The organism is Rhodococcus sp. NPDC056743, from assembly GCF_042790355.1.
Lineage (GTDB): Bacteria > Actinomycetota > Actinomycetes > Mycobacteriales > Mycobacteriaceae > Rhodococcus_F.
Genome location: NZ_JBHTZI010000005.1, coordinates 208,937 through 266,071, shown reverse-complemented (window position 1 = coordinate 266,071; position 57,135 = coordinate 208,937). Strand labels below are relative to the sequence as shown.

The window sequence follows — 57,135 nt, the reverse complement described above, 5'->3', positions numbered from 1 at the left end:
CCGCGCGCCAGGAAACCGCCTATAGCAACACCTGACAAAGCGATCGCCGCACCGACCACGGCACTGACCAAGACGGTACGGGCATCGGAGCCGGCGGCGACGGGTGTACCGGTCGGGAGAATGCTCGGCGTCGCAACAACTCCTGCAGGTTGCGCCGCTCCCTCAGCAGACACCGTCGCGGTAGCCGGCACGGCCGGCGACACCTTTTCGGGAATGCCATTGGCGATCACACCGTCGATGCTCTTGAAGAACACTCCTGCCATCTTCTTCGCCACACCCGTGATCATGCGCTGACCGACGCCACCGACCATGCCGCCGACCACTGCATCCGCGTCGTACGACAGGAGCGTTCCGCCCTCACTCTCCACCAACGTGACGGTCACATCCGCCTTCACCGTGCCAGGGGCACCAGCGCCCGACGCCGTCATGACAAACGAATTCGGCCGATTCTGTTGCGAAAGAACCACTTCGCCGTCGTAGACACCTTTGATCGACGCGACACCGGCCATGATGGACAGCTTGTAGTGATTGTCCGTCACTTGCTCGAGCGACTGCACACCGGGAATGGTCGCAGCCAGTACACGGCCGTCCTGGAGCTTGTCGTAAACCTCTTCGCGAGGGGCCGTCAACTGCGCGGTGCCGGCGATTCTCATGCATTCTCCTCTGATGACGAACCCGCATGTGCGAGTCGAAGTTCGAACAGTTCCGACGGTGAAATGGGCATGGACGTGATGGGGATTCCCTCGGCGTCCTCGATGGCTGCCGCGATGACGGCCGAGGTGGGAATGACTCCAGCCTCACCCGCGCCCTTCATCCCCAAGGGATTGAGTCCGGAGGGAGTGACGGTGTGGTCCATCTCGAGCGAATCCGGCATCTCGGTGACAAACGGCATCAAGAAGTCCATGTACGACGCGTTGAGCATTTGCCCATGCTCGTCGTAGACAATCCGCTCGTAGAGTGCGCCGCCGATTCCCTGAGCGACGGCGCCCATGACCTGTCCTTCGACGATTCGCGGATTGATCACGTTGCCGCAGTCGTGGATGACGACATAGCGTCTGACCGTGATTTCCGCTGTCACGGGATCGGTTTCGACGATTGCCCCGTGTACACCCGACGCGAAGGTCGAACTGGGCGGTGAGTAATACCCTGTCGCTTCCAGACCGGGCTGTTCACCCTCCGGAATCGGGGGCTTCGACATGTCCATGTCCGGCTTGGCGAACCCGGTGGCCAGCTTCGACTCACGGTCGAACGCGTAACGTAGTGGATTCGACAGCACTGCAACGACGCTCAATGGAATTGAAGTCCCTTCCACGCCGGCTTCGGTGCCGATCTTGCACACGTGGCCGCCCCGCAATTCCAACTCGGAGGGCTCCAGATCGAGAATTCCCGACGCGATCTTCTTGGCCTTCTCCGCCACCATCTGCGCAGCAACATGGAATGCGGAACCCGACATGACGGCACCACGCGAGGCAAAAGTTCCGACGGCATAACCGAATCGGCGGGTATCGCCGGTGACGATCTCTACGTCGGAGACCTTGACGCCCAGGTCGTCGGCAACGATCTGGGCGAACGCCGTCTGATGACCCTGCCCCTGCGTCGTCAAGCCGGTGGCCGCCTTGACCTTTCCGGACGTCTCGACCACGACGTGTGCACCCTCGTACGGTCCGGGACCGGTGCCCTCGACGTACGCACCGATTCCGATGCCCACCGTCCGCCCCTCGGCGCGAGCCTTCTTCTGATACTCGGGAAATCCGTCCCAGTCGATGAGTTTCTTGAGCTTGTCGATACCGGCCTGATAGTCACCGGTGTCGTAGATCAGCGGGCGCCCGTCCTGGAACATCAGGCCGAAGTCGTACGGCATGTCTTCGGGGCGAATGAAGTTCGCTTCCCGGACCGCGATCTTGTCTTTGCCCAGGTACTTGGCGATGGCGTCCATCGACCGCTCCATCGCGAAGACCGCCTGTGGCCGTCCGGCACCACGATAGGGGGTCACCAGGACGGTGTTGGTGTAGAGCGAATATGCGTTGACCCGGAACGACTTCGGCTTGTACGGACCGAGAACCTGTGTAGCCGTATTGATCATGACGATGATGCCGTACGGCAGGTACGCGCCGTTGTCGTGCCAGAACGTGAAGTCGAAGGCCAGCAGGTGCCCCTCGTCGTCGAATCCGATCTCGACTTTCTGGATCTGTCCACGCTCATGGGCACTCGAGATGAAATGCTCACGGCGATCCTCGACCCACTTCACCTCACTCGAGATACCGGCCTGCCCGAGCCGCCTGGCCGCCCACGTGACCATCACTTCCTCGGGCCACGGGTGAACGATCTTGACACCGAATCCACCGCCGACGTCGGGCGCAATGCAGTGAACCTTGTTGAGCGCCATTCCCAACCGCGCGGCAATCGCGGCACGAGCCGACGTGGACGTCTGCGTCGACGTCCAGAACGTGAGCGTGTTCTCGTCGCCGTCCCAGCGTGCGTAGACGCCCTTGCCTTCCATCGGCATGGATGCCGACCGCTCGATTTCGAGGTCCAGCGTCAGCCGGTGTGGGGCAGCCGCCAATTCGGCGTCGGGATCACCGAACCCGTGCTGCAAGTGAGCGGCGATATTGTCAGGAACGTCGGCGTGGACAGCGTTCTCGGCACTGCGCGCGACATCGATTCCCACAACCGGCTTCAGCATCTCGTACGTGACGTCGATCTTCGCGCACGCATCCTCGGCGATGTACCGGTTGTCGGCAACCACCATGGCGATGGCTTCCCCGACGTGGTTGACCTCGTCCTTCGCCAGCGGATAACCGTTGCGCGGAGCGATAATTCCCGGATGCGGGATCAGCAGCGGCAGGTTCTCCGCCATTTCCGGCGTATCGGCGAGCAGATCCTCGTAGAGATAGATGGCATGCACGCCGGGCACTTCCAGAGCTTGATCGATGTCGATCTCGACTATTCGCGCATGGGCGTGCGGCGATCTGACAAACGCCGCGATCAGTGCGTTGTGACCGAGGTCGTCGAGATAGCGGCCCTGGCCGCTGAGCAGCCTCGTGTCTTCTTCTCGCGGAATCGGTTTGCCGAAGAACTTGTCATCGGCGACGGCATGGTCGGCAGGAACCTGTGCCCCGTTGTTCTGCTTCGATGGTTTGACCGGTGCACTCATGCCTTACCCGCCCGTCCCCCCACAGGGTTTGTTGTTCCCCGCACTTTGCGGTCCAATGCTTCCCGCGTTGCTTCGTCGTCGACTCCGAGCGGAAACTGGCCTGCTCGTTCACGTTTGATTTCTGCGGCGCGCAGCACCGATGCCCTGATGTTCTGATACCCGGTGCAGCGGCACAGGTTGCCGGCAATGGCGTCCGTCGCTTCCTCGTGTGTGGGGTCTGGATTCTCTTCGAGGAATGCGGCGATGGTGGTCACGAATCCCGGGGTGCAGAATCCGCATTGCAGACCGTGACAATCCTTGAACGCCTGCTGAACCGGATGCAGAGTCCCGTCCGGTTCGACGAGTCCTTCGACGGTAGTCACCGATCGACCTTCGAGACTGGCGGCGAGTACGAGGCAGGATCGCACCGGCTTGCCGTCGAGCAGTACGGTGCACGCCCCACACACTCCGTGTTCACAGCCGACGTGTGTCCCCGTCTGACGTAGGTGGTGGCGAATGGCGTCCGAGGCCAAGGTCCGGGAGGGAAGGAGAACGGTGTTGGTCACCTCGTTGAGCGTGAACGTCACGGCCACATGGTGTTCACCGGTATCCGCCGCAAGTTCGGACAGTTGATCATCGATAGAGCGTTCCGTCTTGGACATGGTCACCGCTTTCCTGCCGGTAGTGCATCTGTTGCCGCCGCAAAACCCACCCGCGCGGTCAGAGCCGACACCAGTTGCGAGCGATATCGCGCGGTCCCGTGAATGTCGGCCTCGGTGTCGATCTGCTCCCGGGCGATCTCTCCCAGACTGCGCCAGAGCGGATCTCGGGAATCCGTCGCCGACGCGCCCGCCAGCACGTCCGAGTAGTCCACGACCTGGCCGAGTTCACCGGCGGACACATACGTCATGTGCGCGCCCGCCACCACACCGTCGACCACCCGAACTCGAGCGACCACACCGACCATGGCGTAATCGCCGTGGCGTCTGGCGATCTCGTCGACGGCAGTGCCGACACCGTCTTCTGTCCCCGGCACTGACACCGACACCGCGATCTCGTCCGACTCCAACGTCGATTCGAGAGGCCCCGCAAAAAGGTCCTCCGAAGCGATTTCTCGCGTCCCACGCACCGACTGGACCGTCACGTTGCCACCGAGCAACGTCAACACCGCAGGCATCTCGGCCGACGGATCGGCGTGCACGATGGATCCAACGGTTGTCCCACGGTTACGGATAGTGGGGTGCGCGACCAACTGCAATGCCCGTCCGAGCAGCGGTTGGACGCGGCGAGCACCCTCGTCGGCTGCCAGAACCGAGTGCGTGGCCAATGCCTGAAACGTCACTCCGCCGCCTTCGCTGGAGGTCACCGAATCAAGGTTCGGGATCGACCCGATGTCGACGATGTGAGCCGGAGCGGCCAGGCGCATGGACAGCAACGGGATCAGCGATTGCCCGCCCGCGAGGACTTTCCCCTCGTGGGAGACCTCCGAGAGGATGCGGCACGCGTCCTCGACCGAGGACGGTCGGTGATAAGTCAGCGGCGACGGTTTCATTACTCAATCCTGCCTTGATCGGACACTTCACGTTTTGTGGAGATGTGACAACGGTCACGCACAATGCCTGGCACACATTCGACTTGGCATCACGTGAGCTGCGGCGCAGGTTCTTCCCGATCGTCGGAGGAATGGCGGGGCGTCGGCTTGACGACCGGCTGGTTCAGTTCCGGGTTCCTGGATCCGAGGTACTGGCAGAAGTGATACATCACGATCACGACGATGGTGCCGAGCGCGATGCCACTGAGCGAGAAGGTGTCACTGAACTTCAGGGCCGTGTCGCCGATACCGATGATGAGACCGGCTGCGATCGGCATCATGTTCAGCGGATTCCCGAAGTCGACACCGTTCTCCTTCCAGATCTTCGCTCCGAGCAGGCCGATCATGCCGTAGAGAACCACTGTGATGCCGCCGAGAACACCGCCGGGCGTTGCCGAGATGACGGCACCGAACTTGGGGGAGAAACCGAGCAGCATGGCCACGATGCCGGCGCAGGCGTACGCAGCGGTGGAGTACACGCGAGTTGCCGCCATGACACCGATGTTCTCGGCATACGTCGTGGTGGGGGAACCGCCGACGCTGCTGGCGATTGCGGTGGCAAAACCGTCGCCTGCCAGTGCGCGTCCCATGTACGGATCGAGATCGTCACCGGTCATTTCGGCGACAGCCTTGACGTGGCCTGCGTTCTCCGCGATCAGCGCGATGACGCCGGGAAGGACGAGAACGATGAACGTGAGACTGAACGACGGAGCGTGGATACCGACGATGCCGTTGGCCTCGTCCGAGAACGGCGGCAGGCCGAACCACGACGCCGACTGCACGGAATCCCAATTGACCCGGAAGTGCTCAGTGATCTCACCGGTCCCGGCGTCGTACGACGTGATCGTGCCGAATACCTTGTCGAGAATCCACGACAGCACGTAGCCGAAAATCAACGCCAGGAAGATCGCGATGCGTGCCATGAAGCCGCGTAGGGCCACACTCATGACGATCAAGGCAACCATGACGATCATGGCCACCCACTGATCCTGCGGCCAGTACAACCCCGCTACGACGGGCGCCAGGTTGAACCCGATCAGCATCACGACGGCGCCGGTGACCACCGGCGGCAGAACCTTGAAGACGATGCCGCCGCCCAGGAAGTGGATGGCGACACCGATGGCCGCCAGGACCAGGCCGGCCACGAGGATCGCGCCGGTTACTTCGGCCGACGTTCCGCCTTGTGCGCGGATAGCAGCGATACCACCGACAAAGGCCGCCGACGTTCCGAGATAGCTGGGAATGCGTCCCTTGACCACCAGCAGGAAGAAGATCGTACAGAAGCCCGACATCATCACGGCGAGTTGAGGATTGAGCCCCATGATGATCGGGAAGACAAACGTCGCACCGAACATCGACACCACGTGCTGCCCGCCCAGCCCGATCGTCCTTCCCCAGCTGAGTCGCTCACCGGGAGCAACCACTTCGCCGGGAGCGATGTTCTTTCCATCTCCGTGCAACGTCCAAATCGGCATGATGGGACCTTTCGTGCAGAGGAAGGTGTCGCAGCGCTGTGCTCCAGCTCACAAAACACCGTGATTAGGAGTGAAACGTTATTACAGCCGAAGGGTGTGGACGTGATGACAATCTGCCAGATCGACGTGACCGAGATTGGCAATATTAGTGATTGATGCCCCGCATCGCGATTATCTTCAGTGCTAGAGACAAATCCAGCCGAAGTTCTGGTTGTGCCGTGAACGGCCCCAACATTTTCTCCAGCTTAACAACCCTGTAACGCAGTGTGTTGTAATGAAAGTGAAGTTTTCGCGCAGTCTCCGCAATGTTGATGTTCGTTGCCAACAAGACCTCCAAGGTGTTCCGCATGTCTTGCGCCTCTGCGGTTTCCTCGGTCAATTCGCGCAACGTCTCCCGCGCGAATGTCTCCAATTCGTTCTGGTCCTCCACCAGACTCAACAACCGGTAGACACCCAGGTCGTCGAACTGCGTCACCGTCCACGGCCCGGAAATTCGACGTCCGACGGTGAGGGCGGTGCGCGCCTGCGCGTACAGCGTCGGGACCGCCTCGATCGCTGCGGCCGGACGGGAGACTCCGACACTGAACGGCCTTCTCCCACCTCCACCTTCGCCGCGAACAACGGTGGCAAGTTCGCGCACCAAGGCCATAGTGTCGGTACCGACGCCCATCACGATCACCGTCTCACCCGTCAGCGCGGTCACTGCCGCACCGCGATCACGGTGCGCAATTGCGCCGGAGAACGCCATGGCCTGCCGATCCACGACGGGTAGCCGCGCCGGCATCGCAGTCACCGGTTCGTCGACGGGATCCGGCTCGATCGAGACGACCACCAGAGGACGATCGAAGTCCCAGCCGAATGTCTTGGCATGGGAGACAACATGATCGTGGTCGCCGGCTCGACCGAGGAGTAGATCGTGAACGAAATTGGCACGATGGCGTTCCTCCACCGATGCCACCGCTTGCTCACGGGTGATGACCAGTGCGCACACCGATGCCGCTCGCTCGATCAGGTACAGGTCGTAACTGCTGAGCCCACGTTCGCCACTGAACAAAGCCAGGCGCCCGTGATCGATGTGAGTGGCGGAAATCGCCGCGACCGCAATGAACCGACCGTCGAACTCGTGCAATCCGAGTCCACCTTCGACACAATCGGTGCGCAGACGCCCCGTCGAATCCACGGCGGGACTGCTCGACAACCGCTTCCACTCCGCGGACGGCCCGGCATGGCAGATCTCTCGTCCGTCGGACGTCGTGACAAGGGCTGCACCCTTCATCTCCCGCGCAATGACTTCTGCCAATTCGGGGAGCCCACCGCTACTCATCACGACATCCACCAGAAGTCGGCGAAGTCGCTCCGCACCGAACATCGCGTCGATCTGTTCCGACTCGACTGCCACGCGGTTGTTCACCGCGTGGTGTTCGCAGGCACCATGGAAGACGATGACCGGAAAACCGACCGCCTCGGCGGCGTCGATCAACTCCGGCGCCACAGTATCTCCGTCGCCACCGAACTGAACTGCCAGTGCCGCAACACCGCGCGTGGACAACCGTGAGATAAACGACCGGAACGGTTCACTCACTCGGGCAAGCGTTTCCGGAGTCGTGATCAACAACTGCCCGCGATGCAACCACGGTCCGATGTCAGGGACGGCCATGAAGCCGACCTCGGTGACCGTCACGTCGTCGACAGCACCCGCCACACATGCACCCCGCGGAAGGAGAGAAGTTCGAAGAAGTTCGGAGAGAACGACATTGAGCTCGGATGCCGGTACGGCCGCGTCAACCACTGGACAGGCACCTCAATTTCGCTTCTACTCGGGGACAACAGTTCACCAAAGAAACGATCTTATCCCCACCGAATAACAGATGTCCCTTTTTCAGTGCCACCGTCCGCGGTGCGCTCAGACGACCCGCGTAGCGAAGGCCGGATTCTCTTGCGGCGGCGGGTGGATCGGCCCGTGCAGCTCACGCAATTCCAGCCCGGACGCATTGCGCAGCGTTTTTGTCATCTCGGCAAGGATGGACACCGCAGTCTCCTCCGGTGTTCGAGCCCCCAGATCCAGTCCGATCGGTGAGTGCAGCCGCGCCAACTCGTCGTCGGTGACACCACATTCCTTCAACAGAGCTACTCGACGCTCATGCGTCGAACGGCTTCCCATCGCTCCCACATACGCCGCGTCCGAGCGCAGCGCTACTTCGAGCAACGGAATGTCGAACTTCTCGTCATGGGTGAGTACCGCCAGGACGGTACGCCCGTCGATCGGCGCCGTTTCGAGGAACTTGTGCGGCCACATCACCACCACGTCGTGTGCGGCGGGGAAACGCGCCCTGGTCGCGAAAACCGGACGCGCATCGACAACGCTGACGCGATAGCCGGCAAACGCACCCAACGTGCACATAGCTGCGGCAAAGTCGATGGCGCCGAACACGTACATGCGGGGCAGCGGCGCAAAGATCTCGACGAGCACGTCGTGCTCCGACGCCACCAATGTTCCAGCCGGGGCGACAAAAGCCACCGACTCACCGGTTTCCATTGCGCGACGGACCTCGGCCACCTCTGCAGCGGTCGCCCGTAGATCACCGCTGTAACCGGCGGTTGCCTGGAGATCACCGCTGTGACCGTCGCCGACAACCGCGTGACGCGCGGCGGCGCCGGGACGGACCTCGGTCACCACGGCAACCGGAGCATCTGCCTCGATGCGCTCACACACCACGCCGAAATCAGTGAAGTCCCGCGTCACCGCCCTGACGAACACCTCGATGGTTCCGCCGCAGGTCAGACCCACTCCGATAGCGTCATCGTCCGAGACACTGAAGACCTCGACCCGGCTTTTGCCGTCGGCAAGAACCTCCTGGGCGATCTCGTACAGCGCCCCCTCGATGCAACCACCCGAGACACTGCCGACCACCTCACCGGAGGTGGAAACCGCCATCGACGCGCCCGGCATCCGCGGCGACGAGCGCCACGTTCGGACCACGGTCGCGAGTGCAAAATCCTCGCCGCGGGCGTACCACTGCGCCAAGTGGGTGGAAATATCGCGCATCGCCCCGCCTCCCGTTCTCGGTGTACGTCTGTAGAAAGTTCACGGTATAGGGCCGCCGCAATCCTGCCTGTCACACATTGCGCCGAAATCCGGGGCTCCTCGTTGTGCAATGTCGCCGTCGAATCAAACCGGGCTCTCGACCATTCTCGAGTGCCAGGCCAGACTCTCCAGAACCGAGGATCACTTCGATGGATCAATTGCTGCGCGGTATCAAAGTTCTCGACCTCACCCGAGCGCTCGCCGGGCCACTGTGTACCTCACTGCTATCCGATTTCGGTGCCGACGTGGTGAAAGTGGAAACCCGGGGAAGCGGTGACAGTTCACGTCAATGGCCGCCTTTCGACGGTGATCAGAGTTTGTACTTCGCGGCGGTCAACCGCGGCAAGCGATCACTCGCACTAGACATGCGCAGCCCGCGCGGCCGAAATCTACTGCGCAGCTTGGCCGTCGAGGCCGACGTGATCGTGGAGAACTTCCGCCCCGGCGTGCTCACCGACATGGGCCTCGATCCCGATTCCCTCGAAAAGGAAAACCCGGGAATCGTCATCATGAGCATCAGTGGCTTCGGCCCGGTCGGTCCCGACCGGTTCGCACCGGGACTCGATCAGGTCGCCCAGGGCATGTCCGGACTGATGTCGGTGACCGGCGCCGGCGATCAGAGCCCGATGCGCGTGGGAATCCCTGTCATCGACACGGTTTCGGGTATCTACGCGGCGCTGGGAATCACCGCCGCCCTCGCTTCGCGGGGACGCGACGGCCGAGGCCACCGCGTGCAGACGTCTCTACTCGAATCTGCGATCTCGATCATGACGTTCCAGGCCCAGGACTACCTGAGCACCGGACGGGTTGCGACGCCGAACGGCAATACTCATCCCACGATCACGCCGTACGGCGCATTCGACACCGCGGATTTCCCGATCAACATCGCCACCGGTTCGGACAAGCACTGGATCGCACTGTGCGCGGTGCTCGGTGACTCCGATCTTGCATTTCGCACCGAATACGCCACGGGCAAAGACCGTTTGGCACATCGCGACCAGCTGACCAAGGAACTCACGGAACTTCTCACCGCGAAGGGCGCGGCGCAGTGGATCACCGAAATTCGTGGCGCCGGCATTCCGTGCGGTCCCATTCACACCATCGATCAAGTGTTCTCCGATCCCCAGGTTCAGGCCTTGCAGATGGTCGAGCAGACCCAGAGCCCTGACGGTAGCTCCATTCCGATCCTGCGGGGCCCCTTCTGGGTCGACGGCCAAGCCCTCCCCGTCAAGAACGCTCCGCCCATGACTCTCGGCGGCGACACGGAAGCGATACTGGCCGAATTCGGCTTGTGCCCTGCGGAAATCGACGACCTACGTCAGAACGCGGTGATCTGACCACGCACCAAGATGTCATCAGGCAGAGCAGCTTCCACATCGTCGGCGACACTTTCGGGGTCTCGACCTTCGGTGCTCAGAACCAGGTCGACCCCGCTCAGCGACGGCATCGCACCGGCCAGGAGTTGTGACGCTTCCACCAGCTGATCCAACCCTGCCCAGTTGGCCGGTTCACGCTCGATGATTCTGCTGCGCAACGTATCCGGATCGGCTTCGAGCCGTACCAGCAGGCGACCGTCAGCTCCCGTCGCGGTCAGCAGAGCGTGCCCGTAGTCGTCGTCCTCGACGGTCGCAGTGAGGAACAGGAGTTCGTAGCCCGCCTCCCGGTACGACGTGCACAGCATCTCGACGTGCGCGATAGCCCGTTCGGTTCCCAGTGGCGGGTAACACCGCTCCAGTTCGTCGACCTCGATCATCGCGTTCTTCACGCCCGCCTCGCCGAGCCGGTCGTGAAGCGCGGTCGAAACGGAACTCTTTCCCGCGCCGGGCGGGCCTGTCAGCAGCAGTACGAACACGCCCTCCACTATTCCAGAGTCTTGTGCATGCTCAGCGCGGCGACAAGGCTGGAGAAGACAGCTCAATCTGTACTAAAGCCCTGATCGGAGCACAGCGATGAGCACTACGATCACCGAGATCGCGCCGGACATCTACCGCCTGTCGACATTTGTTCCGGAAGCCAACCTCGCAATGAACCAATTTCTTGTCGACGGTGAGGAACCCCTGCTCTTCCACTCCGGGCAGCGAGCGTTGTTCACCTCGGTCTCGGACGCACTGTCGCAGTTGATCGACATCAGCCGGTTGAAATGGATCACGTTCGGACATGTCGAGGCCGACGAATGCGGGGCGATGAATTCGTGGCTCGCGGCCGCACCGGACGCCCAGGTCGCGCACGGTGCCATGGGGTGCTTCGTTCAAGTCAACGATCTTGCCGACCGGCCACCAATTCCCCTGCAGGACGGCGATGTTCTCGAAACAGGCATCCGACGCGTTCGGCACATCGACACACCACACGTCCCGCACGGCTGGGACGCGGGCCTGATGTTCGAGGAGACAACGTCGACCCTCTTCTGTGGTGACCTGTTCACCGCGTTCGGGAACCACCCCACCACGACCGAGCACGACATCATCGGCCCCGCACTGGAAGCCGAAGACTTGGGACATGCCACCGCTCTGACGCCGGATCTCGAACCCACGATCCGCGCTCTGGCAGATCTCGAGCCCCGGATTCTGGCGACCATGCACACGTCCACGTTTTACGGAGACTGCGTCGACACGCTTCACGAACTGGCAAACGCGTACGCAGAACGGTTCGCCGCCGAATCCGAACGGTGGAAGTCAGACTAGAGTCGACGCGGTCGTCGTCATCCGCGCCGCCACCGCCAACGCCACGTGCTCATGGAACGGGCGCGTCACTACCTGCACGCCGATCGGTAAACCGTTGCGCGAGAATCCTATCGGCGCGACAACCGAGGGGACCCCGAGCACGCTGACGGCCCGCGAACTCGCCAAGGCATCCATCCAGGTGAGGCTCTGGCCATTTACCTCGAAACTCTCCACACCTATCGGAGGAGCCAGAACGGACGCAACCGGAAGGATCAGGACATCGCCTGTCTCGCTGAGGAATTCATCGATCAGCACCGCTCGATCCGCCCACAGAGCTTCGACGTCCGCGCTGGTCCGCTCGTGCACAGCAGCCAGGATCGCGGCAATGTCCCGGTCGTAGGAGTGCGCTGAATCTCCGTGAAGGGCAAGAATATCCGCGTGTGTCTCGACTGATCGCAATGCACCGAACAAGGCGTTCCCCCTGCCCAGGGAACGACCGTCGTACTCACGCGCGTCGAGACTGCGCGCCGCCGACCGAACCGCCGCCACGATCTCGTCGTCGACGGGCATTGTTCCCTCGCCCGGCGCCCACCGGATGTCGAGATCGTCGACGCACACGGAGTCGGGCTCCGTCCACTCGACATAGGGCCTCGACAGGACACGCAGCGCAAGTGTGACGTCTCCTAGGTTGCGAGCCAGCGGGCCGACGGTCTGGATAGTTCCGTGCATTGTTGCCGGGTTGGCCAGTAGCCGACCCCCAGAGAGCACACCCGGGTACTGCCCTTCCGGATCAATCCGGCCGATCGTCGGCCGAACAGAACTGAGACCGGTGCAGTGCGCGGGCCACCGCACCGAACCGCCGAAATCCGTACCGAGGCCGAGCACACTCATCCCGGCGGCGATCGACGCAGATTCACCACCACTCGACCCCCCGGGCGAGCGGACAACACCATCGGGCCGCACCGGGCTTGCCGTCGTTCCGAACAGTTCGTTGCGCGTCAGCCCACACGCCCCGAACTCCGGAGTGTTGGTCTTTCCGATCAGAATTGCGCCCGCGGCTTTGAACGCAGCAACGGCAGGGGCGTCGACGGTGGGGACATTGTCGGTCAGCGTTCGCGAACCAGCCGTGGTGCGCACGCCGGCGGTCGCGATCAGGTCCTTCACCGTGAACGGAACACCGGCCAACGGACCGAGGTTCTTTCCGAGACGGCGTTGGTCGTCCAGTCCGTCCGCGGCATCGAGCGCTTGCTCCGCACAGACGGTGACCAGGGCATTGAGGTCACCGTTGCACTCGGCGACACGGCGCAGATGCTGCTCGACGACGGTTCGCGCCGACACCTGGCCCGCTCCGACCGCCGCGGCAATGGTTCGTGCATCCCGGCCCACCCAGTTCTCACGACTCATCGCACACCTCTTGTCATCGTTCAACGCCGCTGCCGAGACTAGGGCCGGCATCCGGACCGGGAAACGACCACAATGCACATACCCACAGCTCGAACGATGTGAGGTTTTGCCACAACGGCCGGCGCCGCTGTGAGGAAGGATCGGTGAGATGCCGGTTCCGTGGATTCGAGTTGCCTTTGCCGTGTTCGCGGTGAGTTGGGGCGCCAACCAGTTCGCACCGCTACAACTCGTCTATCGCGAGCATTCGGGACTCGGCAGTTCCGCGTTTGCCGCGATGCTCGGCACCTACGCGTTGGGGCTCATTCCGTCGCTCCTCTACTTCGGACAACTCTCCGACCGTCGCGGCCGACGGTTTGTCATCCGCCCCATGATCGCGGTGGCCGTCGCGTCGTCGCTCATTCTCGTCGCGGGAGCGGATCTGCCCGCTCTGCTCTACGTCGGACGCATCTTCGCCGGCATCGCGTCGGGCATGGCGTTTGCCGCCGGCGGCGCGTGGATCAAGGAACTCAGTGAGGCCGACGGCCCCGGCGCAGGTGCACGCCGCGCCGCTATCTCGCTCTCGGCGGGCTTCGGTTGCGGGGGATTGTTCGGTGGCCTGATCGCTCAGTGGCTGCCCGCTCCCGAAGTTGTGCCGTACCTGGCCCACATCGCCTTGATGATCGGCGCCGGCGTGGTGGTGTGGGGTGCCCCCGAAACCCGCACCGGCCGACGTGCCGGCACAAAACTGCGTCTGACCGCGCTACGGAGCCGGTACTTCGTCGGCGGGGTCGCACCATGGGCGCCCTGGGTGTTCGGCACTGCGGCGGTCGCCTTCACGACGCTCCCTCCGCACGCCGCCGACTCCACGGGATCGTTGTCGATCGCCTTCACCGGCACGATTGCCGCGCTCACGCTGCTCACCGGCGCACTCGTTCAGCCCTGGGCTCGGAGGCTCTCCACCCACGGAGACATGACAGCCGTGGGAACGGGCGTGGTACTCGCCGCTGCCGGTTTCCTGACTGCCGGTATCGCGTTGTCGACCGACGGCGGCTTGTCGGTCTCGCTCATCGTCGTCGCGTCGGTGTTACTCGGCTCCGCCTACGGTGTCCTACTGGTGTGCGGTTTGGTCATCGTCGAGAAGAACGCCACCGCGGAGGATCTGGCTGGGACGATCGCGCTCTTCTACTGCTTCGTCTACGTGGGTTTTGCGGTGCCGTTCGTCTTCTCCCTCCTCGAACCCCACATCGGCTATCCGCTCTGCCTGACCGGCGCGACGGTACTCATGAGCGCGGGTTTTGCTTTCGCGGCGCGCAGTTCACGGCAGTTGTCGGCGCCAACCGCTACTCTCACGCCAAGGGCTTGACGGCAGGGGTTCGAAAAAAGTCGGCAAGCCCCTTGACCGGTAGAACCCCACCCGTGAAGGAGCGTCGATGTCGGAGCACACTTTCGATCTCGAGATCACTGCCGCCTGGACTGCATTCGGGACTCGCCTGTCTCGGTACATCACGGCAATGCAGGACAACGACACCCTCGTCGTGGAATCGCAGCACGACTCGCAAGACAACCTCGACTACGCGCCCGCGTGCATCCAGTTCTTTGCGTGGGATCAGACCCGCATCAGGTGCGAGGTACCGTCCAATCAATTCCTGCACCCGTTGCGGATGCTCGAACCCGAAGATCACGAGTCGCTGATCGGGTGGGGATTCAATCGCCCCGACCAATGCGAGCATGACAACACCGGCAACGGCTCCCTGTCCTTCTACATCGATGTGGATCGGTCCCGGCCCGACGGCGTGGTTGCACAAGCGTTGCGAGTGCTCGGCGACATGTGGAGCATCGCGCACCCGAGTTTTCTCGGCGTACGGGTGAGCGGCCGCGAAGATATTCCGGCGTTCGACAACGGTCAGACGAATGCCAGCGAATACGACTCGTTGAACGAGCTGGTCGACAACGCTCTCGGCCGGCTTCTCGACTACACCCCCGAACGCGACGACGACGGCGACATCCCGCTCGTTCGGGGAGAACAGATCACGTATATTCGCGTGCTCGAAGACGACCAGTACGTCGAAGTTTTCTCTCGGGTCGTTCACTCGATACCCGACATGAACCATGCGGCTCTTGTTCTGTCCCAACTCAATCGGCAGTGGCCCACCATCAAGCTCATCCTGGTGGAACAGAGCGTTCTCGGCGTGGCCCGGGTCGACGCCGCCCCGTTTGCGCCCGATCATCTACTGCGAACGATCCGGTCCTTCGCCGAACTGGCCGACGCGTCGGACGAACTCGCCGAAGAACTTGGTGGGCAACCGATTCGAGCCGATGGGGAGCTGTTCTCCACTGACGAATCAGACAGCGACGGGCTCAATGCCGTTTTCGACGGCTCTTCCGTCGAATGGCACGACTGCAACGAGTTTCCGCCCGCACTCATGTCGATCCTTGAACTCGACGCCGACGTGACCGGGGGACTCACCCCCGACGACGTCGCAGAAATCTGCGGACGCGACCGCGACACCATCCTCGAGTATCTGCGTATCAGTCAGGAGCAGGAAGCCGAATGGCATAACGCCCTGACAAACGCTGTCGCCGTCGGCGGCGAAGACATCGAATTGTGCACCGGCGAGAAACTCGCCTGGACTCAGGCGATTGCCCACCTGCGCCAGGCACTGCGCGTTGTAGTCCTGCCGCGAAAAGGCAGCGGCACGCAGTAGCTCCGGCCGGTGCGACCGATCAGCCGGGCAACGGAATGACGATGCCCGGAAGAATCTCGATCGAACGGGGCCGCTGCGGGATCTGCGGAATTTCCACCGGCGGCAGTCCCGGAATGTTCAGAGTGGTGGAAGGCGGAGTAGCTGCCCCGGTACTGCGGTCGTTCGGAGACGTCGCACCGGAGTTGGCGGGAACACCGGCCTGTCCACCGATCGGATCCGGCCACGGGAACGTCTCGACGTCGGACCCCTTCAGAGCGCCGTCCATCGTGCTCTTCCAGATATCGGCAGGAAGCCCCGAACCGTAAATCAATCCGCCGTTGTAGTTGGTGATGGCCTGGGCATCCGAAGTGCCGATCCACACCGCCGTGGACAAGGACGGCGTGTAACCGACCATCCAGGCGTCCTTGTTCTGACCGGTGTCACCGAGCTGAGCGGTGCCGGTCTTCGAAGCAACGGCGCGACCGCCGGCCAGCGCGTGGCCGTTGGAGTACGACGCGATCGGCAGCATCGCCTGCGTGACGTTCTCGGCGACGGCCGCGTCGAGTCGACGCTCACCAGGGGAGACCGGGCGATCGAGGAGAACTTCACCTTCGGCCGTCACCACCTTCTGGATGAAGTGTGGCTGCTGATAAACCCCGGAGTTGGCGAGAGTGGCATAGGCGGAAGCCATGTCGATGACTCGGGACTGATACTGCCCGAGCACAATTCCGTTCTCCGGCGGATCGCCCGCCTGGGTCAGGGTGGGGTAGTCGAGCCCGGGAATACGCTCGGGGATGCCGGCCAGGTGAGCTGCGTCGGCGATCTTCTGCGGACCGTCCTCCATCGACAGCATCAGGCGGTAGAAACTGGTGTTGAGCGAACGCTTCAGCGCTTCGGCGATGGTGCAGGTTCCACAGGATTCGCCGCCGACGTTACCGATGGTCACGCCGTTGATCGTGAGCGGTGAACTGTCGAAGCGAGCCGAGAGCGGGATGTCTTCCATCAACGCGGCCACCAGTCCGAAGACCTTGAACGCCGAACCCGTCTGCAGCGGCGCCTGGGCGTAGTCGAAACCAGCGCCGTCCGTGCCGCCGTAGTACGCGGACACTCCACCGGTTCGCGGGTTGATGGATACCGCCGCAGTGCGCAGTTCCTCCGGTTCCCCGTCGAGGTTCTTGCTCACCGCGTTGAGTGCGGCTGCCTGCGCCTGAGGGTCGATAGTGGTCGTGATCTGCAGACCGGCGGTATTCAGCGTCTCGTCACTGATACCGGCTTCGGCGAGTTCCTTGAGGACCTGCGCCTTGATGTGGCCTTCCGGGCCGGGAGCCTGATTCAGATCGGTGGGGCGGTTGGCCGCCGCGACAACGGGAAACGTCATCGCCTCACGGTCCGCCTTGGCAAGCGTCCCCAGATCGACCATTCCGTTCAGCACGTAGTTCCATCGCGCTTCGAGGGCGGGGAGATTGGTCTCCGGGTCGAGGAACGACGGACTCTGGATCACCGACGCGAGAACAGCGCCTTCGCCGACGGTCAGGTCACTGACCGGCTTGTCGAAGTACGCGTTCGACGCGGCGGCGATGCCGTACGCGCCGCGGCCGAAGTAAATGGTGTTCAGATAAGCCGCGAGGATGTCGTCCTTGGACCACTCGCGCGCCATCTTGGCGGAGATGACAAGCTCACGCAGCTTTCTGTCGATACTGCGCTCGTCGCCGACCAACACGTTCTTCACGTATTGCTGCGTGATGGTGGACCCACCGCCGGCGCTTGCCTTGCCCATGATGTTGTCTCGGGCCGCGCGTGCGAACCCAGAAATCGAGAAGCCCGGGTTGGTGTAGAAATTGCGGTCCTCGGCAGAAATGACGGCGTCACGAACATGGATCGGGATGGCCGACAACGCAACTTCGGTGCGGTTCCCCTCCGGGGGCACCACCTTCCCGAGCACCGTGGTGCCGTCGGCCATGTAGATGGTGGAGACCTGTTCGTTCTGCATGTCAGCCGGACGGGGAACCTCCGTGCGGCTGTAGGCAACAGCGAACACGGACGCAGGCACGATGATCATCAGCAGGACGAGCACGTAGATCGTCCGCCGGACGAACCGCCACTTGGAGCGCTTCTTCTCGGCCGGTTTTCCCGGGTTGCCGGAGCGATGCGAAGTCGATGCAGCACCACCTGCCGCATTCGATCTATTCGATGGACTCACTTACACACTCCCGGTCGGGGACATGACCTCACAGCATCATTGCACCAGGGTGTTGTCTCGATCAGATAACTCCCGGCAACTGCGATACCGAAACGTCACACTACCGGGAGGTCTATCGCCGACGCTCCGCACGAACCGCTTTTCGGTATCCGCGGTATGCAAAGCCCAGCGCAACGACGCAACCGAGCAGCACCAGTGACGGGGTCACTCCGGGGTCACCTTTGACTATTGCGACCACAGCGCTGATCAACGCCATGAGAGCAAACACCGAGATGAAGCCGGCGATGAGCTCCATGCGCTGGGCGCGCGAAGCCCGCCTCATGTGAACCGCGCGCGCGAAGCCCGCATCACGACTTGACGCCGCCTGCGGTCAGACCTGCGATGATCCGTCGCTGGAAGATCAGAACCATGATCACGAGCGGGATCATCACGAGGGTTCCGCCGGCCATGATGGACGTGTACGGCGTGACGAAGGGATCGGTGCCGGAGAACTTGGCCATCGCCACGGTGACGGGCGCCGTTTTGTCGCTCGAGAGCTGCAGTGCCAGCAGGTACTCGTTGACCGTCGCGATGAACGCGAGGATCGCGGTGGTGAACAGTGCGGGTGCGGCGAGCGGCAACATGATCAGGCGGAAGGCTTGACCGCGGGTAGCGCCGTCGATGCGCGCGGCTTCTTCGAGTTCCCAGGGGAGTTCGGAGAAGAAGGAGGTCAGCGTGTACACCGTGAGCGGTAGGACAAACGAGATGTTGGGAATGATCAGCGCCTTGTAGCTGCCGATCCACCCGAGGTCCGTGAACATCTGGAACAACGGCGTCACAAGTGCGACGACCGGAAACATGGACGCGCCGAGGATGATTCCGGTGACGAAGTATTTGCCACGGAAGTCGAACCGTGAGAGCGCGTACGCCGTGAAGACACCGACGATCAAAGCGACAAGAGTGGTTGCGCCGGCGATGATGAGGCTGTTCATCAGGGCGCGGGTGAAGTTCACCTTGGCATCGGGATCGAGCGCCGCGGTGAAGTTGGAGAACGTGAGATTGGTGGGCCACAGCGACGTCGAGAACGTGTCCGCCGGGTCGCGCAGCGCCGTCACGATCATCCAGTAGCAGGGAGCGAGTCCCCACACGATGATCAGTACGACGCCGATGTAGGTGCCGATCTTGCCGCGTAGTGCCTTGTTCATACCGGCTCCCCATTCCGCTGCTTTTCCTGCGTGCTGACCGCGTTGGCTCCGAGGAATCGGACCAGGATGAAGGCCACAGCGAAGATGATGAGGAACGTGATGGTGGACAGTGCTGATGCCGAATTGGCGCCGACGCGCATCTGATCGACCACCAGGACCGAGATGGTGGACGTAGCGGGATTGGATCCCATCATGATTGCGGGCAGGTCGTACATGCGCAGGGCGTCCATCGTGCGGAAGAGCACGGCCACCATGAGTGCGGGCTTGACCAACGGCAACGTGATCATGCGGAAGCGCTGCCACGCGGTTGCGCCGTCGACCTTGGCTGCTTCGTAGACGTCGGCGGGAATCATCTGCAGGCCCGCGAGGATGAGCAGTGCCATGAACGGCGCGGTCTTCCAGACGTCGGCGACGACGATCGCGAACCGCGCCGGCCAGGGATCAGCCGTCCACAGGATGTTGGTACCGAGAATCTTGTTGGCGATGCCGTCGTTGGCAAAGATGAAGAACCACAACTTCGCGGTGACGGCGGTGGGGATGGCCCACGGAATCAGGACCGAGGCGCGCAGCAAACCGCGTCCACGGAAAGTCTTGGCCATGATCAACGCCATCGAGAGACCGATCAGCGTCTCGAGCAGAACCGTGACGATCGTGAATCCGAAGGTATTGCCGATCGACTGCCAGAACTGCGAGCCGAGTGTTCCGGGGGGACACGGAATAGCGCCGTTCGCCGTGTTGCAGGACTGGGTGATCCAGTTCTTGTAGTTGTCGAACCACGTGAACTGACCGGTGACGAACATGCCGGTCTCGGGATCGAGTTTCTTGCCGTCGCTGTGCATCGACATCCAGATCGCGCGCCCGAGCGGGTACACGATGATGACTGCGAGCACGATCAACGACGGAGCGACAAACACCCACGGTGGGACGCGTCGACGCTTTTTCGGCTTGTCGGCGGCCGGTGGTGGAGGCATATCCGGCGGGGGCGGCGGAGTGTCTGCAGAGTCAGGCAGAACCTTGGTCAGGGACATCCCTGTGCCCTCGGATACCGACGGTTCTTCGAGAGGTTCCGGCGCTCGGTGTCTCCCACCAACGCCCGAACGGTCGGGACCGGTTGACCCGGCCCCGACCGTGGGGTTGGCAGGCACAGCCGCGGAAGGATCCTGCGGTTCTGCCATTGCTTATTGCTCCTGGTAGATCAGTTACCGGCTGTTTCGATGCCGGCCTTGGTGTCTGCCAAAGCCTGCTCGACGGTCTTCTCGCCGCGAATAGCAGCGTAGGTGTTGTCGGAAATCGACTTCGACACCTGCGTGTAGTACGGCGTGACGGGACGCGGCTGCGCGGAGGCAAGCGCTTCCTTCAGTGTCGCGAAGTACGGGAACTGTGCAAGCACGGCCGGGTCGTCGTAGACAGCCGAGAGGACGGGCGCGCCGCCGACCTCGGTGAAGTACGTCTGCGACTTCTGGGTCTGCATGAACTCGAGGAAGTCGCGGGCCGTTGCCGGTGCGTCCGAATAGGCACTGATGCCGACGTTGTAGCCACCGACCGTCGAGGCGCCCGGTCCGTCTACACCCGGGAGAACCGTGTAGCCGTACTTGCCGGCAACCGAGGTCTCTTCGCCGTCGACCGAGAAGCCGGACCAGCTACGCATGAACAGGGCCTTGCCGTCGCCGAAGGCGCTCTGCGACTCGCCCTCGGAATACGTCAACGCTTCCTGCGGGATCGTGTTGTCTGCGAAGGAATCGACGATGAACTGCACGCCTTCCTTCGTCTTGTCGTCGATCGCCGGGGTGATGCCGTCAGCGCCGACCCACGGTCCACCGAACGCATTGGTGATCTCGGTGGTGTTGACCGTCAGGCCTTCGTAGTTCTTGAACTGGCCGACGTAGCAGGAGATGCCGGCTTCGACAGCCTTCGGGCAGTTTTCCTTGAGCTCGGCCCACGTGGTGGGAGCCTTCTCGACGAGGTCCTTGCGGTAGTACAGGAACGCGGCGTTGGTGTTCTTGGGCGCTGCGTAGAGCTTGCCGTTGTACGTGCCGGACGCGACCGTGGACTCCAGCAGGCCCGACGTGTCGATCTTCAGGTCGCCCTCGAGCGGAACCAGCCAGCCGTTGGCGGCGAACTGAGCAGTGTTGACGACGTCGACACCGATGAGGTCGTACTCGTCGCTCTTGGCCTGCATGCGCTGCGTGATGTCGTCGACCTGCGCGTTGGCTTCCTTGGCCAGCGGCTTCAGGGTGACCTTCTCGTCCGGATGCTCGGCATTCCAGTCGGAGATGATGTTTTCGAGCGCCTCGTTCAGGGCATCCTGGCCCTCGACGATCGTGATGGGGCCGCGGCCTTCACTGGAGGACGATCCCCCGGATGCGGCTGTGGTGGTGGTGTCGCCGCCGTTGTCCGAATCGGATGAACAGCCTGCCAGTACCAGCATCGACACTGCCGACGCTGCAATTGCAGCCCGACGCATCGCCTTCGAGTTCAGAACCATGGATTCGCTCCCCGCTTGTATACGACAAAAGACATCCCGGTAGCCGACCTCATGGCATGCGCCATGAGTGCCGGCTCCCAGCATCGGCCCCTACTGTGGCACGAGACACCCCTACTTGTTGGTATTACGGCGATCCTGAATCGTTCATGTGTCGGATTAGATCGTCGAATCAGCCGAGGCGACGGCCGTCGCTGGATGCAAAAATGTGCACCTTGTCCGGGTCGACTCGAAGATTCACGCGATCACCCTTCTGCGGCGGATTGCGCCAGTCACCTCGTGCCACGATCTGTTGTGGGCTGCCACCGATAGTCGTTCGGCCGTAGACGTAGGCATCGGACCCGAGTTCTTCGACGACGTCGACGTCCATCGGAATGCCCGAGGCGGCAATTTCGAGGTGTTCCGGGCGGATTCCGAGTGTCACTTCGGTCTCGGGTGTGCCGTTCAATGTTTCACGGGAAACAGGGACAACCACGTCACCGAACACCACACCACCGTCGGTGAGCGGAAGAGTGAAGAGATTCATCGCGGGCGAACCCATGAAGCCGGCAACAAACACGTTCTTCGGCCGGTTGTACAGCTCCCGCGGCGACGCACACTGCTGCAGAATTCCCTTGTCGAGGACGGCGACGCGGTCACCCATGGTCATCGCCTCGACCTGATCGTGCGTCACGTAGACCATCGTGGTCGCGAGGCGTCGCTGCAATTGCGCGATCTGCGTACGCGTCTGCACTCGTAGTTTTGCGTCGAGGTTGGAGAGCGGCTCGTCCATCAGGAAGACCTGCGGCTGACGGACGATGGCGCGGCCCATGGCAACTCGCTGGCGCTGACCACCCGAGAGCGCTTTCGGCTTGCGATCCAAGTACGGCTCGAGGTCGAGCATCTTGGCAACTTCTTCGACACGAGCTCGGGTTTCCGTCTTGTTGGTGCCCGCCAACTTGAGGGCGAATCCCATGTTCTCGGCCACCGTCATGTGCGGGTACAGCGCGTAGTTCTGGAACACCATCGCGATGTCGCGTTCCTTGGGTTCCTGACCGGTGACGTCGCGGTCACCGATGAGAATGCGGCCGCTGTGGACGTCTTCGAGACCCGCCAGCATGCGGAGCGTCGTCGACTTTCCACAACCGGACGGTCCGACGAGAACAAGGAACTCGCCGTCCTCGATCTGAAGGTCGAGCTTGTCGACTGCGGGAGAATTCGATCCGGGGAACAGACACGTCGTTCCCTCGAATGTCACTGAAGCCATGACTGGTTGATCCCTTCTACCGGCAGGAACGTGCCGGACGATCCAAGTTGAGGGTGAGTATGTGCCCCAGCAGCATAAACGTCGCTGTCAGTATCCGGGAGTACCCTTCTTTCGGTGAGTTCGGAAAAGATGTTGACCCGCATCGGCGCTCTGCTTCGTCAGGCAGAATCCACCGACAATCCCCACGAAGGTGAAGCCTTCATGGCGGCCGCGCAGCGGTTGGCCACCAACTCGGCCATCGACCTGGCGGTGGCTCGCGCGCACACGGCGTCGTCGGAAAAACGGGCGACGCCCACCCAACGGCTCATCACGATCGGTGAGCCCGGCAAGCGGGGACTGCGCACCTACGCGCAGTTGTTCATCGCCATCGCCGCTGCCAACGACGTGCAGTGCGACATCGCACAGACGTCTGCGGTCATCTTCGCGTACGGATTTGCCGGCGACATCGACGTGTGCGAGGCCCTGTACTCGAGCCTGCTGTTCCAGATGGTGCGAGATTCCGACGCGTATGTCCGCTCCGGCGCCTACCGCGGTGAAACATCGGTGCGGACGGTCGTCGAAACTCGTGGACGACGACGCGTCAGCACGCAGGTCCGCAAGCCGGTTGCCGGGGTGACGGCGCGGCTCAATTTCCAGATGGCCTACGCGGCGCGCATCGGTGCCCGGTTGTCGGAAACGAAGAAGGAAACCGAAACGGTGTCCACCGCGTCGTCCTCGGACACCGCACTGGTGTTGCGTAACAAGGAAATCGAACTCAAAGACTATTACTCGTCCAACTCCAAGGCGCGCGGTACGTGGCGCGGCGGCGGCAGGGCCAGCGCCGGGCATTCGTCGCATGCACGTCAAGCCGGCGACAAGGCCGCCAGATCAGCACGGCTGGGAAACCTTCCGGAGATCGGCGGCGTCCGGGGGCAGATCGATTCGTGAGGGATAGTCAACGTTCCGCCGTCTACGAGGCAGAAACCTTGGTGCGCACCATGTTCGACCGCGCCGATCAGCGGGGAACACGGAGCGTCGAGGTTCTGGGGTCAACCATCACGCTGCCGGTCGAACGCAAATTCGGTTCGGTGGAATCGGTACAAACGTATTGCAATCAGGTCCTTTCACTGAACTGGGTGGTCGAATTCTGGCCTCGCGCAAGCGCTTCGGTAGTGGTGCGCGCCCGCGCCGGAAACACTGCCGCCCACTACTCGAACAACACCATCGCCGTCCCGGATGACCGCGATGGGCGCTGGGCGCTGCGTGAACTTGTTGTTCTGCACGAACTCGCACACCACCTCGGCAACTCCGACTCCGACTCCGACTCCGACGAGGCTTCCCACGGGCCCGAGTTCGTCGACCGCTACCTGAGCCTGGTCGGCGAAATCATCGGACCCGAGGCCGCCTTTGTTCTTCGCGCAATGTTTCTTGCCGGTGGCGTCCAGTCGAGTTGAGGGCAATCAGCCCTCGGCGAACCCGGTGGTGGCCGAACCGGCCGACTGGAATACTCGGCGTATGGATAACCAGCGCAGATTGGTCCTGGTCCGGGATGAGTCCGAACTCCCGAGCTCTGATGCACCTGCGCGTAAGCCCCCACTGATTCGCGAGGCGTACGGGCGAGTGTTACGCGAGGTTCGACGCGATCAGGACCGGACGCTGGACGACGTCGCCGCCGAGGTCGGAATGTCGAAGCAATACCTGTCCGAGATCGAGCGAGGCAAGAAGGAACCGTCGTCGGAAATCCTGCGGTCCATCTGTCAAGCGCTGGGAATGCCGCTCGAGCACTTGTTGTTCCGTTCGGGGAACAAACTCGTTGCGCTCAATTCCCTCACGTTCGGGAACTCTCCGGCACCGATTTCCGGGCCCGTCCTGATGGCAGCTTGAGTCAGTTCCCTTCTATGAGAGTGTCGGCCAATCCGTAAGAGATTGCGTCGTGAGCGGTGAAAATCCGGTCCCGATCGGTGTCTTTACGAAGTCGCTCGACGCTCTGACCGGTGTGCTTACTCAGAATCGTCTCCGTCTGCTCGCGGATTCTCAGGATCTCGGCTGCTTGAAGCGCCAGATCCGAGATGGTGCCGCTGCCTTGCGTCGACGGTTGATGCAGCAGCACCCGCGAATGGGCGAGAACGTGACGATGCCCCGGAGTGCCGGCGGCGAGCAGCACCGCGGCAGCCGACGCCGCCTGCCCCATGCAGTACGTGGAAATGGTGGGTTTCAGGAATTGCATGGTGTCGTAGATCGCGAGCATCGCCGTGGTGGAACCGCCGGGGGAGTTGATGTACAAACCGATTTCGCGATCCGGGTTGTCGGCCTGCAGGTGCAGCATCTGCGCCATCACGACGTTGGCGACGCCGTCGTCGATCTCCGTGCCGAGAAAGACGATGCGCTCGTTGAGGAGCCTGCTGAAGATGTCGAAAGATCTTTCACCCGTCGGCGTTCGCTCGATGACACTGGGAATCGTGTACTGGGACATGATGTTCACAATCCGATCTTGGGGAAGGTGGCCTGCGGGGCGATCTCGGCGAACGTCGTCACGACGCGGTCGACGATTCCGTACTCACGTGCCTGCTCGGCGGTAAACCAGCGATCCCGGTCGCTGTCGATCTCGATCTCTTCGACGGTCCGGCCGGTTTCGGCGGCAAGGATTTCCTGCGATTGACGCTTCATCAATTCGAGGCTCTCGGCCTGGATCGCGATATCCACCGCGGTGCCGCCGATACCGGCCGACGGCTGATGCATCATGATGCGACTGTGCGCCAGGCTGATTCGTTTTCCGCGAGTGCCGGAGCAAAGTAGAACCTGGCCCATACTGGCGGCGAATCCCATTGCGACCGTCACTACGTCGTTGGGGATGAGTTTCATGGTGTCGTAGATGGCGAGCCCGGCAAATACCGAACCACCAGGCGAATTGATGTACAGCACGATGTCGCGCTTGGGGTCCGTCGTGGCAAGTAGCACCAGCTCCGAACACACACGCTCGGCCATCTCGTCGTTCACCTCTCCGGTCAGCAAGATCGTTCGCTGACGAAAGAGCCTGTCTGTCAGCAGGTCACGGTAACCGGTGTCGGTGGGGGTTGGAGTAGTCATGAAACCATTCCTACCGGCGCAGCGACCCCGGATACCCGTTTGTCTGCTGTGGGCAGACCTGGACCTGAACCCGGCGATTCGGACCAGGCTGAACTAAACCCGTGAGCAGCACTTTTCCGCCGAATCGCGGGCAGTCGCCATTGTCGCCGCTACGCAGTGGGGGTTATATGGGGTTATGCACATCAGTGCAGGTCAGAGAGTCGAGTTACGAGAGAGGCGGAGCAGATGCCAAAAATCAACGTCTATGTTCCCGACGACCTCGCCGCCGCGGTACGCGCCCGGCAACTCCCGATCTCGGCGATCTGCCAAATGGCTCTACGCGGCGCGCTCGATCGTGAAGCACCCGATTCTTCCGTGCGCATCACCGAACATATCGAGACCGATCTACCGTTCAGTCCTCACCTGGCATCGGTGATATCCCTCGCTCCAGCTGCTGCAGCCAGAAAAGGGTCTCCGACAGTTGATTCCGAGCACTTGCTCCAAGCTCTCTTGGACGAGGAAGAGAACCTCATCCTGCGCGGCCTCGACCACCTCGGGCTGACCCGAGCGTCGATCCAGAAAACTCTCGATCTGCTGGTACCCGACAAGCCGCCGATCAACGACAGCGATGTCACGTACGGCCCTGCGGCCCGCGTGATTCTCGAGGCAGCGGTTGCCGACGCGCAATTGGTCGGAAACTCCGTCGTGAACGGCGCGAATCTGGTGTGGGCCTTGGCAAACGCTTCCTCGGGATACGCCGCCGACGTCCTGGATCAGCTCGGATTCTTTCAGGTGACCACTCACCAAGCCCTGGGATTGATCGAAGTCGGTGTCGGCCATACAAACCGATATGCACCGGCCGGCCAAGCCGCGATCCTCACGGAACTGGCCAAGATCACCGACCGCCTCGCACGCCTCGAGGCCTCGCTGTCGTCTTCGTGTAGCTAGAGCGAACAACTCGTAGCCCCCTCTCTTCTCACGCATTCCAGAATGGAGGTGCGCTGTCATGGCGCGCTCACTCCCTCGCTTTCACGGGCAGATAGTCACGGACGACTCCGAGAATCTGCACGTGTCGACCGACGTGTTGATTGTCGGCGGCGGACCGGCGGCAACATGGGCGGCAGTTGCCGCCGCCGAATCCGGCGCCAGTGTCACGTTGGTGGACAAAGGCTATGTCGGCGCAAGCGGTGTAGCCGCGACGGCAGGAGTCGGACATTGGCTCGTGCCCCCGGTTCCGGAACGCCGCGACGAAGAAATCTCGCGGCGCGAACGCTCCGGCGGTTTCATCACCGATCGAGTCTGGACCGAAGCGGTTCTCGACGAGGCTTGGGAGCGAACAGCTCTCATACCGGAATGGGGCTACAAGCCCAGCGCCAGCCCGCGCGGTCCCGGCTCCCTGTTCGGCGCCCGGCCCGGCGAGCGATCGTTTTCCGGCGCCGCCCCGGACTACCTCCGCTTCCTCCGCGGCAAGGTGAAGAAATCCGGAGTACACGTACTGGATCACAGTCCTGCGCTGGAACTTCTCGTTGATTCCAACGGAACCGTCTCCGGGGCAACGGGTTACCAGCGCCAGGTCAAACGGCCTTGGCGCGTCGACGCCGGTGCCGTGATCCTCGCGACCGGCGGAACCACGTGGAAGAGCCACTCGCTCGGCGGTGACGTGAACACCGGGGAGGGTCACTTGATGGCCGTCGAAGTGGGCGCTCACCTCTCCAGTATGGAGTTCTCGAACTTCTACGGAATGGTGCCGTTCGGAACCAGCATGGACAAGAACGGTTTCTTCGTCTCCGCGTCGTACTGGGATCACCGCGGTGAACCGATCCGGTATCACGACCTACATCAAAGCCGCGCAGAGCTTCTCGGCGCTTCACTGCGCGGCACGATCACGGCACAGTTCACTCAGTTCGACAAAGAAGTGTGGCCGGCTCTGCGCGCCGCGATGCCCAACTTCTTCATGGTGACGGACAAACTCGGGATCGATCCGTTCAAAGAGCGATTCCCGATGGATTGGGTCCAAGAGGGAACGGTCCGGGGTACTGGCGGAATACATGTTCTCGACTACGAGGCGTCGACGGGAGTACCCGGCCTCTACGCGGCCGGCGATATCGCGGCGCGCGACCGGATAGTCGGCGCGGCCACCGGAGCGGGTGGACCCAATCTGTCCTGGGCCATCGCGACCGGAACGTGGGCCGGACGTGCTGCGGCCCGATACTCGGCAAAGCGGGGATTGCCAACCTCATTCGGCGGAAAACCGTCCGGAACCCTCGGCGTTCGTGGGCGGGGCGGCATGCATGTCGCCGACACCGTTCGCTCGATCCAGTTCGAGATGCTACCGATCGACAAGGCCGTCTTCCGCAGCAACGACGGTCTCGCCGACTCGGCTGCGCACTTGGATCGGCTGTGGGAGAGCGCGTCTTCTGCCCCGAGCGTCGAGTACTCCGGCATGGAGGCCATAGCGCAACGCGAGGCCGCCGGAATGCTTGCAATGGGCAGATGGGCGGTACGTACTGCCATGGCGCGCACCGAAACCCGTGGCATGCATACTCGCACCGATTTTCCGGACACGGATTCGAGGCAGGCCCACCGACTGCTCAGTGGCGGGCTGAACGACATCTGGGTACAACCGGATACCGAATTACCTTGTGTTGGTAGCACATTGGCCGCGCAGGGGAGTGCGTCATGATCGAGATCATCAACGCCGACCGATGCACCACCTGTGACATCTGTGTCCGGATCTGCCCGATGAACGTCTTCGAAGCCGTCCCGGATGCCCCTCCCGTGATCGCCCGGCACTCGGACTGCCAAACGTGTTTCCAGTGTGAGGCGTACTGCCCGGCCGATGCCATGTTCGTCTCGCCCTCGCGCACACCAGAACCTCAAGGTTCCGAGTTCCTCGACGAAGAGCACCTTCTCGGACAGAACCTGCTCGGGATGTACCGCGAACGCGTCGGGTGGCGTAAATCGTCTCCCCGCCCGACACAATCCACAGCCGACTATCACCAGCTTGCACAGAACGCCAGGAGAACACCATGACCATCCGCACTCGTACCAAAAGCCTTGCCGTACTGCTGGGAATCGCACTTCTCGCAACGGTGACCGCGTGCTCGTCGACCTCGGAAGCGACCGAGGGTACGTCAGGCGCCCTGGTTCCGTTGACAGTGGGCGCCCCGTGGAACGGTGCGGCGGGTAAATCCCCGGCGGACACAACCTCGTTCGGTTACGCCGTCCACGAGGGTCTTGCGCAGCCCATTCTCGAGAAGTACAGGTTCGAGTACAAAGCCTTCGTGGGCTTCAACAACGGTCCGCCGGTGGTGCAGGCACTACAGACGGGCGACGTACAGGTTGGCATAATCGGTGACACGCCTGCCGTTCAGGCGAAAGCGAGCGGAATCGATGTGCCTGCCTTGGTGATCGACAAGCCCGCATCCGATATCTGGTTCCTCGGGCGCGAGGGTGGAGTGTCGAAGATCGAAGATCTTGCCGGCAAGAAGGTGGGGCTGCAGTTCGGCTCCAACTTCGACAAGTACGGACGCGCGGTTCTCGAACGGGCCGGTGTCGCGGATCAGGTGGAGCTGGTGAATCTCCTCTTCGCCGACGCGCTTCCGGCCCTGCAGCGCGGAGACATCGACGCCGTTCCGCTTCCCGCCACCACGGCCGGCATCTGGCGCAAGCAGATCAACTTCCCGATCCTGTCCAAGGCAAGCGTCGACGATCCGGATCTGCTGGCCACCAGCGTGGCTCTGACGTCGCGTGAGACTTTTTCAGCGAATCCCGAACTGGCAAAGGCCATCTGGGAGGTTATTGCGGCCGGAGACAAGGCAATCGATGCAGACCACGATGCCTACGCCCAGTTCGTCTTCGATGCCACCGGCTCACCGGTCGATGTGGTCAAGGAAGCAACGCTGTGGAATTTCCAGACCGAACCTGTTGATCCGGACGGATTGAACACGGTGCGTTCGACGCTCGACTTCCTGGTCAAATCCGGTAAGGCGCCCAACGCCTTCGACGTCACAACCTGGGCAGTGTCATGAGCGTGGAAGCACCAGCACCACCCCGGGTCGAATCTCCGCAACTCGTCGCGCCGGTAGCCAGCCGCCGTCGACGCTCACGATTGACCGATATCGCACTGCGCGCGAGCGTCCCGGTTGCCCTACTCGCTTTGTGGGGGGTGGGATCAGCCACCGGCAAGATCGACGAGAAGACCTTCCCGTCACCGGCGTCGGTGTGGTCGGCCTTCGTCGAGCTACTGACCACCGGCGTTCTCTGGGAGAACCTTTCGGTATCTCTGGTTCGTGTTGCCATCGGATTTGCCATCGGCGGCGCCCTGGGTCTGTTACTCGGCATCGTCTCCGGTTTGTTTGCTCTTGCCGACAAACTGCTCGACCCGACGCTGCAAATGCTGCGCACCATCCCGTTTCTGGCCATCACTCCGTTGCTGATCTTGTGGTTCGGTATCGACGAACGACCCAAGATCATCATCATCGCGGCGGCAGCGCTGTTTCCGCTGTACATCAACACTCACAGCGGCGTGCGCAACGTCGATCGCAAAGTCATCGAGGCGGGACGAGTGTTCGGGCTCCGTGGCATCGGGTTGATCCGTCAGGTGATCCTGCCGGAGATGATTCCGTCGGTGCTTGTCGGACTGCGGGTCTCGCTGTCGGTGTCGCTTCTCGCGCTTATCGTCGCCGAATTGAGCAATGCCCCCAAGGGCCTCGGCTTCCTGATGACGTCGGCTCAGCAGTATTTCCAGACCGACATCCTGGTGGTTGTCGTGATCATCTATGCAATCTGGGGGTTGTCGGTCGACCTTCTCGTTCGAGGTCTCGAGCGAATCCTGATGCCGTACAAGCAATGGGGGAAGTCCGCATGACGGTTCGAGCATCCGACACCGGTGTAAACGCCAGTGGTGTCGTCAAGACGTTTGGTGATCGCACAATCCTGGACGGTTTCTCGCTCGATGTGAGACCGGGGGAATTTGTTGCACTTCTCGGAGCCAGCGGCAGTGGCAAGACCACCTTCCTGCGCATTCTCGCCGGCCTCGAGGGATACGACGCCGGAGAGGTGCGTGCACCGGACGCACGGACGGTTGTCTTTCAGGAGCCTCGCCTGATCGCGTCGAAGCGCGTCCAGGACAACGTCATACTCGGTCAGCGGGCAACCCGGAAGAATCGCGCCGCCGCAGCTGCAGCCTTGGCTGAGGTGTCACTTGCCGGACGCGAACGTGCATGGCCCACAACCTTGTCGGGCGGCGAAGCACAACGCGTCGCATTGGCCCGCGCCTTGGTTCGCAATCCGCAACTGTTGTTGCTGGACGAGCCTTTTGCGGCACTCGACGCGCTCACCCGACTCCGCATGCAGGCGTTGGTGGCGGAACTGTGCCGCAAACATCGCCCGGCAGTGCTGCTGGTGACTCACGACATCGACGAGGCAATCCTGCTTGCGGATCGAATTGCGGTGTTGCGGGACGGTCGTTTGAGCATCCTCGAAGACGTCTCGTTCGCGCAGCCGCGCAATCCGGCGCAACCGGGGTATGCAGCTCTGCGCACCCGCTTACTCGAGGAATTGGGGGTCTACGAAGCGGTAGGTGCCGCACTCACGTAGCGGCAACCGGGCCTTCCCGGCCATGATGAAAGGTGCAACCATTTCCTCTCGGCAGGAGCACGGCATGACTCGTCCGGTACGCATCGGTGTTCAACTCCAACCCCAGCACGCGCCCGACTACGGGCTGATCCGCGACGCGGTTCTGCGATCAGAGGACGCCGGTGTCGACATCGTCTTCAACTGGGACCACTTCTATCCGTTGACCGGTGATCCCGACGGAGCTCATTTCGAGTGCTGGACCATGCTCGGAGCCTGGGCCGAGCAGACCGAACGTGTGGAGATCGGAGCCCTGGTCACCGGCGGTGGCTACCGCAATCCCGATCTGCTGGCCGATATGGCGCGCACTGTCGACCATATGAGCGGTGGGCGGCTCATCCTCGGCATCGGCGCCGGCTGGTTCCAGAAGGACTACGACCAGTTCGGCTACGACTTCGGTACCCCGGGTTCACGTCTGAAACTGCTCGGCGAGTACCTGCCTCGCATCACACGGCGACTGGCCGCCGGCAATCCGCCGCCGACGCGCAATATCCCGGTTCTGATCGGCGGTGGCGGCGAGAAGAAAACCCTGCGTTTGGTCGCCGAATACGCCGATGTGTGGCACAGCTTCGGCGACCGCGAGACACACCTGCGTAAGTCCGACATCCTGGCCGATCACTGCGCCGCCGTCGGACGCAATCCCCTGGACGTGGAGCATTCCGCCCCGTGGCCCGGATTGGAGAATGCCGCCGACCTGGTGGCAGATGGCGTCACTCTCTTCACGGTCAGCGTGAGCGGTCCGGACTACGACCTGACAACCCTCGTCGAGGCAATCGGGTGGCGCGATGAGAACACCGCGCCACCGTTGAGCGGTCTGGCCTAGCGGCCTGCGCACCGGCGTTACGCCCTCGCGAGAATTCCTGCGAAATCGGTTCCGACCGGCAGGGTTCCGTATTCGTGGCCACGATCCTCGCCCAGGCGAGCGGCGATGAACGCCTCCGACGACGCAGCCGGGGAGTAGCGAACCATCAGCGAAGCCTGCAACGCGAGCGCCATGGCTTCGACAACGGTCCGCGCCCTCAGCTGTGCGTCGGCGGGTGCCAGCGTGGCGAGTTCACCGAGCTGGCGGCGTACGCGGTCGAGATGCTGATCGAGAACCGGGTTGTTGCCGCGAGCAAGGTTGACCTCGAGGTCGAACGCGGCGACGGAATCGGGTTCACGAGTCATCGCACGCAGTACGTCGAGCGCGATGACGTTGCCTGAGCCCTCCCACACGGCCATGACGGGCTGTTCGCGGTAGCGACGAGCCAGCGGGAAGTCCTCGGTGTATCCGTTGCCTCCCAGGCACTCGAGAGCCTCGTACGAGTGATGCGGGCCGCGCTTGCAGATCCAGTACTTCGCGACGGCTGTCGCGAGGCGCCGGAACGCCTTTTCCTGCTCGTCTGCATCGTTGTCCTGCGCGCGTGCCAACCGAAGTGCGGTGATGGTCGCGGCCTCGGATTCGAGAGCCAGATCGGCAAGCACCGACGTCATGGCAGGCTGATCCGCCAGAACCGCACCGAAAGCACTGCGGTGGCGTGCATGCCACACGGCTTCGGCGACGGACTGGCGCATCCCGGCGGTACTGCCGAGGATGCAGTCGAGGCGCGTCTGCGACACCATCTCGATGATGGTTCGCACGCCGCGGCCCGGTTCACCGATCATGGTGCCGACGGTGCCGTCGAGTTCGATCTCCGACGACGCGTTGGACTTGTTGCCCAGCTTGTTCTTCAGACGCTGGATGCGGAAGACGTTCCGGGTACCGTCTGGCAGGATGCGGGGGAGAAGGAAGCAGGAAAGTCCTTCGCCGGCAGCACCTTCAGCCTGAGCGAGAACCAGAAACGCATCGGACATCGGTGCCGAGCAGAACCACTTGTGACCGGTGAGCAGGTAATCGGCGCCCGGGCCGCCGCGGCCGGCTGGCTTGGCGATGGTGGTGTTGGCGCGTACGTCCGAGCCGCCCTGCTTCTCCGTCATCGACATACCGAAGACGGCGGATTCCTTCCCCGGGGCGTCCAACTCTGGGGTGTAACTGCGTGAGAGTGCGCGCGGCGTCCAGAGAGCGGCGACATCAGGTTGCAGCTCGAGCGAGGGAATGACGGCGTGCGTCATGGAGATCGGGCACGCATGACCTGGCTCGACCTGAGAGAACAGCATAAATGCCGCTGCGCGAGCAACATTGGCACCAGGCTTGGGGTTTTCCCACGCCGACGTATGCGCGCCGTGAGCGACCGCCGCCGAGATGATGCGGTGATACGACGGATGGTATTCGACCTCGTCGATGCGGTTTCCCCAGCGATCGAAAGTCTTCAGTTCGGGGATTACCGTGTTGGCCAACTCGGCGTCGTGCTGGAATCCCGCACTGCCGACCAGTTCACCGATATCGGTGAGTTCGCCTGTTGCCCAATCGGCATCGTGGCGCGCGACTCCTTCGGCGAGCACCGGATCGAGCAGGAACTCGTTGACATCCGTGCGCGGCACCGACTGGTTGAGCACTGCGTGCGTGCGATGCGGAGCCGGGTGGGTGACGCTCTTCTCGGAAATATCAGTCATGACTGGCCTTTCAGCTCGCTGCGCGGATGAGGTGCTTCTGGATCTTGCCGGTCGGTGTACGCGGGAGCACAGTCACAAACTCCACCTCGCGCGGAATCTTGTAGCGCGCCAGCTTGTCCGAGAGGTAGTTCTTGATGTCGTCGGCATCGATGGCACCGGGTTCACGCCACACGACATGCGCAACGACGGTCTCGCCCCACTCCGTGTTCGGCTTGCCGACAACGGCCACGTCGACAACGTCGGGGTGCCCGGAGATCACGTCCTCGACTTCCTTGGAGTAGACGTTCTCACCGCCCGTGATGATCATGTCCTTCGCACGGTCGACGATGAACAGGTAGCCGTCCTCGTCACTGCGCGCGAGATCGCCGGTGCGGTACCAATCACCGTCGGCAAATGCGGCTGCCGTTGCCTGAGGGTCGTCGAGATAACCCTGCATGACGGTGTCGGCGCGCAACCAGATCTCTCCGATCTGCCCAACTCCGACGTCGATGCCGTCGCCACCGACGACCCGCAGATCCACCCCGGCGAGCGCGTACTTGCCGATGGACCCGGCCTTGGTCAATTGTTCTTCGGGGTACAGCACCGTGCCGACCGGGCCGGTCTCGGTCATGCCGTAGACCTGACGGAATTCGGTTGTGCCATAAGACTCCACGAGTCGCCGGGCGACATCGGCACCAATGGGGCCGCCGCCGTACAACCACGCACGGACACTGCTGAGGTTGTAATCGGCGAAGTTCGGCACCAGGTTCAGCGCGGTGGTGTAGATAATGGGAGGACCGAAACACAGGGTAATACGTTGTTCCTGAACGGTTTCCAGGAACTTGACGGGGTGATATTCACGCAGCAGAACGACTGTTCCACCCATGTACAGCGTGGACATGAACCAGTTGTTGAGCGGGGAAGCGTGCCAGATCGGAACAGCCATGAGCAGGCGTTCGTCACGCGTCGTCGAGACAGCAAGGCCGGCAGTGATTGCCACCCCGACCACATTGCGGTGACTGTGGACGCAGCCCTTCGGAGCGCCGGTAGTGCCTGAGGTGTACAGGATTTCGGCGGGGTCGTTTTCGTTGATCGGGGCGCCGTCCACACCGGCCAGGCTGGTGATGGCGTCGTCGAAGAAGTCGAAACCATCTGCGGCAGAGTCGGTACTGACCAACGTGGCCGTGGTGTCGAGCCGACTGACGACCGGCGCCAGCTCACCGTCGAAGACACACACCGATACCTTTGCATGTCCCAGCACGTAGGCGACCTCGGGTGTCTGCATCTTGTGATTGATGGGAACCACGACGGCACCCAGACGCCACGCTCCGAGCATCGCGTAGACAAAACCTGGAGTGTTGAAGCACATCAGGGCTACCCGATCGCCACGTTCCACACCCAGATTTTCCAGATACGCGGCGGCCCGCCGGCTTCCGTCCTGAACCTGCTGATACGTGTGTTCGTGGCCGCCTGAGATCAGGAACGGTTTGTCGGGCGTCTTGGTGACATTGCTGTCGAATACGCGAACGATGTTCATCGGCAAATCCTTAAAAGTTCTGATGGAGAGAGAGTTTCAATCCATCGAGCTGTTCAGTACTGCGTCGGGGATCTGAAGGGTGGCAAAGATGACGGCAACAGCTTCCTCGAGCGAATAGCCGAAGCTCTCGCCGGTAGCCGTCTTCTGAATGACAAGGCCGAAGATCGCAGACCAGAAGGCCTTCGATTCGACGTCGATGCCCGCGCGCAGCTGCCAGCCGGTGCGGACCAAGGTACGGAGGAGGGCGGTTTCGCCCGAGGAGTGCAAGGTGCGGAGAGTTTCGGAGATGAGATCGCGAAGTTCGCCGCGCCGCCCCGTCATCATCATCGCTTCGACAAAGATCTCGACGCTCGGAGCTCCCGCACCGAGCAGCGATCCGACAAGTTTCTCGGTGTAGTCACCGACGGTCGCGGCGTCCGCGGCATCAACCTCGGCTCGCTTACCAGCGCGGAGAACTGCAGCGCAGGCGACCTCGACGAAGAGCTTCTCCTTGGATCCGTAGTAGTAGGTGACCTGATTGGGGTGGGCGCCGGCGGCCGTGCAGATCTGGGCGATGGACACGCACTCACCATGCTCGAGAAACAGTTCCGTTGCCGCGTCGAACAGCGCCTGGCGGGTCTGCTTGCCGGATTGCCGTGTTGCCCTTGCTGCCGGTACTGCTTCGGTGGCCATGGACGCTCTCCTACTTGTTTGTATGACAAACAATAACTCGGCGTTGTTTGTATGGCAAACAAATTCTTTTCGACCGCGAATCCTCGGGTGAGAGCTACGACCAACGGCAATCGACACTCCACACACAGCGGACTAGTCTTTTCGCAGAGAGCGAAGCCCGTACTCACTCCATCGGGATGAACTGCAGACTAGGCACATTCGGTGTTTAGCCAACCGAACAACTCGATTCTTCTGCGAGGAGGTGCCCTGCAATGCTCGGGAAACCTGACGTTCCGCTTCCCATACGGGCAACTATCGCCGGGGACTGGGCAGACCTACTACGCGAGCATTTTGTCGCTCTGGACGTATCCGATATCGACGACCACACACGTTTCACCGGAGCGGTCCAATCGGCACAACTTGCCCACGTCAAGGTTGCTGCCGTTCAGTCGATGGAACAACGAATAGTGCGCAGCACCAGTTTGATCAGGGACGACGGCGCCGATTACCTGCAAATCGGCATGATTCGCCGTGGCAGCGCGATAGTGCGGCAAGATGAGCGCGAATGCATACTGCGATGTGGTGATTACGTCCTGTACGACACCACTCGCCCATTCGATTGGCAATTCGAGGGACATCCAGACGACGGTTTCTGGGGACTCGAGGTCTTCACCTGGCCAAGGCCGTCGCTGGCGCTCGCCGACGCCGAAATCCGGAATCTCACTGCCATTGCGTTTGACGGTCACACCGGCGTGAGTGGGCTCCTGGGTCGCTTTCTCCACGATCTTGCGTCGGTTCGTATGGCATCCGATAACGCCGGAGGCGAGGCTGAGATCATCGAGGAAATCAGCGGTTTGGTGAAGTCCTTCCTGCACAACACAATCCGTCCGGTCTCCTCGTATGGGAACAACCTCTACGACATGGCACTTTCGGTCATCGACGATCGCATCGAGGACCCGTCCCTGTCTCCGGCGCACATCGCGGAATCGGTCGCGGTGTCCATTCGGCAGTTACATCGGGTCTTCGCCGAGCACGGCACGACGGTGTCACGCTCTATTCGACGTCGCCGCCTCGAAGTCTGTCGCCGTGAAATGATGCGACACGGCACAGCAGGGCGATCGTTGAGCCAGATTGCCTACCGTTGGGGATTTGCCGACCCCTCCACGTTCAGCCGGGCGTTCAAAGCCGAGTTCGGGATGAGCCCTCGCCGATACCGCTCGGAGTCACTGGCCGCCACACTCGATTCGACGCACCCCATCCCACTTCGGCAGCAAGCAGTAACACACACGTAACCTGCTGCGCCACTGGCCCATTCGAGACCATCGCGGAAATCCGGCGCCAACGGGCAGAATCCGAGACTCTTGGCACTGTCGTCCATGTTTCTGGCATTCATGGTCAAGTTTCTCCAGCCCTGCGGGCGTAAATTTTCGATACGCCGTTGCCACACGTCAGGCAACCGGAAATGACCTACTCGGATGGAGTTCTCATGGAATCTGCGATCAGTGAACATCTCAAATGCCCGCGAACTCTGACCCGCAGAGTTCCCGATACGTACGTACCGCCATTTCCCATGTGGGTCGGGCGCTCGGACGACAAATTACAACAGGTGGTGATGGGCTACCTCGGCGTGCAGTTTCGCGGCGATGAGCAGCGCCCGGCAGCACTGCAGGCCATGCGGCACATCGTCGCCGGCTTCGACCTGCCTGACGGACCGGCTCACCACGATCTCACCCACCACATCGACAACCAGGGGTACGAGAACCTGATCGTCGTCGGGTATTGGAAAGATGTTTCTTCCCAATATAGTTGGAGCAAATCTGCCCCTGTCGCATCCTGGTGGGAATCGGACGACCGCTTGTCGGACGGATTGGGGTTCTTCCGGGAGATCGTGGCGCCGCGAGCCGACCAGTTCGAAACGCTGTACGCATTCCAAGACGATCTTCCCGGCGTCGGAGCCGTGATGGACGGCATCAGCGGTGACATCAACGAGCACGGCTACTGGGGTTCGATGCGCGAGCGATTTCCGATCTCCCAGACCGATTGGATGCAGGCCTCTGGCGAACTACGGGTTGCCAGTGGCGACCCGAGCGCAGGTGGCCGTGTGGTGGTGCGTGGGCACGACAACATCGCGTTGATTCGATCCGGCCAGGACTGGGCCGAGGCGGAAGCAGACGAACGCAGTCTGTACCTGGACGAAATCCTGCCCACTCTCGAGGCGGGCATGGACTTCCTCCGCGACAACGGCCCGGCCGTCGGCTGCTACAGCAACCGATTCGTACGCAACATCGACATCGACGGAAACTTCCTCGATCTGAGTTACAACATCGGTCACTGGGCCTCGCTCGACCAACTCGAACGGTGGTCGGAATCCCACCCGACCCATCTGCGGATCTTCACGACGTTCTTCCGTGTTGCCGAGGGTCTGTCGAAATTACGTCTCTACCATGAGGTCTCGGTATTCGACGGGGAGGCTCAGCTGTACGAGTACATCAACTGCCATCCGCAAACCGGAATGCTGCGCGACGCGGTGACAACCGCTGATCACTGACCGAAGCTGCCAGAATCTTCGGCCTGGTTCTTTCCCTCGGGGGCAACTCGAGATATGTTGATGAGTGTCGACATATCTCAGTAGAGGCCCTCGAGGAAGCGCGGACAGCACACAGTGACTACTCAACGAAACGAAGAGTTGGCGTTTGCTGTGCTGGCCGACCAAGTGCGTCGACAGATTCTCGACACTCTGGCAACCCATGGCGAGTGCAATGCAGGCTTCATCAGTGACCAGATTTCAACGGTAGGTCGCACCACTGTATCCACGCATCTCAAGGCGCTGCGGCTGTCCGGAGTGATCGTAGAACGACGCCAAGGACGCCATCGCTTGTTCTCGATCGATCCGTCGGGGCCCGCCAACGATGCCCTCCAGTTCCTGCGCGACGTCCTCGGGCGAGCTTTGGAAGCAGGTACGAACTCCTCGGACTCACCGACAACGACGACACTCGATTCGGACTCCGCTTCGACACGTCGCCAGGCGTGAGGCCAGACCGCAGCATCTATTTCAGGCAGGACGTAGAACGTGCCAGGTCTCTCCGTAACGGCACACATCGTGACGACCGACCCACCAGGGTCGGCCTTCGAGCGCCTCGAGACAGGCCAGCTGCTCGAACTCGAATGTGAGCAGCTGACGGTCGGGTCCGCCGTCGCCATCTCCCTTCCCGTCGGCGACGGCGCACGCGCCGATGTCGCAGGAATGCCGATCACCCTGTTGGGGTATGTGGCCGGCGTGAAGCGGGGCCGATCGGTTGTGATCGCGCACCACCAACCGTGGCGCGGCCGCCTGACGATCAGGTTCTTTCCCGACGGCACGGGGACCCGGATCGTTCTCGAATCCAGCCTCGATCAGGACGGCATTTCCTGGCTTGCCCACAAGCGTGGATTCGCTCCACCAGAACCGCCACGCTCCGATCGCCATCGGATCGGACTGTTGGTCAGCAAATCCGGCTCGGCGGCTGTATTTGCCCAGGCCACAGAGGCACTCGCCGCCCTGGCTGTGGAAGAGATCAATGCCAACGGCGGTGTCGGCGGCGTTGTCGTCGAACTGGTGATCGGCGATGATGCTTCCGACTCCGCAGCTGGGGCGGCGACCGCACTGCGGCTGATGAAAAGCGGGTGCCGCACCATTTTCGCGTGCGTGACGTCGGCGACCTTCAACGCTGCTGCGTCTGCACTGCAGAACACCGGTGTGTTGTTGGTACACACCGTTCTCAACGAAGGAGGCCGATCGCGCCGCGGGATTCTTCGCTTGGGTGAGCGGCCACTCGAACAGGCGCGGGCGGGCATCCCCGCTCTCATGTCCGAAACAGGCTCTCGCACATGGTTCCTGGTCGGTCAGCGGTACTCGTGGTCGTACGGAGCGCATTGGGCGACTCGGCGCGTGATTGCCGAATCCACCGGTTCGGTGGCCGGTGAAGCCTACGTACCGCTGGGGACAATCGACTTCTCACACGTCATCGAGTCGATAACCCGCTCCGGCGCCGAATTGATTCTTTCCTCCCTGGTCGGTCACGACGAGGTCTTCTTCGAACGGCAATGCGCCGAATACGGCTTACGGGCAACAACGCGGACGTTTGCACTCGTCCTCGACGAAGCTACTCAACAACTCATCGGCAACTCCGACGCCGACGGCGTGTGGGCGGCATTCGGTTACTTCCAAGCGGCAACAGGCAATGACGATCTCGAAAAGCGTTACAACGCGAACTCGAACGAGCTTCTACCGCCACTGAGTTCCTTGTCGGAGACGACCTACGAGGCCATCCTGGCATACGCGCGCGCAGTCGATACTCCGTCGGCCGGCGATCCGGAAACCATACTGCGGCAGCTGGCCGTGACGCCGAAAAGCTTTACAGACAACGATGTTCCACTGCACCGACCGATTCTGATCGCCGAATCACGTCGCGGCCGCCTGTATCCCCGCTCCCTCTGAGAGCGCGTAACCCGAATTTAACGCGTCAATATGTCGATACCTATTGACTCAATTGCAGATCTAGCCCTAGTCTGAGCAGCAAGTGAAGCCGATCACATCAGGAGCACACTTCTCATGGCGATAATCCGACCTGACGACAAAGCAATAAACACTGCTGCAGAGCACTACGGCCTCACTCTGGACGACGAAGCCAGGCGCGAGTGGCCGGCGCTGATAGACGGAGCACTGGGCTCCTACGACGTAGTCGACCAGTTGTATGCCGACGAGGCAACTCCGTCGCCAATTTCCCGCGAGCACACGGTACCGACAGCAAGCGAAAACCCTTTGAGTGCTTGGTATGTGACCACCAGCATCCCGCCGACGTCGGGTGGCGCCTTGACCGGCCAACGCGTGGCGATCAAGGACAACGTGACCGTGGCCGGAGTTCCGATGATGAACGGATCTTCGGCACTAGAGGGGTTCACTCCGTCTCGCGACGCGGCTGTGGTCACTCGACTACTGGCAGCCGGGGCAACGGTTGCCGGCAAGGCCGTCTGCGAGGACCTGTGTTTTTCCGGCTCGAGTTTCACCCCGGCAAGCGGACCGGTCCGCAATCCGTGGGCCCCGCAGCGCGAGGCCGGTGGATCATCCGGTGGCAGTGCAGCTCTCGTGGCAAACGGTGACGTCGATATCGCAATCGGTGGAGATCAAGGAGGATCGATCCGAATCCCGGCGGCCTTCTGCGGCGTCGTCGGACACAAGCCGACCTTCGGACTCGTCCCGTACACCGGCGCATTTCCCATCGAGCGCACAATCGACCATCTCGGACCGATCACACGCAACGTCCACGACGCCGCACTGATGCTCTCGGTCATCGCCGGTCGCGACGGCAACGACCCTCGTCAGCCGGACAGCCTGGAAGTGGGCGACTATCTGTCAACTCTCGACGCCGACGTGAAGGGCTTGCGGATCGGCATCGTTCGAGAAGGTTTCGGGCATGCAGTCTCACAACCCGAGGTCGACGACGCGGTCCGCTCGGCAGCACACAGCCTGGCCGAGATCGGTTGTGCGGTAGAGGAAGTAAGCATCCCGTGGCACTTGCACGCCTTCCATATCTGGAACGTGATCGCCACCGACGGCGGCGCCTATCAGTTGCTCGACGGCAACGGATACGGCATGAATGCCGAGGGATTGTACGATCCGGAACTGATGGCGCACTTTGCTTCTCGACGCATTGAGCAAGCCGATGCTCTGTCCGAAACCGTCAAGCTCGTCGCGTTGACCGGTCACCACGGCATCACCTCTCTCGGCGGCGCGACCTACGGCAAAGCTCGCAACCTCGTGCCGCTTGCCCGCGCCGCCTACGATGCGGCTTTGGAGCAGTACGACGTCCTGGTGATGCCCACACTGCCCTACGTCGCATCCGAATTGCCGGCGAAGGACGTAGACCGCGCAACCTATATCACCAAGGCTCTCGGAATGATTGCCAACACAGCACCATTCGATGTGACAGGCCACCCAGCCCTTTCCGTTCCCGCCGGCCTGGTGAACGGGCTTCCTACCGGAATGATGATCATCGGCAAGTCCTTCGACGATGCGACGGTCCTTCGGGTCGGACGCGCATTCGAACGGGTTCGCGGCCCATTTCCGACGCCGGCCGACCGTTCCTCCCATTCTGCACCACAATTCAGTCTCGCCTAGTTCTGTACCCGCAGTTGCACAACAAATTCCACCGATTCACACATGATCAGCCCACAGAGAAAAGGTGAACCAGATGTCAGTAACGATCGACCACAAAACGGATAACGCCGCACCGGCCCAGGCGCCGGTCTCCGATCGCGCGTGGGCGCTGTTCCGCGCACTCGACGGCAAGGGATTGGTACCGGGCGGTTACGTCGAGGGATGGAAGAAGACCTTCGAAGAGGACTTCAGCCCCAAGCGCGGTGCCGAGTTGGTCGCCAGAGCCTGGACCGATCCCGAGTTCCGGCAGTTACTCCTCACGAATGGCACTGCAGCAGTTGCTCAGTACGGCTATCTCGGACCTCAGGGTGAATACATCGTGGCTGTCGAAGACACTCCGACGCTCAAGAACGTGATCGTCTGCTCACTGTGTTCATGCACCGCGTGGCCCATCCTCGGCCTGCCGCCCACCTGGTACAAGAGCTTCGAATACCGGGCGCGAGTGGTGCGCGAACCACGGAAGGTTCTCTCCGAGATGGGAACCGAGATCACTTCGGACGTCGCAATCCGCGTCTACGACACCACGGCCGAAACTCGCTACCTGGTCCTACCGCAACGCCCCGCAGGCACCGAGGGCTGGAGCCAGGAACAACTTCAGGACATCGTCACCAAGGACTGCCTGATCGGGGTCGCGATCCCGCAGGTCCCCACCGTCTGATCACCCCGACAAGAAAGAAGCACACCCATGGATGGAGTACACGATCTTGCCGGAGTTCAAGGCTTCGGCAAAGTCCCGCATACCGTCAACGCCGACATCGGCCCCACTTTTCACGCGGAGTGGGAACATCTGCCGTACAGCCTGATGTTCGCCGGTGTCGCCGAACTCGGCGCCTTCAGCGTCGATGAGGTTCGATACGTCGTCGAGCGGATGGAGCCCCGCCACTACATGACGACCCCGTACTACGAGCGGTACGTCATCGGCGTCGCATCGCTGATGGTCGAAAAGGGGATCCTGACGCAGGACGAGCTCGAAACCCTTGCCGGGGGACCGTTCCCGCTGTCGCGGCCCAGCGAATCCGAAGGACGACCGGCACCCACCGACACGACCACCTTCGAGGTCGGTCAGCGAGTACGCGTGCGTGACGAGTACGTTCCGGGCCATGTTCGAATGCCCGCCTACTGCCGTGGACGGGTGGGAACCATCACCCATCGGACCACCGAGAAGTGGCCGTTTCCGGACGCAATCGGTCACGGGCGCAACGACGCCGGCGAAGAACCCACGTACCACGTGAAGTTTGCAGCGGAGGAACTGTTCGGTCGCGACACCGATGGCGGAAGCGTCGTTGTCGACCTTTTCGAGGGCTACCTCGAGCCGGCGGCCTGATCGTCCGGCAATGCGAGGCGGCGATCATGCGATCACAGCGTGTTGCATGACCGCCGCCTGATCACAGCGATATCACTCATTCGGAAGGACACTGGGAATCATGGACACACGACTTCCGGTCACGGTGCTGTCAGGTTTCCTGGGCGCCGGGAAGACGACGCTACTCAACGAGATCCTGCGCAATCGGGAGGGCCGGCGAGTGGCGGTGATCGTCAATGACATGAGCGAAATCAACATCGACAGTGCAGAAGTCGAACGCGAGATCTCGCTCAGCCGATCCCAGGAGAAATTGGTCGAGATGACCAACGGCTGCATCTGCTGCACTCTGCGAGAGGACCTCCTCGCGGAGATCAGCGCCTTGGCCGCCGACGGCCGGTTCGACTACCTTCTCATCGAATCTTCGGGCATCTCCGAACCGCTGCCCGTCGCGGAAACGTTTACCTTCATCGACACCGACGGTCACGCTCTCGCGGACATCGCCCGGCTCGACACCATGGTGACCGTCGTCGACGCCCACAGTTTTCTCCGTGATTACGCCGCTGGAGGTCGCGTCGAAGCCGATGCCCCGGAAGACGAACGAGATATCGCGGATCTGCTTGTCGATCAGATCGAATTTGCCGACGTCATCCTGGTGAGCAAAGCCGATCTCGTTGCGGCAGAACACTTGATCGAACTGACCGCCGTGCTCCGATCTTTGAACGCGACTGCCGCGATACTGCCGATGACTCAAGGCCGAATCCCACTCGACACGATTCTCGATACCGGTTTGTTCTCGCTCGAGAAGGCTGCGCAGGCCCCTGGCTGGCTGCAGGAACTCCAAGGTGCACACACGCCCGAGACGGAAGAGTACGGAATCGGATCGGTGGTGTACCGCGAGCGCGCACCCTTTCATCCAGGGCGCCTACACGAGTTCCTCTCGAGTGAGTGGACCAACGGAAACCTTCTTCGCGCCAAGGGTTACTACTGGAATGCCGCCCGGTTCACCGAAATCGGGAGTGTTTCCCAGGCCGGGCATCTCATCCGGCACGGGTACGTCGGGCGATGGTGGAAGTTTCTGTCCGACGATCTCTGGCCCGCCGATGACTACCGTCGTTCGGGGATCCTCGACAAGTGGGAAGAACCCGTCGGCGACTGCCGACAAGAAATTGTCTTCATCGGCCAGGGCATCGATCCGACTCGACTGCGCAGAGAACTCGACGCCTGCCTACTCACCACAGCGGAGATCGAACTCGGTCCAGACGCGTGGACCACGTGGGACGACCCACTCGGTGACGGTCACAGCGAATCAGTCGCGTTGATCCCCTGAGACATTGGCGACGGTAGTTGCCGGATCCAGCTCGGCGAGCAAGACGCGGATCGCCGGGCTGGAATCGGCGCTGCGCCGCCATACTGCATGCACCTCACGCTTCGGCGGCCGCGCCAGCGGTCGGGACACCAACTCTGCCCCGAAGGGCGGACGGGCAAGGCGAGGAATCAGCGCGATCACCTCGCCGGAAGAAACCAGCGACAGCTGCGTGGCAAAGTCGTCGACCAGATGCCGCACGTCGGCGTCTTCGGCAATGTCGGCGAACAACCGTCGAAACCATTGGTGACACACCGTCCCCGGCGGACTTGTCACCCAGGCGTGGCCCACCAGGTCTGCACTGGTCAGAGGCCGGTCGAGCTGAGCAAGCGGATGCGTCCGATTCATCACGACATCACCGACATCGGTGTGCAGGTGACGCTCGGCCAGTGACGAGGGGAGTGCGGGCGGCAATCCGTCGGCATCGTGAACAACCGCAAAGTCGGCTGTTCCGGCGTCGACGCTGTGGATCGCCTGGTCTGGGTCCTGCTCGGTGACGTGCACCTGTAGGTCCGGGCACTCGGTGGCCAATCGCCCGATCGCCGGCGCCAGCAGCCCCCGAATGGCAGTCGAGAAGGCGACAACACGTAGTACGCCGCGCGGCGCACCAACCGAAACCGATTGTGCCGCTTCAATACAACGCTCCAGTGCGTCGAATACGTCGGGCGCCGAATCGACGATGGCCTGCCCGGCGGGGGTGAGCACAACTCCGCGGCCCGCAGTCGCAAGCACCGGCACACCGACTTGCCGCTCGAGCCTCTTGATCTGCTGCGATATCGCCGAGGCTGTGAATCCGAGTTCCTCAGCGGCTCGCACCAGCGTCCCGAGTGCGGCTACCGACCGCAGTGCCCGCAAAGCTCCGACATCGATCATGAAGCAAGGTTACGCAATATCGCGTAAAAACCATCGCTGGACCAAAGGTATCGGCGAAGGCACGATCACATCATGACCAACTCGCCGCACCGCGCCGAACTACTGTTCGGCACCAACCTCGTCGCCATGGTGACGCCGATGCGCCCCGACGGAACGCTCGACGAAACTGGCCTCACCAGGCTTGTCGACCACCTGTTGGACACTGGATGCGACGGCATTGTCATCGGCGGGACCACCGGCGAGTCAGGCACGGTGACCGACGCCGAACTGGCACAACTAATCAGCGCGGTGAGCGCCCAGGCGAAGAATCGGGCTCGGGTCATCGCCGGTGTCGGCACCTACAACACGGCCGAGAGCATTCAGCGTGCGCGTGACGCCGAAGCCGCTGGAGCAGACGCATTACTACTCGTCTGCCCCTATTACTCCAGGCCAACTCAGGCCGGAATCGTGGCTCACTGCATCGCGGTTGCAGACGCCACCGAACTGCCCGTGATGCTGTACGACGTTCCCGCCCGCACCGGCATCGCGATGGAAGCCGCCACACTGATCGAACTCTCCGACCACCCCCGGATCCGGGCGGTCAAGGATGCCAAGGGGGACATCTTCGAAGCGATGACCGTCATGGCTCGAACACCGCTGGCGTATTACTGCGGTATCGACGAGCTCAACTTGCCCTACCTCGCTTGTGGCGCCACCGGGGTGGTCAGCGTCGTGGGTAACGTCCTGGCCCACCGCAACGCCGAACTCATTCAAGCCGTCAAGAGCGGCGATCTCAGCTCCGCGAACACTGTCCAAAGATCGCTGCTCGACATCGTGGATGCCGTCATGCGCACGTCGCAAGGCGCGGTGATGGCCAAAGCTGCCCTGGCAGAACTCGGGATCATCCCGCATGCAAGCGTGCGTCTTCCGCTGATCGAATCGCCGCCGGCTCACCTTCAGAGGCTCGCCGAAGCAATGGATACTCTGTCCATGACGGTCTGATCGTTTCCCGCACCTGCTGGTACTTAAAATCACGCTGATTTGAATGCGTGCACCCAGTGCAGACGCATGATGTCCAGAACCTGCCGGAAGTTTTCCGCCCGGAGATCGCTACCGTTAGGACTACGCTGCTCGCATGTTTTCCTCCGTCGCAGCGAAGATCCGCTTGGTGGTGGCACTGCTCCTCACCGCACTCTTGGCACTCACTCTGTCATCGTGCTCGAGCGGTTCGGATTCATCGGCAGCCCCTACAGACCTGTGTGCGCCTCCCGGAGTGGGAGCTGCAACCGCAGCGCCCACAAACCTGGACGCAGCCGCAGGTGCGGGCGCCGAAGACCGATACACCACAGCCACCGTCACCCCGATCGATCAGATCGACATCTCGAAACTCAACCTGATCAAACCCGGCGTCATCACCGTCGGCACGCTTGGCGACGCGCCTCCGAGTATCTGCGTCAACTCCGAGAATCAGTACACCGGATACGACAACGAACTCCTCAAAGCCATCGCAGACAAGTTGGGCCTGAAGGTCGAATTTGTCGGCACCGAGTTTGCCGGTCTGCTCGCTCAGGTCGCCGGACGCCGCTTCGACGTGGGCTCTTCGTCCATCACCACCACGGACGAGCGTCGTAATACCGTCGGCTTCACCAACGGTTACGACTTCGGCTACTTCTCCCTCGTAGTTCCCAACGGCAGCCCCATCACCGGCTTCGGTGATCTGGACGCGTCGAAGCGCATCGGCGTCGTGCAGGGAACGGTTCAGGACGACTACGTCGTCAATACCTTGAAGCTCGATCCGGTGAAGTTCCCCGATTACGCAACCGCGTACGCGAACCTCAAATCCGGCCAGATCGACGCCTGGGTTGCACCGTCACAGCAGGCCGAAGGTGCGATTGCCCCGGGTGATCCCACGTCGATCATCCAGAACACCTTCTCGGTGAACAACTTTGTCGGCTGGGCAGTGAACAAGGAAAATCAGCCGCTCATCGACGCCCTGAACTCGGGCCTCGACGCCGTTATCGCCGACGGAACCTGGGCGGAGCTGTACGCCGACTGGGTTCCGCGTGAACTTCCCGAGGGCTGGAAGCCCGGCTCCAAGGCAGCTGCGACGCCTGAGTTGCCGGACTTCGCCGCCCTCGCTGCCGAGAAGCCCGCCACCACGGACGAGACGACGACCTACCAGCCCAAGTCGACGTTCCAGCAACTCAAGGACACGTTCTTCGACTGGCAGCTGTACAAGCAAGCATTCCCGGATCTGCTGAAGACCGGCCTGCCCAACACCATCATTCTGGCGCTCGCGTCGGGCGTCATCGGCACCGTATTGGGCATGCTGCTGGCAGTCGCAGGCATCTCGCGGACGCGTTGGCTGCGCTGGCCCGCACGCGTCTACACGGACATCTTCCGCGGCCTGCCCGCCGTCGTCATCATTCTGATCGTAGGACTGGGCGTCGGCCCCATCGTCAAGAACATCACCGGGAGCAATCCGTACTGGCTGGGCGTCGCGGCGCTGTCACTACTTGCGTCGGCGTACATCGGTGAAATTTTCCGATCAGGTATCCAGAGCGTCGAACCGGGCCAGCTCGAGGCCTCGCGCGCGTTGGGCTTCAGCTACCGCAAATCCATGTCGCTTGTCGTCATTCCTCAGGGTGTACGACGCGTTCTGCCGGCGCTGATGAATCAGTTCATCTCGCTGATCAAGGACTCGTCGCTGATCTACTTCCTCGGACTGCTCGTCACACAGCGCGAACTTTTTGCCGTGGGACGCGACCTCAACGCGCAGACCGGAAACCTGTCGCCTCTCGTTGCGGCCGGTCTGTTCTACCTCGCGCTGACCATCCCGCTGACCCACCTCGTCAACTACATCGACAACCGCCTCCGAACGGGTCGCGCCGACACTTCCGGCACATTGGATCCGCTCGAGCAAGCCATCGTCGTGGAAAGGGGCTGAGGACATGACCAGCTCTGAACTGAAATCCGTCTCCCTCACCGGCACGGACCTGCACCTGTCCTTCGGCACCAACAAAGTCCTGCGGGGCGTCAACCTGCACGTCGACGCCGGCAATACCGTCACCGTCATCGGGCCGTCCGGCTCGGGAAAGTCGACGCTGTTGCGAGTGCTGAACCGCCTGCACGAGCCCGAGCAGGGTGACGTTCTCCTCGACGGGAAGTCCGTTCTGAAGGACAACCCCGACGCGTTGCGTCAGCGCATCGGCATGGTGTTCCAGCACTTCAACTTGTTCCCGCACAAGACGGTGGCCGAGAACATCGCGTTAGGCCCGAACAAACTCAAGGGACTGTCCAAGGACGCGGCTCGCGCCTTGGCCCTCGAGCAGCTCGAACTGGTGGGCCTGCGCGAGAAAGCGGACTCTCGTCCGGGCAACCTGTCCGGCGGCCAGCAGCAACGTGTGGCCATAGCCCGGGCGTTGGCCATGAAGCCCGAGGTCATGTTCTTCGACGAAGCAACCTCGGCCCTCGACCCTGAACTGGTCAAGGGAGTGTTGGCCCTCATGGCAGACCTCGCGAAATCCGGTATGACGATGGTGGTCGTGACCCACGAAATGGGCTTCGCACGTTCCGTTTCCGACAAGGTACTGTTCATGGATCGTGGTGCCGTTGTCGAAACAGGTACTCCGGAGCAGCTTTTCGACGATCCGGAGACCGACCGGTTGCAGGCGTTCTTGTCGCAGGTCTTGTAGGAGCTAGATCCACCCCTGTCGGCGGGCGATCACCGCAGCCTCATGTCGATTGGCCGCACCGAGTTTGGTGACGGCTGAAGACAAGTAGTTGCGTGTTGTCCCCGCCGACAGGTGTGCGCGGGACGCGATCTCCTCGATGGATGCCCCGTCGGCCGCGTATTCGAGCACATCCGCTTCCCGCGGCGTCAGCGGCGAATCGCCGGCGCCGATTGCTTCGGCGGCCAGCGACGGGTCGACGTACCGCCCACCGGAGTGAACGCTGCGAACCACTTCCGCGAGGGTAGTTGCAGAGGTCGTCTTGGGAAGGAATCCTCGAACACCGGCCGCAAGCGCCTTCTTCAGGTAGCCCGGACGGCCGTGGCTCGTCACGATGATCGACGCACACCCCGGCACGGATTGTGCAATCTGCTGCGCCGTTTCGATCCCGTCGATACCGGCCATCTGAAGATCCAGAACAGCAACGTCAGGCTTCAGTTCCGACGCCGCAATGACGGCCGACTCCCCCGATTCCGACTCTGCCACAACAACTATGTCGTCCTCGAGCGAGAGGATCATCGCAAGTGCGGATCGGATCAGATTCTCGTCGTCGGCAAGCAATACCTTGATCGGCTCGGTCACCGAGACTCCTTAATCGGGGAGGAAAAATGTGCGGTCAGCGTAAAGGTGTCTTCACCATGTGCGACCTCGAGGATGCCACCAACAGCGACGACGCGTTCACGTAGCCCGCTCACACCCGTACCGTCACTTGCCCGTTGCTTCGCTGCGCCGTCGTTTTCGATCGACACGGATTCACCGGTCACCTCGATAACAGCCTGTTGCGCGGAAGAATGACGCAGGATGTTCGTCACGCCTTCACGGACGACCCAGGCCGCCGTTTCGGCCAGTTCGATGGGCAGTGCATCTGCGGATCCGCGGATGTCGGTGGTGATTCCCGCCGCCTCGAGCAGGGACCGTGCACCCGCCAGCTCCGACGCCAGAGCAATGGATCGGTAGCCGCGCACCAACTCCCGCGCCTCAGCCAGGGATTCCTGCGCAAGATCACGGACTTCGTCCATCTGTTGCGCTGCACGATCGTCACCGCGACGCGACAATGCGGCTGCCAGATCACTTTTCACCGCAATTGCCGACAACGCACTACCCACCACGTCATGCAGATCACGCGAAAAGCGCAGGCGCTCTTCGGCTACCGACAGTGCTGCCGCAGCGCCGCGCGCCTCGTCGAGTTCGGTGACCATCCGCAGAAGCCACGCTGACAGCTGCACCGTGAAGGTCATGAAACCCACCACACATGCAACCAAGATTCCGATCTCGGGTCGCCCGGCAAGTACACATACGCCGCCGGCAACGGCCGCTCCCAGCATCACCCAGCGCCAGGACATCAATGCCGCAAACGGCACCGGGACGATCATCGCAAGCCAGAAATACGGACCTTGACCCACGTCGTCAGATGGTAAGGCGATAATCGCAGAACACAGCGCCGCAAGGGTCATGACCACCACCGGCACCTTCACCGACGCGGTTTTGGTACCACCCAACTCGGGAATCCGATCCACCGCGACAACGGCTGCGGCAGCACTGATCACGACAAAAAGTGCTCCGAGGTAACGGTGCATCCCCACTTCGGTGATACCGCCGAAAATCCCGAAGAAGATCCCGAGAACGAAGAACGACTGCCGTGTGTACAGGCGAACCTTGTCGACGCTGGACGCCGTTCGCCACGTTCGGGTCGGATTCCAGCGTCCGAAGCTCTCCGCAATCATGCCTACTACCTTCTCAGAGTTTTACGAGCGCGGTTCCCAGCGGAAGTGCACATTGGCGATCAGGACCGACCCGACGATCCACGCAACCAGAACCAATAGCGGTTGACCGGCCGAGACAAACGTGTCCGCAAAACTCGCTGCTACGGCGCCGTCGTCGGCCAGTTCGGACGACGTGCGCCCCACCCATCCCAGATTCACGAGATCGAGAACCGCGGCCATCGGCGTGAAATCGAGGACACGAGCGATGTTGTCCGGCACGACATTTCTGATGCTCGACATACCCGCGGTCGCCAGAATGAGGATCGGCATACAGGTGATCTGCGCGGCTTCGGCATTACGCGTCACCGCGGAGGTGATGAGAGCCAATGCAGTAAAGACGGCAGCGCCACCGATAAACGCCACCAGCACCAGCACGGGATTGACCGGCACCCGTCCACCCAGAACCACCACAGCGATACCGACAACGACCGTCAGCAGGCCCGTCAGCACCCACGACGGTACTGCTGGGCCGGCCAGGATCTCCGCGTCACTGCACTCCCCGGTGCGCAGACGCTTGAGCACCAACTCGTCACGCCGTGTCGAGTACACCGACAGCAGGTTGTAGAACACGACAAACACGAGCAGGAAAAGCGCAAATATCTCGAGGCCCGACGATACCGCTGTATCGGACAGACCGTCTTCGCGCGAGAGAATCAGAATTCCGATCGGGAAGATCAATGGCAGGACTATTGCGTTGAAGAGCAACAGGCGGTTTCGGCCCAGAAGCGTGAACTCCGAACGGGAGAGGGTTGCTATGCGGTTCATGCCGACACCCCTTCAAGATTGACGTGATGGTCGAATTGATCTGCTATGGAGAGAAATACGGTCTCGAGGGATGCGGCTCGCGCATCCAGACCGGACAACGTCACGTTGTTGTGCTGAGCCCAGACGAGGAGATCGGTGAGCGTTTCCTGCACGGTGGCAGTAGTGATCACCACAGAGTCACCTTCGACGCGCATCTCGGCACCGGGCAAGTTCGGAAGCAGGAGATCCGGCCTGCGCAGCTTGATCTGCGCGGGGTGATCCGCAACCACCTCGGCAACCGTTCCACTGCGCACTACGGTTCCCCGGTGCATGATCGCCAACTGATCACACAACGACTCGGCCTCGTCCAAGTAGTGCGTCGTCAACATGATGGTGACGCCAGAAGCTTTCAATTCCGCGATCAATTGCCAAGTATTACGCCGACTTTCGGGGTCGAGACCCGTCGTCGGCTCGTCCAGGAACAGAACAAGCGGTTGACCGATAATGGCACAGGCCAAATCAAGTCGACGCGCTTCGCCACCCGAGAGGAACTTCACGCGGGTCTCGCTGCGATCGCGCATGTCGACTCGCTCGAGCACCTCGTCGACCGGTAGGGGGTTCGAGCAGGTTCCTGCCCACATCGACAAGCTCTCGCGAGCTGTGAGATCTTGAGGGAGGCCGCCCTTTTGGAGCATGATGCCCAAACTCGGGCGGAGTTCTCGGCGCTCTCGCACCGGATCCAGACCCAGAACGCGCACCGATCCGTCCGTCGGCCGCGAAAGTCCTTGGATCACTTCGAGACTGGATGTCTTCCCGGCGCCGTTGGTTCCGAGCAGTCCGAACAGTTGTCCCTCCGCTACCGTCAGTTCGAGATCGCGGACCGCGTAGAACGCATCCTTTCCGGAGCCGTAACGCCGGGACATGGCGTCAACCTCGATGACCGGATCGCCCTTCATCGCGCGGCCTCCGATCGGTTCCGGCCGCGCAATCCGATCGCACATCGAACGGCCATGGCGGGCGCCGGCCCCAGTTCCATCAGGTCGGTCAGGAAGCTTCCTTCATGCGGTTCTCTCATGCTTCCAGCCTCGCGGGCCGGTAGGCGCAAAAACAGTGCGAGGCGTCATCGGACTGAGTGACACCGTCACGAATCTGCGATGACAAATGTCATGGTCGGCCCACGTTTTAGGGTCGCCTCATTGTTCTGCCGTTCATTTTGACTTTCCTTTACCCTCGCTTACGGCTTCTACGGTTCCCGAGACCATTCATCGAATTTCGGGAGTTCACGGTGGCTATCAAGCCTTTGGCACTGTTTGTCAAACACGACGGTTTGTCTTCACGCGCGTCGATCACCTGCCAGTACAAGTGCGGAAACGCCTGTTCACACGAGGTGCCCAACACCTCGGAAGGCGCGTACTTCCGCGATATCGCCCGCTCAGCCCTGAGTCGACGCGGGATGCTGCGCGGCAGTGGCATGGCAGTGCTGGCCGTTGGAGCGGGTAGCGCGCTCGCCGGTTGCTCCGACGGCACAGCGGAAGCCGCCCCAGGGACCGGATCGGCAGGAAGCAGCGAGGGCGCCAGCACACCGGCGGGCACCAACTTCACCGCCGTAGCCCCCAACAAAGCGGATGCAGTTACCGTTCCCGATGGGTACGAGCAGGGCGTCGTCATCCGGTGGGGTGACGCTGTTCTCGCGGGAGCCCCGGCCTTCGACTTCGAGAACCAGACCGCGGCGGCGCAGGCACTGCAGTTCGGATTCAACAACGACTTCGCCGGGCTCCTGCCCGTCGAAGGGCAGCCCAACACCTACTTGCTCGTGGTCAACCACGAGTACTCCACCGAACCAGCCATGTTCCGCGGCTACGACGCCGAAAACCCCACCGAGGAACAGGTCAAGATCGGCTGGGCCAGCCATGGACTCTCCGTCGTACAGGTCAAGGGCGACTCCGGGAGCGGCAAACTGGTTCCCGAGATCGGATCCAACAACCGTCGCATCACCGCGACAACCGAATTCCTCGTCACCGGTCCCGCTGCGGGCAGCGATTTCCTCAAGACGAGCGCCGATCCCACCGGAACCAAGGTGCTCGGCACCCTCAACAACTGCGCCGGTGGCGTCACACCTTGGGGAACAGTGCTTTCCGGCGAAGAGAACTTCAACCAGTATTTCGCGAACGCCGAGGGCGTCACCGATCCCACTGCCGCAGCGCGACTGAAGCGCTACGGTCTGGCCGGCGCCGCTTCCGAGCGCAAGTGGGAACGCTTCGACAAGCGGTTCGATCTGGTCGCCGAGCCCAACGAGGTCAACCGCTTCGGATACGTCGTCGAAGTTGATCCCTGGGATCCTTCGTCGACCCCCGTCAAGCACACCGCGCTCGGCCGCTTCAAGCACGAAGCCGCAACCATTTACATCACATCGGACGGCAGCGTCGTGGCCTACAGCGGCGACGACGAGCGATTCGACTACATGTACAAGTTCGTCTCCAGCCGAAAGATGCAGAGCGGCACAAGCCAAGCAGCCATGCGCCACAACATGACTCTGCTCGATGCCGGAACGCTGTACGTCGCAAAGCTCAGTGGAAACTCCGCCGGCGAGATCGACGGCAGTGGCAAACTCCCCGCGGACGGCAAGTTCGACGGAACCGGCGAGTGGGTAGCCATCCTGCGCACCGGCGAAGACGGCAAGGGCGAATCGCTGGTCGACGGCATGAGCGCCGAAGAGGTGGCCGTCTTCACCCGACAAGCCGGCGACAAGGTCGGGGCCACGAAGATGGATCGCCCCGAGGACTTCGAGGCAAACCCGAAGAGCGGCAAGGTATACGTCGCTCTGACCAACAACACCAAGCGCGGAGTCGACGGCGGCGCAGCGGCCGACGAGGCGAACCCGCGCAACAACAACAAGAACGGCCAGGTCCTCGAAATCACCGACGACCACGCCGGCACCACCTTCGGTTGGAATCTTCTTCTCGTGTGCGGAGATCCAGCCACGGCCGACACTTACTTCGGCGGCTTCGACAAGAGCAAGGTCAGCCCCATCTCATGCCCGGACAACCTTGCCTTCGACCCACACGGAAACCTGTGGATCTCCACCGACGGCAATGCACTCAAGTCCAACGACGGACTCTTCAGCGTTGTCCTCGAAGGCGAAAACCGCGGTGAGACAAAGCAGTTCCTCACCGTTCCCGTCGGCGCCGAAACCTGCGGTCCCATCGTGGACGAGAAGCGCGTCATCGTCTGCGTCCAGCATCCCGGCGAGACCGACGACGCCAGCATCGAAAGCCCCGCATCCCATTGGCCCGACGGTGGTTCCTCACAGCCTCGCCCGTCGGTAATCGCAGCCTGGAAGAAGGACGGCTCCCGGATCGGTTCCTAACACCAGCACGAAAACGACTGTGGGGCAGATCGCATACTCTGCGATCTGCCCCACATCGTTTACCTCAGATTCTCACGAGAATCAGTTGTCACCATCCTCGCGACGCTTACGCGTCAGGAGAACAACACCCGTTCCCAGCGCCAGCAGCAGAACCAGTCCACCCGCTGCAAGCAACGTGGTGTTCACGCCACTCTCACCAGCGCCACCACCCGAGTTGATCGTTCCGCCCTTGGGAGCAGAAGTAGTCGGCTTCGGCTGACCCGGCTGACCGGGGGTTGCTGTCGGCGGCTTCGGCTGTCCCGGAACGGTGCTCGGAACCGGCTGGCCCGGAACCGTCGGCGGGATGACGATCGGAGGCACAACGACGATCGGGGGAATGATGATCGTCGGTGTAACCGGCACCGTCGTCGTCGGAACCGTCGTGGTGGGCGGGTCCGTCGTTACCGGTGTCGTCGGCGGCGTTGTCGTCACGCCACACGGATCCACAATCTCTTCCGCGACAACTTCTTCTTCTGTCGTGGTCTCGTCTGTGGTGGTCTCCTCTGGGGTGGTCTCCTCCGTAATGGTGGATTCCTCCAGGCCGGTCACATCAGCGTCACCGGCAGTGGTCGCGCTAGCCGTCGTCGTCGCAGCCGTGGTGGTCGGAACCATCCGCGTGGTCGTCGTCGGAGGAACACAAGGCTCCGTCGTGACCGGCGGCGTAGTGGTGGTCTCCGGCGGGTCCACCGGATGCTCGGTGCAGAGAGCGTCGCCCGGTACACAGAGCACCGGCGGGTTCTCGCCACCAACCACCAGGTAGTTGTTCAGGACACCCGGCGAGAATCCGGGACCCGACAACGTTCCGATCTCAGGATTGACCTTGACGGTGTACGTCACCGTTGCAGTCTCACCCTTGGCCAGCTTTCCGGTGACGGTGAAGACATTGTCGACAACACCCGAAACAACCAGTGTGGAAGTGGTAGCCGGATCCTTCGTCATTACTGCATCGTCGAGAACATCGGTCAGATCATCGTAGAAGCTGACCTCACCGTCCGCGGTGCCCACATTCTTGAACGTGAGCGTGTACGTGATCTCCTGGCCGGCAACCACACGGTTCGTGGTGGACGGATCAGAGGACTTCAGTACCTCGATGGCAGGAGTGCCATCCACCGGATGCTCGGTCGTGACCGGCGGAGGAGTGATCTCCGGACCCGTCGGCGGCTTCGCAGTACCGGTGACCTTGTTGTTGATCAACGTGCCACCGGCAACACCGGCATTGACCTTCACCTGATACGTCAGAACAACCGACTTACCAGCCTCGAGAACACCAGTC

52 protein-coding genes and 1 pseudogene (1 of these 53 running past the window's edge) are annotated in these 57,135 nt (G+C 62.1%); 26 read left to right on the top strand and 27 right to left on the bottom strand.

The window, feature by feature from the left end; genetic code table 11:
* From ACFRFQ_RS13435 to ACFRFQ_RS13405, 7 genes are all read right to left on the bottom strand, one after another.
* On the bottom strand, positions 1 to 653 hold the 5' portion of the coding sequence (locus tag ACFRFQ_RS13435) for a carbon monoxide dehydrogenase subunit G (RefSeq protein WP_378658064.1). The gene continues 16 nt to the left of window position 1, outside the view; 653 of the gene's 669 nt are visible here — the first part of the coding sequence; it begins with the start codon at positions 651 to 653; its stop codon lies off the left edge, out of view.
* Positions 650 to 3,154, bottom strand: coding sequence for an aerobic carbon-monoxide dehydrogenase large subunit (gene cutA, locus ACFRFQ_RS13430; RefSeq protein WP_378658061.1), 2,505 nt, complete (start codon positions 3,152 to 3,154; stop codon positions 650 to 652). The genes ACFRFQ_RS13435 and cutA overlap by 4 nt, the downstream gene beginning before the upstream one ends.
* Complete coding sequence (locus ACFRFQ_RS13425; protein WP_378658058.1) at positions 3,151 to 3,795, bottom strand: (2Fe-2S)-binding protein; 645 nt, start codon at positions 3,793 to 3,795, stop codon at positions 3,151 to 3,153. Before ACFRFQ_RS13425 ends, cutA begins: the two co-directional genes overlap by 4 nt.
* Positions 3,796 to 3,797: 2 nt before the next feature.
* Entirely contained in the window at positions 3,798 to 4,685 is an 888-nt protein-coding gene (locus tag ACFRFQ_RS13420) for an FAD binding domain-containing protein (protein ID WP_378658055.1), read from the bottom strand.
* A gap of 89 nt (positions 4,686 to 4,774) precedes the next feature.
* Entirely contained in the window at positions 4,775 to 6,199 is a 1,425-nt protein-coding gene (locus ACFRFQ_RS13415) for a uracil-xanthine permease family protein (RefSeq protein ID WP_378658053.1), read from the bottom strand.
* Between the two features lie 145 nt (positions 6,200 to 6,344).
* A complete protein-coding gene (locus ACFRFQ_RS13410) occupies positions 6,345 to 7,988 on the bottom strand; it encodes a helix-turn-helix domain-containing protein (protein WP_378658050.1) in 1,644 nt (547 codons plus the stop codon).
* A 114-nt stretch (positions 7,989 to 8,102) separates the two neighbouring features.
* Positions 8,103 to 9,245: an XdhC family protein gene (locus tag ACFRFQ_RS13405; RefSeq protein ID WP_378658047.1), complete on the bottom strand. Its 1,143-nt coding sequence runs from the start codon at positions 9,243 to 9,245 to the stop codon at positions 8,103 to 8,105.
* Between the two features lie 188 nt (positions 9,246 to 9,433).
* Here ACFRFQ_RS13405 and ACFRFQ_RS13400 point away from each other — a divergent pair, with 188 nt between their 5' ends.
* A complete protein-coding gene (locus tag ACFRFQ_RS13400; protein ID WP_378658045.1) occupies positions 9,434 to 10,621 on the top strand; it encodes a CaiB/BaiF CoA transferase family protein in 1,188 nt (395 codons plus the stop codon).
* Here the strand turns inward: ACFRFQ_RS13400 and ACFRFQ_RS13395 are convergent.
* Positions 10,603 to 11,136 (bottom strand): AAA family ATPase, encoded by a 534-nt coding sequence (locus tag ACFRFQ_RS13395; protein ID WP_378658042.1) that lies wholly within the window; start codon positions 11,134 to 11,136, stop codon positions 10,603 to 10,605. The two genes, ACFRFQ_RS13400 and ACFRFQ_RS13395, sit on opposite strands and share 19 nt — an antisense overlap.
* A gap of 97 nt (positions 11,137 to 11,233) precedes the next feature.
* On the opposite strand from ACFRFQ_RS13395, the gene ACFRFQ_RS13390 reads away from it, so the two are divergent.
* Positions 11,234 to 11,965 (top strand): MBL fold metallo-hydrolase, encoded by a 732-nt coding sequence (locus tag ACFRFQ_RS13390; protein ID WP_378658039.1) that lies wholly within the window; start codon positions 11,234 to 11,236, stop codon positions 11,963 to 11,965.
* Here ACFRFQ_RS13390 and ACFRFQ_RS13385 read toward each other — a convergent pair.
* The gene (locus tag ACFRFQ_RS13385) at positions 11,957 to 13,348 is read right to left on the bottom strand and encodes an amidase (RefSeq protein WP_378658035.1); all 1,392 of its coding nucleotides are present in this window, start codon (positions 13,346 to 13,348) and stop codon (positions 11,957 to 11,959) included. The two genes, ACFRFQ_RS13390 and ACFRFQ_RS13385, sit on opposite strands and share 9 nt — an antisense overlap.
* Before the next feature lie 148 nt (positions 13,349 to 13,496).
* Here ACFRFQ_RS13385 and ACFRFQ_RS13380 point away from each other — a divergent pair, with 148 nt between their 5' ends.
* Positions 13,497 to 14,690, top strand: a complete 1,194-nt coding sequence (locus ACFRFQ_RS13380; protein WP_378658032.1) for an MFS transporter — start codon at positions 13,497 to 13,499, stop codon at positions 14,688 to 14,690.
* Positions 14,691 to 14,757: 67 nt separating this feature from the next.
* Entirely contained in the window at positions 14,758 to 16,032 is a 1,275-nt protein-coding gene (locus tag ACFRFQ_RS13375; protein WP_378658029.1) for a YbjN domain-containing protein, read from the top strand.
* A 19-nt stretch (positions 16,033 to 16,051) separates the two neighbouring features.
* Here the strand turns inward: ACFRFQ_RS13375 and ACFRFQ_RS13370 are convergent, their stop codons facing one another.
* The 6 genes from ACFRFQ_RS13370 to ACFRFQ_RS13345 form a co-directional block, all read right to left on the bottom strand.
* Positions 16,052 to 18,211, bottom strand: a complete 2,160-nt coding sequence (locus ACFRFQ_RS13370; RefSeq protein ID WP_378658027.1) for a transglycosylase domain-containing protein — start codon at positions 18,209 to 18,211, stop codon at positions 16,052 to 16,054.
* A gap of 112 nt (positions 18,212 to 18,323) precedes the next feature.
* Positions 18,324 to 18,533: a hypothetical protein gene (locus ACFRFQ_RS13365; protein ID WP_378658024.1), complete on the bottom strand. Its 210-nt coding sequence runs from the start codon at positions 18,531 to 18,533 to the stop codon at positions 18,324 to 18,326.
* Between the two features lie 25 nt (positions 18,534 to 18,558).
* Positions 18,559 to 19,395, bottom strand: a complete 837-nt coding sequence (locus ACFRFQ_RS13360; RefSeq protein WP_378658022.1) for a carbohydrate ABC transporter permease — start codon at positions 19,393 to 19,395, stop codon at positions 18,559 to 18,561.
* Positions 19,392 to 20,570, bottom strand: a complete 1,179-nt coding sequence (locus ACFRFQ_RS13355) for a carbohydrate ABC transporter permease (RefSeq protein WP_378658020.1) — start codon at positions 20,568 to 20,570, stop codon at positions 19,392 to 19,394. The genes ACFRFQ_RS13360 and ACFRFQ_RS13355 overlap by 4 nt, the downstream gene beginning before the upstream one ends.
* A gap of 20 nt (positions 20,571 to 20,590) precedes the next feature.
* On the bottom strand, positions 20,591 to 21,880 hold the full coding sequence (locus ACFRFQ_RS13350; protein WP_378658017.1) for an ABC transporter substrate-binding protein: 1,290 nt from the start codon (positions 21,878 to 21,880) through the stop codon (positions 20,591 to 20,593).
* Positions 21,881 to 22,049: 169 nt separating this feature from the next.
* Positions 22,050 to 23,123: an ABC transporter ATP-binding protein gene (locus ACFRFQ_RS13345; protein WP_378658015.1), complete on the bottom strand. Its 1,074-nt coding sequence runs from the start codon at positions 23,121 to 23,123 to the stop codon at positions 22,050 to 22,052.
* A gap of 114 nt (positions 23,124 to 23,237) precedes the next feature.
* Between ACFRFQ_RS13345 and ACFRFQ_RS13340 the strand changes: the two genes are divergently transcribed.
* From ACFRFQ_RS13340 to ACFRFQ_RS13330, 3 genes are all read left to right on the top strand, one after another.
* Positions 23,238 to 24,050: a DUF2786 domain-containing protein gene (locus ACFRFQ_RS13340; protein ID WP_378658012.1), complete on the top strand. Its 813-nt coding sequence runs from the start codon at positions 23,238 to 23,240 to the stop codon at positions 24,048 to 24,050.
* Entirely contained in the window at positions 24,047 to 24,556 is a 510-nt protein-coding gene (locus ACFRFQ_RS13335; RefSeq protein WP_378658009.1) for a TIGR04338 family metallohydrolase, read from the top strand. The genes ACFRFQ_RS13340 and ACFRFQ_RS13335 overlap by 4 nt, the downstream gene beginning before the upstream one ends.
* 61 nt (positions 24,557 to 24,617) lie before the next feature.
* Positions 24,618 to 24,986, top strand: a complete 369-nt coding sequence (locus ACFRFQ_RS13330) for a helix-turn-helix domain-containing protein (protein WP_138871114.1) — start codon at positions 24,618 to 24,620, stop codon at positions 24,984 to 24,986.
* Between the two features lies 1 nt (position 24,987).
* On the opposite strand, the gene ACFRFQ_RS13325 is transcribed toward ACFRFQ_RS13330, so the two are convergent.
* A complete protein-coding gene (locus ACFRFQ_RS13325) occupies positions 24,988 to 25,575 on the bottom strand; it encodes an ATP-dependent Clp protease proteolytic subunit (protein ID WP_092805219.1) in 588 nt (195 codons plus the stop codon).
* Between the two features lie 5 nt (positions 25,576 to 25,580).
* Positions 25,581 to 26,189 carry a ClpP family protease gene (locus tag ACFRFQ_RS13320; RefSeq protein ID WP_378658006.1) on the bottom strand — a complete coding sequence of 203 codons (609 nt, stop codon included), beginning with the start codon at positions 26,187 to 26,189 and terminating at the stop codon, positions 25,581 to 25,583.
* Positions 26,190 to 26,414: 225 nt separating this feature from the next.
* On the opposite strand from ACFRFQ_RS13320, the gene ACFRFQ_RS13315 reads away from it, so the two are divergent.
* From ACFRFQ_RS13315 to ACFRFQ_RS13285, 7 genes are all read left to right on the top strand, one after another.
* Positions 26,415 to 27,116 (top strand): Clp protease N-terminal domain-containing protein, encoded by a 702-nt coding sequence (locus ACFRFQ_RS13315; protein WP_378658003.1) that lies wholly within the window; start codon positions 26,415 to 26,417, stop codon positions 27,114 to 27,116.
* Between the two features lie 58 nt (positions 27,117 to 27,174).
* Positions 27,175 to 28,851 carry an FAD-dependent oxidoreductase gene (locus ACFRFQ_RS13310; RefSeq protein WP_378658001.1) on the top strand — a complete coding sequence of 559 codons (1,677 nt, stop codon included), beginning with the start codon at positions 27,175 to 27,177 and terminating at the stop codon, positions 28,849 to 28,851.
* Complete coding sequence (locus tag ACFRFQ_RS13305) at positions 28,848 to 29,201, top strand: ferredoxin family protein (protein ID WP_138871118.1); 354 nt, start codon at positions 28,848 to 28,850, stop codon at positions 29,199 to 29,201. Before ACFRFQ_RS13310 ends, ACFRFQ_RS13305 begins: the two co-directional genes overlap by 4 nt.
* Positions 29,198 to 30,199: an ABC transporter substrate-binding protein gene (locus tag ACFRFQ_RS13300; RefSeq protein ID WP_378657996.1), complete on the top strand. Its 1,002-nt coding sequence runs from the start codon at positions 29,198 to 29,200 to the stop codon at positions 30,197 to 30,199. The genes ACFRFQ_RS13305 and ACFRFQ_RS13300 overlap by 4 nt, the downstream gene beginning before the upstream one ends.
* On the top strand, positions 30,196 to 31,038 hold the full coding sequence (locus ACFRFQ_RS13295; RefSeq protein ID WP_378657993.1) for an ABC transporter permease: 843 nt from the start codon (positions 30,196 to 30,198) through the stop codon (positions 31,036 to 31,038). Before ACFRFQ_RS13300 ends, ACFRFQ_RS13295 begins: the two co-directional genes overlap by 4 nt.
* Complete coding sequence (locus ACFRFQ_RS13290; RefSeq protein WP_378657990.1) at positions 31,035 to 31,769, top strand: ABC transporter ATP-binding protein; 735 nt, start codon at positions 31,035 to 31,037, stop codon at positions 31,767 to 31,769. The genes ACFRFQ_RS13295 and ACFRFQ_RS13290 overlap by 4 nt, the downstream gene beginning before the upstream one ends.
* 64 nt (positions 31,770 to 31,833) lie before the next feature.
* Positions 31,834 to 32,628, top strand: a complete 795-nt coding sequence (locus tag ACFRFQ_RS13285; protein WP_378657988.1) for an LLM class F420-dependent oxidoreductase — start codon at positions 31,834 to 31,836, stop codon at positions 32,626 to 32,628.
* A gap of 17 nt (positions 32,629 to 32,645) precedes the next feature.
* Here the strand turns inward: ACFRFQ_RS13285 and ACFRFQ_RS13280 are convergent, their stop codons facing one another.
* The 3 genes from ACFRFQ_RS13280 to ACFRFQ_RS13270 are packed head-to-tail and all read right to left on the bottom strand — an operon-like array spanning position 32,646 to position 36,525.
* Positions 32,646 to 34,337 (bottom strand): acyl-CoA dehydrogenase family protein, encoded by a 1,692-nt coding sequence (locus ACFRFQ_RS13280; RefSeq protein WP_378657985.1) that lies wholly within the window; start codon positions 34,335 to 34,337, stop codon positions 32,646 to 32,648.
* A 10-nt stretch (positions 34,338 to 34,347) separates the two neighbouring features.
* Positions 34,348 to 35,853 carry a class I adenylate-forming enzyme family protein gene (locus ACFRFQ_RS13275; protein WP_378657982.1) on the bottom strand — a complete coding sequence of 502 codons (1,506 nt, stop codon included), beginning with the start codon at positions 35,851 to 35,853 and terminating at the stop codon, positions 34,348 to 34,350.
* Between the two features lie 36 nt (positions 35,854 to 35,889).
* Entirely contained in the window at positions 35,890 to 36,525 is a 636-nt protein-coding gene (locus ACFRFQ_RS13270; protein ID WP_378657979.1) for a TetR/AcrR family transcriptional regulator C-terminal domain-containing protein, read from the bottom strand.
* A 251-nt stretch (positions 36,526 to 36,776) separates the two neighbouring features.
* Between ACFRFQ_RS13270 and ACFRFQ_RS13265 the strand changes: the two genes are divergently transcribed.
* From ACFRFQ_RS13265 to ACFRFQ_RS13230, 8 genes are all read left to right on the top strand, one after another.
* Positions 36,777 to 37,796 (top strand): helix-turn-helix domain-containing protein, encoded by a 1,020-nt coding sequence (locus ACFRFQ_RS13265; protein WP_378657976.1) that lies wholly within the window; start codon positions 36,777 to 36,779, stop codon positions 37,794 to 37,796.
* A 194-nt stretch (positions 37,797 to 37,990) separates the two neighbouring features.
* Entirely contained in the window at positions 37,991 to 39,052 is a 1,062-nt protein-coding gene (locus ACFRFQ_RS13260) for a phenylacetaldoxime dehydratase family protein (protein ID WP_378658574.1), read from the top strand.
* A gap of 114 nt (positions 39,053 to 39,166) precedes the next feature.
* Positions 39,167 to 39,535, top strand: a complete 369-nt coding sequence (locus ACFRFQ_RS13255; RefSeq protein WP_378657974.1) for an ArsR/SmtB family transcription factor — start codon at positions 39,167 to 39,169, stop codon at positions 39,533 to 39,535.
* A gap of 39 nt (positions 39,536 to 39,574) precedes the next feature.
* Positions 39,575 to 40,981, top strand: coding sequence for an ABC transporter substrate-binding protein (locus tag ACFRFQ_RS13250; RefSeq protein ID WP_378657972.1), 1,407 nt, complete (start codon positions 39,575 to 39,577; stop codon positions 40,979 to 40,981).
* Between the two features lie 114 nt (positions 40,982 to 41,095).
* Entirely contained in the window at positions 41,096 to 42,661 is a 1,566-nt protein-coding gene (locus ACFRFQ_RS13245) for an amidase (RefSeq protein ID WP_378657969.1), read from the top strand.
* A 73-nt stretch (positions 42,662 to 42,734) separates the two neighbouring features.
* Complete coding sequence (gene nthA, locus ACFRFQ_RS13240; RefSeq protein ID WP_378657966.1) at positions 42,735 to 43,358, top strand: nitrile hydratase subunit alpha; 624 nt, start codon at positions 42,735 to 42,737, stop codon at positions 43,356 to 43,358.
* A 27-nt stretch (positions 43,359 to 43,385) separates the two neighbouring features.
* The gene (gene nthB / locus ACFRFQ_RS13235) at positions 43,386 to 44,024 is read left to right on the top strand and encodes a nitrile hydratase subunit beta (RefSeq protein ID WP_378657963.1); all 639 of its coding nucleotides are present in this window, start codon (positions 43,386 to 43,388) and stop codon (positions 44,022 to 44,024) included.
* Between the two features lie 97 nt (positions 44,025 to 44,121).
* Complete coding sequence (locus ACFRFQ_RS13230; protein WP_378658571.1) at positions 44,122 to 45,330, top strand: GTP-binding protein; 1,209 nt, start codon at positions 44,122 to 44,124, stop codon at positions 45,328 to 45,330.
* Here the strand turns inward: ACFRFQ_RS13230 and ACFRFQ_RS13225 are convergent.
* Positions 45,310 to 46,239: a LysR family transcriptional regulator gene (locus tag ACFRFQ_RS13225; RefSeq protein WP_378657961.1), complete on the bottom strand. Its 930-nt coding sequence runs from the start codon at positions 46,237 to 46,239 to the stop codon at positions 45,310 to 45,312. The two genes, ACFRFQ_RS13230 and ACFRFQ_RS13225, sit on opposite strands and share 21 nt — an antisense overlap.
* A gap of 72 nt (positions 46,240 to 46,311) precedes the next feature.
* On the opposite strand from ACFRFQ_RS13225, the gene dapA reads away from it, so the two are divergent.
* From dapA to ACFRFQ_RS13210, 3 genes are all read left to right on the top strand, one after another.
* Complete coding sequence (gene dapA, locus ACFRFQ_RS13220; protein WP_378657959.1) at positions 46,312 to 47,220, top strand: 4-hydroxy-tetrahydrodipicolinate synthase; 909 nt, start codon at positions 46,312 to 46,314, stop codon at positions 47,218 to 47,220.
* A 133-nt stretch (positions 47,221 to 47,353) separates the two neighbouring features.
* Positions 47,354 to 49,165, top strand: coding sequence for an ABC transporter substrate-binding protein/permease (locus tag ACFRFQ_RS13215; RefSeq protein ID WP_378657956.1), 1,812 nt, complete (start codon positions 47,354 to 47,356; stop codon positions 49,163 to 49,165).
* Between the two features lie 4 nt (positions 49,166 to 49,169).
* Complete coding sequence (locus ACFRFQ_RS13210) at positions 49,170 to 49,913, top strand: amino acid ABC transporter ATP-binding protein (protein ID WP_378657953.1); 744 nt, start codon at positions 49,170 to 49,172, stop codon at positions 49,911 to 49,913.
* 3 nt (positions 49,914 to 49,916) lie between these two features.
* Here ACFRFQ_RS13210 and ACFRFQ_RS13205 read toward each other — a convergent pair whose 3' ends face one another.
* From ACFRFQ_RS13205 to ACFRFQ_RS13185, 5 genes are read right to left on the bottom strand one after another with little or no spacing between them, the layout of a single operon-like run.
* Complete coding sequence (locus tag ACFRFQ_RS13205) at positions 49,917 to 50,531, bottom strand: response regulator (RefSeq protein WP_378657950.1); 615 nt, start codon at positions 50,529 to 50,531, stop codon at positions 49,917 to 49,919.
* Entirely contained in the window at positions 50,528 to 51,673 is a 1,146-nt protein-coding gene (locus tag ACFRFQ_RS13200) for a sensor histidine kinase (protein WP_378657947.1), read from the bottom strand. Before ACFRFQ_RS13200 ends, ACFRFQ_RS13205 begins: the two co-directional genes overlap by 4 nt.
* A 21-nt stretch (positions 51,674 to 51,694) precedes the next feature.
* The gene (locus ACFRFQ_RS13195) at positions 51,695 to 52,477 is read right to left on the bottom strand and encodes an ABC transporter permease (RefSeq protein WP_378657944.1); all 783 of its coding nucleotides are present in this window, start codon (positions 52,475 to 52,477) and stop codon (positions 51,695 to 51,697) included.
* Positions 52,474 to 53,412, bottom strand: a complete 939-nt coding sequence (locus ACFRFQ_RS13190; protein WP_378657941.1) for an ABC transporter ATP-binding protein — start codon at positions 53,410 to 53,412, stop codon at positions 52,474 to 52,476. Before ACFRFQ_RS13190 ends, ACFRFQ_RS13195 begins: the two co-directional genes overlap by 4 nt.
* Positions 53,409 to 53,531, bottom strand: coding sequence for a hypothetical protein (locus ACFRFQ_RS13185; RefSeq protein ID WP_378657938.1), 123 nt, complete (start codon positions 53,529 to 53,531; stop codon positions 53,409 to 53,411). The genes ACFRFQ_RS13190 and ACFRFQ_RS13185 overlap by 4 nt, the downstream gene beginning before the upstream one ends.
* 210 nt (positions 53,532 to 53,741) lie before the next feature.
* On the opposite strand from ACFRFQ_RS13185, the gene ACFRFQ_RS13180 reads away from it, so the two are divergent.
* A complete protein-coding gene (locus ACFRFQ_RS13180; protein ID WP_378657936.1) occupies positions 53,742 to 55,823 on the top strand; it encodes a PhoX family protein in 2,082 nt (693 codons plus the stop codon).
* Positions 55,824 to 55,904: 81 nt separating this feature from the next.
* Here the strand turns inward: ACFRFQ_RS13180 and ACFRFQ_RS13175 are convergent.
* A pseudogene (locus ACFRFQ_RS13175) lies at positions 55,905 to 57,135 on the bottom strand (isopeptide-forming domain-containing fimbrial protein); the annotation flags it as partial.

Bases quoted from the DNA above. Each gene is read 5' to 3' on its own strand.
- ACFRFQ_RS13400 (WP_378658045.1), top strand. From the start codon at position 9,434: ATGGATCAATTGCTGCGCGGTATCAAAGTTCTCGACCTCACCCGAGCG.
- ACFRFQ_RS13325 (WP_092805219.1), bottom strand. From the start codon at position 25,575: ATGTCCCAGTACACGATTCCCAGTGTCATCGAGCGAACGCCGACGGGT.
- ACFRFQ_RS13270 (WP_378657979.1), bottom strand. From the start codon at position 36,525: ATGGCCACCGAAGCAGTACCGGCAGCAAGGGCAACACGGCAATCCGGC.
- ACFRFQ_RS13275 (WP_378657982.1), bottom strand. From the start codon at position 35,853: ATGAACATCGTTCGCGTATTCGACAGCAATGTCACCAAGACGCCCGAC.
- ACFRFQ_RS13385 (WP_378658035.1), bottom strand. From the start codon at position 13,348: ATGAGTCGTGAGAACTGGGTGGGCCGGGATGCACGAACCATTGCCGCG.
- ACFRFQ_RS13405 (WP_378658047.1), bottom strand. From the start codon at position 9,245: ATGCGCGATATTTCCACCCACTTGGCGCAGTGGTACGCCCGCGGCGAG.
- ACFRFQ_RS13295 (WP_378657993.1), top strand. From the start codon at position 30,196: ATGAGCGTGGAAGCACCAGCACCACCCCGGGTCGAATCTCCGCAACTC.
- ACFRFQ_RS13210 (WP_378657953.1), top strand. From the start codon at position 49,170: ATGACCAGCTCTGAACTGAAATCCGTCTCCCTCACCGGCACGGACCTG.
- cutA (WP_378658061.1), bottom strand. From the start codon at position 3,154: ATGAGTGCACCGGTCAAACCATCGAAGCAGAACAACGGGGCACAGGTT.
- nthB (WP_378657963.1), top strand. From the start codon at position 43,386: ATGGATGGAGTACACGATCTTGCCGGAGTTCAAGGCTTCGGCAAAGTC.
- ACFRFQ_RS13290 (WP_378657990.1), top strand. From the start codon at position 31,035: ATGACGGTTCGAGCATCCGACACCGGTGTAAACGCCAGTGGTGTCGTC.
- ACFRFQ_RS13365 (WP_378658024.1), bottom strand. From the start codon at position 18,533: ATGAGGCGGGCTTCGCGCGCCCAGCGCATGGAGCTCATCGCCGGCTTC.
- ACFRFQ_RS13195 (WP_378657944.1), bottom strand. From the start codon at position 52,477: ATGAACCGCATAGCAACCCTCTCCCGTTCGGAGTTCACGCTTCTGGGC.
- ACFRFQ_RS13350 (WP_378658017.1), bottom strand. From the start codon at position 21,880: ATGGTTCTGAACTCGAAGGCGATGCGTCGGGCTGCAATTGCAGCGTCG.
- ACFRFQ_RS13320 (WP_378658006.1), bottom strand. From the start codon at position 26,189: ATGACTACTCCAACCCCCACCGACACCGGTTACCGTGACCTGCTGACA.
- ACFRFQ_RS13360 (WP_378658022.1), bottom strand. From the start codon at position 19,395: ATGAACAAGGCACTACGCGGCAAGATCGGCACCTACATCGGCGTCGTA.
- ACFRFQ_RS13190 (WP_378657941.1), bottom strand. From the start codon at position 53,412: ATGAAGGGCGATCCGGTCATCGAGGTTGACGCCATGTCCCGGCGTTAC.
- ACFRFQ_RS13310 (WP_378658001.1), top strand. From the start codon at position 27,175: ATGGCGCGCTCACTCCCTCGCTTTCACGGGCAGATAGTCACGGACGAC.
- ACFRFQ_RS13415 (WP_378658053.1), bottom strand. From the start codon at position 6,199: ATGCCGATTTGGACGTTGCACGGAGATGGAAAGAACATCGCTCCCGGC.
- ACFRFQ_RS13215 (WP_378657956.1), top strand. From the start codon at position 47,354: ATGTTTTCCTCCGTCGCAGCGAAGATCCGCTTGGTGGTGGCACTGCTC.
- ACFRFQ_RS13300 (WP_378657996.1), top strand. From the start codon at position 29,198: ATGACCATCCGCACTCGTACCAAAAGCCTTGCCGTACTGCTGGGAATC.
- ACFRFQ_RS13200 (WP_378657947.1), bottom strand. From the start codon at position 51,673: ATGATTGCGGAGAGCTTCGGACGCTGGAATCCGACCCGAACGTGGCGA.
- ACFRFQ_RS13330 (WP_138871114.1), top strand. From the start codon at position 24,618: ATGGATAACCAGCGCAGATTGGTCCTGGTCCGGGATGAGTCCGAACTC.
- ACFRFQ_RS13185 (WP_378657938.1), bottom strand. From the start codon at position 53,531: ATGAGAGAACCGCATGAAGGAAGCTTCCTGACCGACCTGATGGAACTG.
- ACFRFQ_RS13260 (WP_378658574.1), top strand. From the start codon at position 37,991: ATGGAATCTGCGATCAGTGAACATCTCAAATGCCCGCGAACTCTGACC.
- ACFRFQ_RS13280 (WP_378657985.1), bottom strand. From the start codon at position 34,337: ATGACTGATATTTCCGAGAAGAGCGTCACCCACCCGGCTCCGCATCGC.
- ACFRFQ_RS13345 (WP_378658015.1), bottom strand. From the start codon at position 23,123: ATGGCTTCAGTGACATTCGAGGGAACGACGTGTCTGTTCCCCGGATCG.
- ACFRFQ_RS13425 (WP_378658058.1), bottom strand. From the start codon at position 3,795: ATGTCCAAGACGGAACGCTCTATCGATGATCAACTGTCCGAACTTGCG.
- ACFRFQ_RS13245 (WP_378657969.1), top strand. From the start codon at position 41,096: ATGGCGATAATCCGACCTGACGACAAAGCAATAAACACTGCTGCAGAG.
- ACFRFQ_RS13380 (WP_378658032.1), top strand. From the start codon at position 13,497: ATGCCGGTTCCGTGGATTCGAGTTGCCTTTGCCGTGTTCGCGGTGAGT.
- ACFRFQ_RS13305 (WP_138871118.1), top strand. From the start codon at position 28,848: ATGATCGAGATCATCAACGCCGACCGATGCACCACCTGTGACATCTGT.
- ACFRFQ_RS13355 (WP_378658020.1), bottom strand. From the start codon at position 20,570: ATGGCAGAACCGCAGGATCCTTCCGCGGCTGTGCCTGCCAACCCCACG.
- ACFRFQ_RS13285 (WP_378657988.1), top strand. From the start codon at position 31,834: ATGACTCGTCCGGTACGCATCGGTGTTCAACTCCAACCCCAGCACGCG.
- ACFRFQ_RS13315 (WP_378658003.1), top strand. From the start codon at position 26,415: ATGCCAAAAATCAACGTCTATGTTCCCGACGACCTCGCCGCCGCGGTA.
- ACFRFQ_RS13375 (WP_378658029.1), top strand. From the start codon at position 14,758: ATGTCGGAGCACACTTTCGATCTCGAGATCACTGCCGCCTGGACTGCA.
- dapA (WP_378657959.1), top strand. From the start codon at position 46,312: ATGACCAACTCGCCGCACCGCGCCGAACTACTGTTCGGCACCAACCTC.
- ACFRFQ_RS13420 (WP_378658055.1), bottom strand. From the start codon at position 4,685: ATGAAACCGTCGCCGCTGACTTATCACCGACCGTCCTCGGTCGAGGAC.
- ACFRFQ_RS13390 (WP_378658039.1), top strand. From the start codon at position 11,234: ATGAGCACTACGATCACCGAGATCGCGCCGGACATCTACCGCCTGTCG.
- nthA (WP_378657966.1), top strand. From the start codon at position 42,735: ATGTCAGTAACGATCGACCACAAAACGGATAACGCCGCACCGGCCCAG.
- ACFRFQ_RS13265 (WP_378657976.1), top strand. From the start codon at position 36,777: ATGCTCGGGAAACCTGACGTTCCGCTTCCCATACGGGCAACTATCGCC.
- ACFRFQ_RS13225 (WP_378657961.1), bottom strand. From the start codon at position 46,239: ATGATCGATGTCGGAGCTTTGCGGGCACTGCGGTCGGTAGCCGCACTC.